General features: G+C 37.8%; 55 protein-coding genes (1 of these 55 running past the window's edge). 4 read left to right on the top strand and 51 right to left on the bottom strand.

Annotation, left to right across the window (positions count from 1 at the left end; genetic code table 11):
• On the top strand, positions 1-140 hold the end of the coding sequence (clpP, locus tag ACLIBH_RS07320) for an ATP-dependent Clp endopeptidase proteolytic subunit ClpP (RefSeq protein ID WP_439316047.1). Its footprint begins 451 nt before the window's first position; 140 of the gene's 591 nt are visible here — the last part of the coding sequence; the start codon falls outside the window, past its left edge; its stop codon occupies positions 138-140.
• Between the two features lie 623 nt (positions 141-763).
• On the opposite strand, the gene ACLIBH_RS07315 is transcribed toward clpP, so the two are convergent.
• The 46 genes from ACLIBH_RS07315 to ACLIBH_RS07090 all read right to left on the bottom strand — a co-directional run bounded on the left by ACLIBH_RS07315 (position 764) and on the right by ACLIBH_RS07090 (position 49,879).
• A complete protein-coding gene (locus ACLIBH_RS07315) occupies positions 764-1,018 on the bottom strand; it encodes an HPr family phosphocarrier protein (protein ID WP_439316046.1) in 255 nt (84 codons plus the stop codon).
• Between the two features lie 204 nt (positions 1,019-1,222).
• Entirely contained in the window at positions 1,223-2,173 is a 951-nt protein-coding gene (gene whiA, locus ACLIBH_RS07310; protein ID WP_439316045.1) for a DNA-binding protein WhiA, read from the bottom strand.
• Between the two features lie 35 nt (positions 2,174-2,208).
• Positions 2,209-3,174 (bottom strand): gluconeogenesis factor YvcK family protein, encoded by a 966-nt coding sequence (locus ACLIBH_RS07305; protein ID WP_439316044.1) that lies wholly within the window; start codon positions 3,172-3,174, stop codon positions 2,209-2,211.
• A 1-nt stretch (position 3,175) separates the two neighbouring features.
• Positions 3,176-4,060, bottom strand: coding sequence for an RNase adapter RapZ (rapZ, locus tag ACLIBH_RS07300; protein ID WP_439316043.1), 885 nt, complete (start codon positions 4,058-4,060; stop codon positions 3,176-3,178).
• Between the two features lie 692 nt (positions 4,061-4,752).
• Positions 4,753-5,709 (bottom strand): thioredoxin-disulfide reductase, encoded by a 957-nt coding sequence (gene trxB / locus ACLIBH_RS07295; RefSeq protein ID WP_439316104.1) that lies wholly within the window; start codon positions 5,707-5,709, stop codon positions 4,753-4,755.
• A gap of 132 nt (positions 5,710-5,841) precedes the next feature.
• Complete coding sequence (locus ACLIBH_RS07290; RefSeq protein ID WP_439316042.1) at positions 5,842-6,825, bottom strand: tetratricopeptide repeat protein; 984 nt, start codon at positions 6,823-6,825, stop codon at positions 5,842-5,844.
• A gap of 197 nt (positions 6,826-7,022) precedes the next feature.
• On the bottom strand, positions 7,023-8,513 hold the full coding sequence (gene glpK / locus ACLIBH_RS07285; RefSeq protein WP_439316041.1) for a glycerol kinase GlpK: 1,491 nt from the start codon (positions 8,511-8,513) through the stop codon (positions 7,023-7,025).
• Between the two features lie 870 nt (positions 8,514-9,383).
• Positions 9,384-11,042 (bottom strand): glycerol-3-phosphate dehydrogenase/oxidase, encoded by a 1,659-nt coding sequence (locus ACLIBH_RS07280; protein ID WP_439316040.1) that lies wholly within the window; start codon positions 11,040-11,042, stop codon positions 9,384-9,386.
• A 264-nt stretch (positions 11,043-11,306) separates the two neighbouring features.
• Positions 11,307-11,831: an acyltransferase gene (locus tag ACLIBH_RS07275; RefSeq protein ID WP_439316039.1), complete on the bottom strand. Its 525-nt coding sequence runs from the start codon at positions 11,829-11,831 to the stop codon at positions 11,307-11,309.
• 3 nt (positions 11,832-11,834) lie between these two features.
• On the bottom strand, positions 11,835-12,470 hold the full coding sequence (gene ppaX / locus ACLIBH_RS07270; protein WP_439316038.1) for a pyrophosphatase PpaX: 636 nt from the start codon (positions 12,468-12,470) through the stop codon (positions 11,835-11,837).
• Positions 12,460-13,398, bottom strand: coding sequence for a nucleoside recognition domain-containing protein (locus ACLIBH_RS07265; protein WP_439316037.1), 939 nt, complete (start codon positions 13,396-13,398; stop codon positions 12,460-12,462). The genes ppaX and ACLIBH_RS07265 overlap by 11 nt, the downstream gene beginning before the upstream one ends.
• A gap of 34 nt (positions 13,399-13,432) precedes the next feature.
• Positions 13,433-14,296 (bottom strand): prolipoprotein diacylglyceryl transferase, encoded by an 864-nt coding sequence (lgt, locus tag ACLIBH_RS07260; RefSeq protein WP_439316036.1) that lies wholly within the window; start codon positions 14,294-14,296, stop codon positions 13,433-13,435.
• Positions 14,297-14,310: 14 nt separating this feature from the next.
• A complete protein-coding gene (hprK, locus tag ACLIBH_RS07255; RefSeq protein WP_439316035.1) occupies positions 14,311-15,249 on the bottom strand; it encodes an HPr(Ser) kinase/phosphatase in 939 nt (312 codons plus the stop codon).
• 378 nt (positions 15,250-15,627) lie between these two features.
• Entirely contained in the window at positions 15,628-15,987 is a 360-nt protein-coding gene (locus tag ACLIBH_RS07250) for a phage holin family protein (RefSeq protein ID WP_439316034.1), read from the bottom strand.
• 1 nt (position 15,988) lies between these two features.
• Positions 15,989-16,180: a PspC domain-containing protein gene (locus tag ACLIBH_RS07245; protein WP_439316033.1), complete on the bottom strand. Its 192-nt coding sequence runs from the start codon at positions 16,178-16,180 to the stop codon at positions 15,989-15,991.
• 286 nt (positions 16,181-16,466) lie between these two features.
• Complete coding sequence (bshB2, locus tag ACLIBH_RS07240; RefSeq protein ID WP_439316032.1) at positions 16,467-17,141, bottom strand: bacillithiol biosynthesis deacetylase BshB2; 675 nt, start codon at positions 17,139-17,141, stop codon at positions 16,467-16,469.
• A 59-nt stretch (positions 17,142-17,200) separates the two neighbouring features.
• Entirely contained in the window at positions 17,201-17,554 is a 354-nt protein-coding gene (locus ACLIBH_RS07235; protein ID WP_439316031.1) for a YojF family protein, read from the bottom strand.
• Positions 17,555-17,968: 414 nt separating this feature from the next.
• Positions 17,969-20,848: an excinuclease ABC subunit UvrA gene (uvrA, locus tag ACLIBH_RS07230; protein ID WP_439316030.1), complete on the bottom strand. Its 2,880-nt coding sequence runs from the start codon at positions 20,846-20,848 to the stop codon at positions 17,969-17,971.
• Between the two features lie 7 nt (positions 20,849-20,855).
• The gene (gene uvrB / locus ACLIBH_RS07225) at positions 20,856-22,838 is read right to left on the bottom strand and encodes an excinuclease ABC subunit UvrB (protein ID WP_439316029.1); all 1,983 of its coding nucleotides are present in this window, start codon (positions 22,836-22,838) and stop codon (positions 20,856-20,858) included.
• A 431-nt stretch (positions 22,839-23,269) separates the two neighbouring features.
• Positions 23,270-24,442 carry a PDZ domain-containing protein gene (locus ACLIBH_RS07220; protein ID WP_439316028.1) on the bottom strand — a complete coding sequence of 391 codons (1,173 nt, stop codon included), beginning with the start codon at positions 24,440-24,442 and terminating at the stop codon, positions 23,270-23,272.
• Between the two features lie 94 nt (positions 24,443-24,536).
• Positions 24,537-25,985 (bottom strand): S41 family peptidase, encoded by a 1,449-nt coding sequence (locus ACLIBH_RS07215; protein WP_439316027.1) that lies wholly within the window; start codon positions 25,983-25,985, stop codon positions 24,537-24,539.
• 317 nt (positions 25,986-26,302) lie between these two features.
• Positions 26,303-27,652, bottom strand: a complete 1,350-nt coding sequence (locus ACLIBH_RS07210) for a murein hydrolase activator EnvC family protein (protein ID WP_439316026.1) — start codon at positions 27,650-27,652, stop codon at positions 26,303-26,305.
• A gap of 86 nt (positions 27,653-27,738) precedes the next feature.
• On the bottom strand, positions 27,739-28,632 hold the full coding sequence (ftsX, locus tag ACLIBH_RS07205) for a permease-like cell division protein FtsX (RefSeq protein WP_439316025.1): 894 nt from the start codon (positions 28,630-28,632) through the stop codon (positions 27,739-27,741).
• Complete coding sequence (gene ftsE / locus ACLIBH_RS07200) at positions 28,622-29,308, bottom strand: cell division ATP-binding protein FtsE (protein ID WP_439316024.1); 687 nt, start codon at positions 29,306-29,308, stop codon at positions 28,622-28,624. The genes ftsX and ftsE overlap by 11 nt, the downstream gene beginning before the upstream one ends.
• 514 nt (positions 29,309-29,822) lie before the next feature.
• A complete protein-coding gene (gene cccB, locus ACLIBH_RS07195) occupies positions 29,823-30,182 on the bottom strand; it encodes a cytochrome c551 (RefSeq protein WP_439316023.1) in 360 nt (119 codons plus the stop codon).
• A 175-nt stretch (positions 30,183-30,357) separates the two neighbouring features.
• Positions 30,358-31,459 (bottom strand): peptide chain release factor 2 gene (prfB, locus tag ACLIBH_RS07190; RefSeq protein WP_439316022.1). Its coding sequence is split into 2 segments (ribosomal slippage): positions 30,358-31,386 and positions 31,388-31,459, totalling 1,101 coding nucleotides; the frame shifts between segments, so codons are not numbered across the junction.
• Positions 31,460-31,557: 98 nt separating this feature from the next.
• A complete protein-coding gene (gene secA, locus ACLIBH_RS07185) occupies positions 31,558-34,068 on the bottom strand; it encodes a preprotein translocase subunit SecA (protein ID WP_439316021.1) in 2,511 nt (836 codons plus the stop codon).
• Positions 34,069-34,690: 622 nt separating this feature from the next.
• Positions 34,691-34,843 (bottom strand): hypothetical protein, encoded by a 153-nt coding sequence (locus ACLIBH_RS07180; protein WP_439316020.1) that lies wholly within the window; start codon positions 34,841-34,843, stop codon positions 34,691-34,693.
• Between the two features lie 656 nt (positions 34,844-35,499).
• Positions 35,500-36,048, bottom strand: a complete 549-nt coding sequence (gene hpf, locus ACLIBH_RS07175; protein WP_439316019.1) for a ribosome hibernation-promoting factor, HPF/YfiA family — start codon at positions 36,046-36,048, stop codon at positions 35,500-35,502.
• Between the two features lie 366 nt (positions 36,049-36,414).
• Complete coding sequence (locus tag ACLIBH_RS07170; protein ID WP_439316018.1) at positions 36,415-36,768, bottom strand: flagellar protein FliT; 354 nt, start codon at positions 36,766-36,768, stop codon at positions 36,415-36,417.
• Entirely contained in the window at positions 36,768-37,169 is a 402-nt protein-coding gene (gene fliS, locus ACLIBH_RS07165) for a flagellar export chaperone FliS (RefSeq protein ID WP_439316017.1), read from the bottom strand. The genes ACLIBH_RS07170 and fliS overlap by 1 nt, the downstream gene beginning before the upstream one ends.
• Positions 37,170-37,212: 43 nt before the next feature.
• A complete protein-coding gene (locus tag ACLIBH_RS07160; protein ID WP_439316016.1) occupies positions 37,213-38,664 on the bottom strand; it encodes a flagellar hook-associated protein 2 in 1,452 nt (483 codons plus the stop codon).
• Positions 38,665-38,678: 14 nt separating this feature from the next.
• On the bottom strand, positions 38,679-39,041 hold the full coding sequence (flaG, locus tag ACLIBH_RS07155; protein WP_439316015.1) for a flagellar protein FlaG: 363 nt from the start codon (positions 39,039-39,041) through the stop codon (positions 38,679-38,681).
• A gap of 99 nt (positions 39,042-39,140) precedes the next feature.
• Positions 39,141-39,380 carry a carbon storage regulator CsrA gene (csrA, locus tag ACLIBH_RS07150; protein ID WP_439316014.1) on the bottom strand — a complete coding sequence of 80 codons (240 nt, stop codon included), beginning with the start codon at positions 39,378-39,380 and terminating at the stop codon, positions 39,141-39,143.
• Positions 39,374-39,832 (bottom strand): flagellar assembly protein FliW, encoded by a 459-nt coding sequence (gene fliW / locus ACLIBH_RS07145; RefSeq protein ID WP_439316013.1) that lies wholly within the window; start codon positions 39,830-39,832, stop codon positions 39,374-39,376. The genes csrA and fliW overlap by 7 nt, the downstream gene beginning before the upstream one ends.
• Before the next feature lie 40 nt (positions 39,833-39,872).
• The gene (locus ACLIBH_RS07140; RefSeq protein ID WP_439316012.1) at positions 39,873-40,442 is read right to left on the bottom strand and encodes a DUF6470 family protein; all 570 of its coding nucleotides are present in this window, start codon (positions 40,440-40,442) and stop codon (positions 39,873-39,875) included.
• A 228-nt stretch (positions 40,443-40,670) separates the two neighbouring features.
• Entirely contained in the window at positions 40,671-41,543 is an 873-nt protein-coding gene (flgL, locus tag ACLIBH_RS07135) for a flagellar hook-associated protein FlgL (RefSeq protein ID WP_439316011.1), read from the bottom strand.
• A gap of 31 nt (positions 41,544-41,574) precedes the next feature.
• Complete coding sequence (gene flgK, locus ACLIBH_RS07130; protein WP_439316010.1) at positions 41,575-43,143, bottom strand: flagellar hook-associated protein FlgK; 1,569 nt, start codon at positions 43,141-43,143, stop codon at positions 41,575-41,577.
• A gap of 33 nt (positions 43,144-43,176) precedes the next feature.
• Positions 43,177-43,674, bottom strand: coding sequence for a flagellar protein FlgN (locus tag ACLIBH_RS07125; protein ID WP_439316009.1), 498 nt, complete (start codon positions 43,672-43,674; stop codon positions 43,177-43,179).
• A 14-nt stretch (positions 43,675-43,688) separates the two neighbouring features.
• Positions 43,689-43,955, bottom strand: a complete 267-nt coding sequence (flgM, locus tag ACLIBH_RS07120) for a flagellar biosynthesis anti-sigma factor FlgM (RefSeq protein ID WP_439316008.1) — start codon at positions 43,953-43,955, stop codon at positions 43,689-43,691.
• Positions 43,956-44,048: 93 nt separating this feature from the next.
• Complete coding sequence (locus tag ACLIBH_RS07115) at positions 44,049-44,483, bottom strand: TIGR03826 family flagellar region protein (RefSeq protein WP_439316007.1); 435 nt, start codon at positions 44,481-44,483, stop codon at positions 44,049-44,051.
• Between the two features lie 53 nt (positions 44,484-44,536).
• A complete protein-coding gene (locus ACLIBH_RS07110) occupies positions 44,537-45,217 on the bottom strand; it encodes a ComF family protein (RefSeq protein ID WP_439316006.1) in 681 nt (226 codons plus the stop codon).
• Positions 45,214-46,365 (bottom strand): DEAD/DEAH box helicase, encoded by a 1,152-nt coding sequence (locus ACLIBH_RS07105; protein ID WP_439316005.1) that lies wholly within the window; start codon positions 46,363-46,365, stop codon positions 45,214-45,216. The genes ACLIBH_RS07110 and ACLIBH_RS07105 overlap by 4 nt, the downstream gene beginning before the upstream one ends.
• 610 nt (positions 46,366-46,975) lie before the next feature.
• Positions 46,976-47,824 carry a DegV family protein gene (locus tag ACLIBH_RS07100; protein WP_439316004.1) on the bottom strand — a complete coding sequence of 283 codons (849 nt, stop codon included), beginning with the start codon at positions 47,822-47,824 and terminating at the stop codon, positions 46,976-46,978.
• A gap of 39 nt (positions 47,825-47,863) precedes the next feature.
• Positions 47,864-48,556: a response regulator gene (locus ACLIBH_RS07095; RefSeq protein ID WP_439316003.1), complete on the bottom strand. Its 693-nt coding sequence runs from the start codon at positions 48,554-48,556 to the stop codon at positions 47,864-47,866.
• 156 nt (positions 48,557-48,712) lie between these two features.
• Positions 48,713-49,879, bottom strand: coding sequence for a sensor histidine kinase (locus tag ACLIBH_RS07090; protein ID WP_439316002.1), 1,167 nt, complete (start codon positions 49,877-49,879; stop codon positions 48,713-48,715).
• Positions 49,880-50,050: 171 nt separating this feature from the next.
• On the opposite strand from ACLIBH_RS07090, the gene ACLIBH_RS07085 reads away from it, so the two are divergent.
• Positions 50,051-50,689 (top strand): YigZ family protein, encoded by a 639-nt coding sequence (locus ACLIBH_RS07085; protein ID WP_439316001.1) that lies wholly within the window; start codon positions 50,051-50,053, stop codon positions 50,687-50,689.
• Positions 50,690-50,761: 72 nt separating this feature from the next.
• Here the strand turns inward: ACLIBH_RS07085 and nagB are convergent, their stop codons facing one another.
• From nagB to ACLIBH_RS07070, 3 genes are all read right to left on the bottom strand, one after another.
• On the bottom strand, positions 50,762-51,490 hold the full coding sequence (nagB, locus tag ACLIBH_RS07080) for a glucosamine-6-phosphate deaminase (RefSeq protein WP_439316103.1): 729 nt from the start codon (positions 51,488-51,490) through the stop codon (positions 50,762-50,764).
• 78 nt (positions 51,491-51,568) lie between these two features.
• The gene (locus ACLIBH_RS07075) at positions 51,569-51,721 is read right to left on the bottom strand and encodes a hypothetical protein (RefSeq protein WP_439316000.1); all 153 of its coding nucleotides are present in this window, start codon (positions 51,719-51,721) and stop codon (positions 51,569-51,571) included.
• A 294-nt stretch (positions 51,722-52,015) separates the two neighbouring features.
• Positions 52,016-52,348 (bottom strand): helix-turn-helix domain-containing protein, encoded by a 333-nt coding sequence (locus tag ACLIBH_RS07070; RefSeq protein WP_439316102.1) that lies wholly within the window; start codon positions 52,346-52,348, stop codon positions 52,016-52,018.
• Between the two features lie 271 nt (positions 52,349-52,619).
• On the opposite strand from ACLIBH_RS07070, the gene ACLIBH_RS07065 reads away from it, so the two are divergent.
• Positions 52,620-53,564, top strand: a complete 945-nt coding sequence (locus ACLIBH_RS07065; RefSeq protein ID WP_439315999.1) for an LCP family glycopolymer transferase — start codon at positions 52,620-52,622, stop codon at positions 53,562-53,564.
• Positions 53,565-53,654: 90 nt separating this feature from the next.
• Complete coding sequence (locus tag ACLIBH_RS07060) at positions 53,655-55,655, top strand: penicillin-binding transpeptidase domain-containing protein (protein WP_439315998.1); 2,001 nt, start codon at positions 53,655-53,657, stop codon at positions 55,653-55,655.
• Positions 55,656-56,524: 869 nt separating this feature from the next.
• On the opposite strand, the gene ACLIBH_RS07055 is transcribed toward ACLIBH_RS07060, so the two are convergent.
• Together ACLIBH_RS07055 and ACLIBH_RS07050 are read right to left on the bottom strand one after the other, a co-directional pair.
• Positions 56,525-56,968 (bottom strand): IDEAL domain-containing protein, encoded by a 444-nt coding sequence (locus tag ACLIBH_RS07055; protein ID WP_439315997.1) that lies wholly within the window; start codon positions 56,966-56,968, stop codon positions 56,525-56,527.
• Between the two features lie 418 nt (positions 56,969-57,386).
• On the bottom strand, positions 57,387-57,671 hold a 285-nt coding region (locus ACLIBH_RS07050), incomplete at its 5' end, for an IDEAL domain-containing protein (protein WP_439315996.1).

Here is a 57,671-nt window from a genome sequence, read left to right as displayed (position 1 = left end):
ATGAAATCTTAGCTGATCGTACAGGACAGCCGATTGATGTTATTGAGGCAGATACAGATCGTGATAACTTTATGTCCGCTGAACGTGCGGTAGAATACGGTCTTATCGATAAGATACTTGCTAGAAAAGAAGATAAATAACTGGATTTATAATAAATCGTTAGCAAATACACTTATTCCTTTCGTTTAACCGAGAGAAATTAAGAATTCGCTAGCGTTTTCTTTTGGCGTTCAATAATGGATGCTTTTCCAGTCAATTTATAATGAACAATACGCTATCAAAGCGTCAAACTAAAGAAGCGCATATGCATGCTCTATTACTATTAAGCAGTATTTAACTTAAACGTATGCGCAAGGGCATTAAAATAAGTCAGGCTAGATATCCTATGTTTGATAGATGGCCTGACTTATTTTTTGGTTGTACAAAATAAGACGTTGGTAAAGAAAAATCACATTACTTGTTGGTAGGGAAGTGTGTGTAATAACGCTATTAGCCCTCTTTAAGCTGACTGGAACGAAAATCTACGGACTCCTGAGGAAATAGCAAGCGTCCGAAGATCACTGTAGCGACTCGGGTAGAGGAGCTACAAAAGCTGAGGCCGTTCCCGCGGAAAGCCTGTCAGCTGCAGTGCAAGTCAGTGAAATCAAAACGCAAGCTTTCATGTTTTCGTTCTACTTCATGAGTAGGTATTCCTCAATCGGAGATTATCTACGTGTCATTTTTTGACTTGTTACTTTATTCACAATCAACTATAGGAAAATAGTTATGATTTAGATACAAACGAAACAAGGTGCTCAAGCGCAACGCTTTCATCCGGTCCTTCAGCAATTAATGTAATGGATTCGCCTCTTGCAATTGCTAAGCTCATTAGTCCCATTATACTCTTTGCATTTACTCTTTTCCCATCTTTTTCAAGAAACAAATCCGATGTGTAACGATTCGCCTCTTGTACAAATTGCGCAGCTGGTCTAGCCTGCAAACCGGTTTCCAATTCAACTTCTACTGATTTTTCAACCAATCCAATCATCCTTTCATTCATTCCTGTCGTAAGCGATCTCATACCATACCGTTATCGGCTTGTTATTTATTCTCACTATATATACGTCAATGAAACAATCGAACTTATATGTAATAAATATGTTAATTGCTTCTCGCACTGTCGGAAATTACAGCTATTATATCATGTATTTCATGCAAATGAAACTATTGCAATTTAAGTTTCTTAATTTTCTAACACTTTGTCTCCCCTTCTTATTTTCTCTGCAATCTCATCTATTTTTTTTAACCGATGATTAACGCCTGATTTTGAAATTTTTCCACTGTCAACAAGTTCACCAAGTTCTTTTAATGTAACATCTGGATAATTTACACGAGCAATCGCTATTTCTCTTAATTTATCCGGTAATATTTCCAGACCAACCGTTTTTTCGATAAATTGAATGCTTTCTACTTGTCGTATCGCTGCACTAATTGTTTTATTCAAATTCGCGGTTTCACAATTAACGAGTCGGTTTACCGAATTACGCATATCCCGGACGATGCGAACATCTTCAAATTTAAAGAGTGCATTGTGTGCGCCTATAATATTTAAAAACTCGGTAATTTTTTCAGCTTCCTTCATATAAACGATATATCCATTTTTACGTTGCAGTGTTCGGGCACGTAAGCCAAAGTCATTTAACAATTTACAAAGAGATGTGTTATGTTCTTCATAAAAATTGAATATTTCCAAATGGTAAGAGGATGTCTCCGGATTGTTAATTGAACCACCTGCTAAAAATGCACCCCGCAAATAAGAGCGCCTACAGCAGTTGTTCTCTCGCACACTACTGGATATCGTCCGAATAAACGTTTTTTGTTCATTCATAATATCCAGTTCCTTTAATACGTCTTTTACATTATTTTTCAATCGAGCAATATACACGTTATTCTTTTTAAGCTTCATTTTTTTGCGAACGAGTAATTCTACAGTATATGGATATATTGACTTTATTAACGTATACATTCGTCGGGCAATTGCAGCATTTTCAGTTTGAACATCGAGTGTATATCCGTGTTTTGATACAGATAAGACACCATTCATTCTAATAAGTGCTGCAAGTTCTGCTTGCTCGCAACAATCGTCCACAGGTATGCTCGTCAGTTCTTTTTTTATTTCCGAGGCAAAAGACAATCGATACCCTCCTTTTCTGCTTTTAAAAAGCAACATCAATCATTTTTTTGTACGAGGGAATAGAGCAATTTTGCTATTTTTTCGTTATCATGTCGCAGCATCATTTTAGAGTCGTCAACAATATCTCCTTCAATTACATCCAATCCCATTTTCAGCAATCGATCGGTATCATATACTACTGGTTTTGCGTTTTCTTCCGCATATACATCTTTTACTTTTTTGGCAATTGGGCGATTGTTTACCACTACTGCATCAATCGTCCCTTGGCCAATATGGTCAGTAAGCGCTTCGACATGGTCAGCTGCTGTGTAGCCTGTTGTCTCCCCTTCCTGAGTCATTACATTGCACACATAGACAACTTTAGCTTTCGTATCACGAATCGCCTGCTCTACTCGTGGAATAATTAAATTCGGTAAAATACTCGTATAAAGACTTCCAGGCGATATAACGACTAAGTCTGCATTTTCGATCGCTTTTATTGTATTCGGCAATGGTTTAAGTGGCTCAGGACTTAAGAAAACACGTTTTATCTGTTTATTCTCTAGTGGAATACTTGATTCACCAGATACAATTGTTCCATCCTTCATCTCTGCATGAAGTAAAAGATTATCATTTGAAATTGGGAAAATCTTACCTTTTACATTAAAAATACGAGATATTTCTTTTATCCCGTTATTAAAATCGCCTTTTATTGTAGTCATTGCTGCTAATAAAAGGTTACCCATTGAATGACCAGACAAACCATTCCCGCTTGAAAATCGATGTTGAAACAATTCAATTAACGATGGCTCTACGTCAGAAAGAGCAGCAATGACATTTCGAATATCTCCAGGTGCTGGCATTGCCATTTCCTCACGCAAGCGCCCTGAACTTCCGCCATCATCTGCAACCGTTACGAGTACAGTTAATTCAATAGGCATATCTTTTAATCCGCGCAATAACACTGGCATCCCCGTACCACCGCCAATGACAACGATTCGCGGCTTTTTCTCCCTAACCATATTAATGTCCCTTTCTCTTATGAATATCCCGATGGCTTATGTGCGCTTTGTAAGCAGGCGAAAGTTGTTTAGCAAAATATTCGGTAAGTGCTACAGAACGATGCTGTCCTCCGGTACATCCGATCGCAATAACAAGTTGGGACTTACCTTCTTTTTTATATTGAGGCAGCATAAATTGCAGTAAATCGAGCACTTTATCAGTAAATTTTTGCGTATCTGACCATTTAAAGACGTACTCAGAAACCTCTTTATCAAGCCCTGTCAATGGCTTCATATGTGCTACATAATGCGGATTTGGCAAGAAGCGAACATCAAACACTAAATCAGCATCGATTGGTATACCATACTTAAATCCAAAAGAAACAAGATGTACAGAAAATGTAGATTGATTTTCTTCTCGGTAAATATCGGCAATTTTTTCACGGAGATTTTTCGGCTTTAAATTGGTTGTGTCAATAATTTTATGTGCCCTACCTCTTAACTCATCAAGAATTTCTCTTTCTTGCTTTATACCTTCTAGCGGAAGCCCACCTGCACCTAGCGGATGAGATCTTCTCGTTTCTTTATAGCGGCTAACGAGCGTCTCATTCGTCGCATCCAAAAAAATTATATGTTCTTCTAGCCAGTCTTCATTTGCGAGGAAATCAAGGCCTTCAAATAACGAATCAAAAAACTCTCTCCCTCGTAAATCAATTACAAGTGCAACCTTCGTAATATTGTTTGTTGAATCCTTCATTAGCTCCAAAAACTTTGGAAGTAACGTAGGTGGCAAATTATCTACACAGTAATATCCAAGGTCTTCAAAGCTTTGTACTGCTAACGTTTTCCCGGCTCCAGACATCCCTGTAATAATAACAAGCTTTGTTTCTTTTTCGGAATTTCTCATTGTGATCCTCCCTTATCAGAATGATCAAATCGATTATGAATGCAACAGATCATCCAAAGTGTGTGAAAAAACATCGTAAACGAATGATTCATCTTTTATAATACGTTATATCTTTTTCTAATCTGTATTTGTACAATGGAAAAAGCAATTTCTTGACTTCCTTTATCACAATATGGAGTAAAGTGTCTACAATCTACCTATATGCAACAAGCGGATCATCGAGTTCGCACACACCTTTTGTCCTTTCCTTAATGAAAAGCGCAATTATAATGGAGGTGTATAGCGACGTTTCGAAATTACGATTACAGCACCATAATTAATACATATCCGATTGGGTGCACGTTACTATCAACGAGTTGACCCTATATTTATTATACCGTATTAAAATGAAAAGGAACAAAGAAATGAGAAGGGGAAAAATACGTATTTTGTATGTTTTATATCTATTTTCTCATAGCTTTTGTTTCGTTTAGCTATGTAGTTAAATTCCGTTATAAAAACTGAAGTATGTGTTATCTATTTACTCGGCCTGTCGTAAGCCTAAAAAAAAGCACAGGCATACAACACCTGTGCAAAACAACTAATTTATTAAAGGGGGTCAATTAGTTTATCTATATTATACACTAATTTTATTGCGAATATGTTACAAATTAGTTAAAAAGCAATTACTTTCTACGTAATTTTTATGCCTTTTAGGAAGTTTTTACTGTTTTGAGCTTCTCGGACAATTCTTCAATATATTTTTGTGCTGTCTCCGCTGCAATACTTCCGTCGCCTGTAGCCGTTACAATTTGTCGTAATTCTTTTTCACGAATATCCCCAGCTGCAAAAACACCTGGAACCTTTGTTTCCATATTTTCATTTGTCGGGATATACCCTTCTTCATTAACGATACCGAGTGACTTAAACGGCTCACTTAATGGCACCATTCCAATATAAACAAACACGCCCTCAATTGGGTGGTCATACGATTCATCTGTCTTTACATTTCGAAGTGAGACAGAACTAACTTTTCCTTCTGGTCCGTTTATTTTTTCGACAACGGTATCCCAAATAAAGTCGATTTTTTCATTGGCAAATGCTCTTTCTTGAATAATCTTCTGGGCACGCAATTCATCACGGCGATGAACAATCGTTACTTTGCTTGCGAAACGAGTTAAATAAATTCCTTCTTCTACTGCAGAGTCACCGCCACCGATAACGACAAGCTCCTTTTCTTTATAGAATGCACCGTCACATACTGCGCAGTATGATACACCGCGCCCTGTTAACTCTGCCTCTCCTTCAATACCTAGCTTTTTATATTGAGCTCCAGTCGTAACGATAAGTGCTCTTGTTTTATATTCTTTATTTCCAGCTTTTACAACTTTATAATCTCCGTGATCTTCGACGTCTTTAATTTCACCATAGGCGTATTCTGCACCGAATTTCTTCGCATGCTCGAACATCTTATTTGATAAGTCTGCGCCTAAAACATGTTCAAAACCCGGGAAATTTTCAATATCTTCCGTGTCAGCCATTTGTCCGCCTGGAATACCACGTTCGATCATTACAGTGTCTAAATTAGCTCGAGATGCATAAACGGCCGCTGTCATTCCTGCTGGTCCTGCACCTGCTATGATCACATCATATATACGTTCTTCAGACATCATTCTCGCCCTTTCTCTTCTGTAATATAATTTGTTTTTTAAAGTAATGTTCTTTTAATAATAATTATTATTTTATTACCCTTTTATAGCTTAAACGATGAGAATCATTTCGTCTAATTTTTTGCTCATCTTCTACCAACATTCTTTCTCTCTTTTTAAATATGAATAATAGGTAGACCCTTTTTCAATAATGCTATTTGCTATATCTATTTTCCCAATTCGGTATGCCGTTAAACTAAACCATTTATAATATCGATATTCATTTTTAACGATTGGATCTTTAATCATTTTAAATCGTACATATGCTTGATCGTAATGGTTCGTCCTCGCTAATGTAATTGCTAGCTGCAATTTCTTTTCTTCATGTATAGGATATACATTTTGTATTACATTAATCATGTTCTCAAACGATTGTTTTTCATTTAATTCATAATAAAATATGGATAAGTTCAAATAACTCATTAATATAGATGGGTCTTCTTTAAGATAGTTCCATTCTTCATTTATTGCTTCTCGTTCATTCCCAGAAAAGAACAAAGCAGTCGTAAACTGATGCTTTGTTAATTGATCTTCGGGATAAAGCATGCGCATTTCCCTAAGTAATGGTAACGCATTTTCCCATTCCGATTGCTCCATATAATCCAGAACACTTTCACGGTACATTAAAAAATCTTCGTCTATTTCCGTTTCTAAAAGTTCTTCTTCATCAATTAAATGCAATAAGCTTTCTAATTCTTCCTTAAACTCGCCTTCATTTTCATGATCCAAGTACATATGTGCATGCTTTTTCGCAGTTTGAAACAGGCCTAAATGTGCATAATTGTTTGCTAGCAAATAATGACAATCAATATATTTTTCTCCGTAAACTTGTACTAATTTTTCTAGCAAGCGATTTGATTGATCAAATTGGCCCATCTCTGTATAGATTGCTGCTAATTGGCTCTCGTAGACCGGATCATTCGGTGCTTTATAAATTGCTTTTTTTAACCATTTGATCGCTACGTCAAATTTCCCCTTTTGAAAAGCTTCAACACCTTTGGAGAAATAAAAATCTCCTTCTGGTATAAACGTAATTATATTTTCATTTTTATATGCTTTATTACTTCTTTTTTGCAAAACTATCCTCCTAGCGGATAACAGGCGCTACGATCCATTATAAGAGATTCACACTTGTTTTAGTAGGCATTTGCTTAAAATACAATTAGAAGTTCATGGAAGTATATGAAACATAAAATGATCGACTGCTGCCTGTTCAGCCACACATGCAAATGCGTTAAGTTTATTGTCGCGTTTGTAGCTATCGAACGAAACGTTTATTTGAAGGCCTGAGCTGCTCGCACCGCCTTTTTCCAGCCATTATACAAGTTTTCCCTTTTATCTTCAGCAAATGTTGGATAAAATGTTCGATCCACGTGCCATTGGTCTGTAATGTTTTGTTTGCTTTTCCAAAAACCTACTGCGAGCCCTGCCAAATAAGCTGCACCTAAAGCTGTTGTTTCATTAACAACTGGACGTTCAACCTCAACACCGAGTATATTGCTTTGAAATTCCATTAAAAAATTGTTCGTAACTGCACCGCCATCCACGCGCAGCTTTTTTAATTCAATTTTCGAATCAGCGGTCATCGCATCCACGACGTCAGCTGTTTGATAAGCAATCGATTCGAGTGTTGCACGAGCAATATGTTCTTTTGTCGTACCTCTTGTAATCCCAAACATCGTACCACGCACTGCGCTATCCCAATACGGAGCGCCTAAGCCTACAAATGCAGGTACTACATATACGCCTGCAGTGTCTTTAACTTTCTTTGCAAGCTGCTCACTTTCCGATGACGCGTCAATTATTTGCAATCCATCTCGTAACCATTGAATAGCGGAACCTGTTACAAAAACACTGCCTTCTAGCGCATATTCTACGTTCCCATTCACTCCCCAGGCGATCGTTGTAAGGAGTCCATTTTTTGATTCGATCACTTCTTCTCCCGTATTCATTAACATGAAATTGCCTGTTCCGTACGTGTTTTTCATCATGCCAGGTTCAAAACAAGCTTGCCCAAATAAAGCGGCTTGCTGATCTCCTGCAATACCAGCAATAGGAAGCTCGTGCCCGGAAAAAAAGCTTTCATCGGTCGTTCCATACACTTCAGAAGATGGACGTACCTCAGGTAGCATGGATTGTGGAATGTCGAGTATATGTAACAGTTCTTCATCCCACTCTAACGTATGAATGTTGTACATTAATGTTCGGGAAGCATTCGAATAATCGGTTATATGCAGCTCTTTACCAGTCAATTGGTGTACGATCCATGTATCCATCGTTCCAAACAATAAATCACCGTTAGTCGCTTTTTCTTTTGCGCCGTCAACGTGTTCTAGAATCCATTTAACCTTTGTCCCAGAAAAATAAGGGTCAAGAAGCAAGCCTGTTTTTTTCCTAAACAGTTCATTATATCCATTATTCCGTAATTCTTGGCAAATAGGAGCTGTTTGCCTTGATTGCCAAACGATTGCTCTATAAATTGGTTTGCCTGTATGCCGATCCCATACAACAGTCGTCTCCCGTTGATTCGTAATTCCTATAGCTTCTATTTGGCCCGGCTCTATGCTGCTTTTCTTAAGCGTTTGCTTAATACAATAGTGCATTGTTTCCCAAATCTCTATCGCGTCGTGCTCCACCCAACCTGCTTCAGGAAAATATTGTTGAAACTCTTTTTGTACCATTTCAACTACTTGACCGGATTTATTGAACAAAATAGCGCGCGAGCTAGTCGTACCTTGATCGAGAGCTAAAATATACGATTCCATTTTTTTGCCTCCTTTATGGAAGATAATTATTTCAAATCGTCGTTTATATAATTACGGCTACTTATTTGTAAACTCGTTCAGATGTGCGCTTGGCTTTCGTAATAACCGAACCAGCTTCAATGCCAAAAGTGTAAAATGTACGAATTAACATGACCGATACTCTACTTGTCATCTTACCTCTTTTTTCGTTTGTTTGCTAACGGTTTTTTTCTTGAGATTGAGTCACGTATTTGTGGGTGTTATTTTAAGAAGTTAAAAAACCTCTCTTTGTATTCGTTACTATTAGTGTTGATTCCTACCGACCGCAGAAGATATACACGAAGACTCCAGAGGGAACAGCAAGCGTCTGAAGACCCCGCAGGAAGTGGTTTTCTTCCGAGGAGGCTGAAGCCGTGCCCGCGGAAAGCATCCACCTGCAGTGAAAATCAACGGTGTTATTCATGTGTATATCATTCGAAGTAAAATTGATCACATATTATCTAGTTAGATTCGTGCATCTGTTCCCCCACAAACATTTTACTCATACTTTTCTTGATTGGATCACGTATTTGTGGGGAAGGATATTAGAATTTTGAAATATCATATTTTTGTTTAGTTTCTATTTTAATACGGTGTAGTTACCGCCGCCGTTGACATATACTGCGCTTTCCGTGGACAATGTCTCAACTAATTTAGGAAGTTTTTCCTAACTTCTTAAATGAATTTTCTATTATTGCTTTTCCACCTGGAGTTACATATAGTCCATTTGCGCATAGGAGTAAAAGAACAACATCTTACTAGATAAACGTAGTCACAATAAATAGCTCATTTGATTTCCTACAAACATTTTACGTATACTTTCTTTTTTAAAAGATGCGCACGTGTCTTTTATTAGTGATAAAGGGACGCCTCACTTAACAATTGGTCCAATTCAGCCTGATGCCGTGCTTTTTCATGTTCGTCCCAGCTTAATCGAGTTGCCATATAAGAAATCACTTGATTTTTATGCTGAATAACCGAGTCAATATGAAAGTAAATTGCTGCCGTTCTTCGTACAAAAAAGTCTGCAGGCGAATAGACGGATTCATATTCGATCGCATAAATTAACTGTGCGAAAATCATTGCATCTATTGCTAGGCTTTTAGCTGTCTCTTTGTATTTCTCATATATTGTAAAAACTCGAGATACATTCGATCCATACATATTAATTAATGGAGACGCTATCGACTCATTTACCCCCAACTCAGCTGCTTCAAGCAGTTTCTCCTTAAAGAAAGCTGGCCAACCGCTTGAACCACCTACGTCCCCTCCTGAGATTGGCAAATGTTTCGTACTGGAAGCAGCATATTGCGCATTACTTTTTTCCTTCAGCTGGGCAACGACTAGATTAATGACATCTTCGGCCATTTTTCGATAGCCGGTTAGTTTCCCGCCGGCAATTGTAATAAGTCCGGTATTGGAAAGAAAAATTTCATCCTTGCGTGATAGTTCTGCTTGATTTTTCCCTTCATTAGAAATTAATGGACGTAAGCCTGCCCAGCTCGATTCGATGTCTTGTTTTGTAAGCTTCAGACTAGGAAACATATGTTGAATTGCATTTAAAAGATACGTTGCATCAGCTACCGTTACTTGAGGGGTCGCAATATTTCCCTCATAGCTTGTATCGGTCGTGCCGACATACGTTTTATCGTTTCTCGGAATAGCAAAAATCATGCGACCGTCCGGGGCATCAAAATAGACCGCTTGTTGTAAAGGAAAGCTGCGATTGGAAAAAACGATATGCACGCCTTTCGTTAATACTAATTCCTTTCCTTGTAAAGAGTCATCTACCTTTCGAAGTGAGTCTACCCATGGCCCAGTTGCATTAATTACTTTTTTTGCGAAAAGCTCATACGTCTCTCCAGTTAATTGATCCTCTACGATAACCCCACGTATTGATTGATCTGCAAAATAAAGGAAGTCAATTACCTTTGTATAATGTAAGGCGTGGATTCCTTTTTCAACGGCCTTTTTGAGCACTTCAATTGTCAAACGTGCATCATCCGTTTTGTATTCAACGTAATATCCAGCACCTTTAAGTCCTTCTCGTTTTATAAGCGGTTCAACTTGAAGTGTCTCTTCACTGTTGAGCATTGTACGACGATCTTCTTTCCTAACTGCCGCTAACCAATCGTATAACTTTAAGCCAATATTTGTCGTAATTGGGCCAAAGCTTCCCCCTTTATGAAAGGGTAGCAGCATTTTTTCTGGTGTTGTTACATGTGGGCCATTTTCATAAACGATTGCTCTTTCTCGTCCGACCTCTGCAACTAGCTTCAGTTCAAATTGTTTTAAATAGCGTAACCCGCCATGGATTAACTTTGTTGAACGACTTGATGTACCTGCTGCAAAATCTTGCATTTCCACCAGCCCTGTCTTAAGTCCACGAGTAACTGCATCCAATGCAATGCCAGCACCTGTTATTCCACCGCCGATAACCAATACATCCAGCTGCTCTAGTCGCAATTGTGCTTTTATATGGTTTCGATGCAAGCTAGAAAACTTGCCCATTTCACGCACCCCTCTCGTCTAGCTCGTACGATTTTGAAAAAAACCACAATACAAACTTATGCTTTATCGCATGAGTTGCTTGTGGTTTTTTGTTACCTCTAGCCAATAGTTCCCAGCTTCACTTAATGCTAGTTTACCATATGTCTATTGCTATTATAATTATTTTCAAGTCCATTACTTTATAATAACCATTTAATAAATAAAAAAAACTTCGTTGCAGTTTAGTGCTTTCCTATTATATAAAACGATTAAGCTGCAAGTACATTACGATTGCTTTGGAAGTGTTTTTCTTCGTTCTTCCATTTCTTCCTTTGTATAAATTAGCTTCATTGGGTTTCCTCCGACAAATGCACCAGCTGGGACATCTTTATGAACGAGAGAACCCGCTGATACAATTGCACGATCTCCGATTGTAATCCCCGGAAGGATGGTCGTATTCGCTCCAATCATCACTTCATTCCCAATTGTAACGAAGCCTGTCCGATATTCCGTTATCAAATATTCATGCGCCAAAATAGTTGTATTGTAGCCTATAATACTATTTTCTCCAATTGATATTTTCTCTGGAAACATTACATCGGGCATAACCATGAGGGCGAAAGAGGTATGCTTTCCTACCTTCATTCGTAAAAAAGTTCGATATAGCCAATTTTTAACCGATAGAAAAGGCGTATAACGTCCAATTTGAATAATAATGAAGTTTTTCATTACTTTCCAAAATGAAATTGTTTTATATATTTGCCATAAGGAATTCACTTCCCTGACATAAAAACGCTCCGTTTTTCGCATTTACTACACCCCAGCAATTTTTAACAAGTCTCGCATGTCTTCCAGCATATACGTAGGTTTAAATTCCATTAGATAGTCTTTTCCTTTTTCACTCCAAGCAACTGCAGCCGTTTTTACTCCTGCATTTTTGCCTGCTTCTATATCGTGATAGTTATCGCCAACCATTATTGTCGATTCGGGAACGGCATTTAGCCTGTTCATTGCTTTTAAAACCGGCTCTGGGTGCGGCTTAGGGTGAGTAACATCATCTATTGTGATGAGAGTATCAAAAAAACGATCAAGTCCTGTTAATGCAAGTCCTTTTTTAACTCCATGACGCATTTTAGCTGAAACGATAGCCATCTTAATATTTTGCTTCTGAAGCTGATCAATCGTTTCTAAAACATAAGGAAATGCTTTAACAAACCGATCATGGTGTTTTAAATTGTGTTCTCTATATGTATCGATCATTGCCGTTGCCCGTTCTGGATAAACCTTCTGAAACGTTTCAATAAGCGGCGGGCCGTTAAACTCCATTATTTCCTCTTTTGTAAAGCTTAACCCATAGTGCTGAAATGTATGCTCGAAGGACGCGATTATAAGAGCATTTGTATCAAGTAATGTACCATCGAGATCAAATAAAACTGTATCAATGTGCATGATATACTTCCTTTCTCTTGTCCATTCTATTCCATATAAAAGCAACCGACATCGTTAAAGCAATTGCCATTACTAAACGGATGAGAAGTAAAGGCCAAACAGGTATGCCAAGCGGAATAAATATTACTGTATCCTCAATGACCGCATGGCAGGATACGAGGAAAATGAGCGCAAGAATTGTATCTTTTCGAGATACACCGTCCTCTTTAACGGCTTGAATCATTACACCGGCACCGAATGCCAAGCCAATTGTTAATCCTGTTATAAGGGTCATAGACGTATTTCTTTCCATTCCTAGAAATTTAGTAAATGGTGCAAAACGGTTCGAAAGAGCAGTCAACCATCCTTTTTCCCGTAAAAACTGCATCGCAAGCATAAGTGGGAATATGACGAATGCTAATTGAACTACAGCTGTAAAAGCTGTTTGCATCCCATATAAGACAACTTCCAACCACCCATCCAGTACAACATTTGATGTTGTTATAAAGCCGTATTGTGCGGATTCAGATCCGCCTTGCCAGACGAGGTTAATTATAAACGCGGAGAACAACGCGAGACCTACTCGTATACCAGAGATTAACCACCAGCTCACACCGACTTTAGATGCCACAGAAGACTCAATAAATAAATTATGGGAAAAAGAGAGCATAACCGCTAAAATAAAAACCTCTTTTACAGTAAACTCAAACGATACAATGGCACCAATTGCTGCATATAAGTTAAGCGCATTTCCAAGCACAAGTGGCATAGCAGCTTCACCTGGCAACCCGATAAGACCCATTAACGGATTAAGAAGCTTGATAAAAGCCGGTAGTATTGGTGTATGCTGTAAAATCATAACGAATAACGTAACAGGAAAAACAATTTTACCTAACGTCCATGAAACATGTACCCCTTGCTGTAAGCCTCGCTTTAACGTCCCGACCAAATCTACCCCTCATTTCAAACAACTACATGTACGTCTATTTCTTTTTATTTTTATTACCTTTTTTGCGGTGCGATTTCAGTCGATTGCCTTTATAATCATGGTGGACTGTTTTTGATTTTCGGCGATATATGATGAGAATGATTGCCGAAATTATAAGCAAAATAGAAATAAATTGAGCTGTGCGTATTGACCCAATCAAATAAAGACTATCGGTTCGCATTCCTTCAATAAAGTACCTACCAACAGAGTAAAGCATTAAATAGGATAAAAACAATTCACCACGCAACGGATTATATTTACGTAGTAGAAGTAAGATAACAAATACAATGATATTCCATACAGACTCATATAAAAATGTCGGATGGTACATGATTCCATTAATACACATCTGATTCATAATAAAGTCAGGTAAAAACTGATGAAAGCTTTCATATGTAGATGCTGAAATTGCTCCACCATGGGCTTCTTGGTTCATAAAATTTCCCCAACGTCCAATCGCTTGACCGAGAATTAAGCTTGGAGCGACTATATCTGCCAGCTGCCAAAAAGAAACATCCTTTACTCGTGCAAAAACAATTGCAGTTAAAACGGAGCCTATTAGCGCTCCATGAATAGCAATACCGCCTTCCCAAACAGCAAAGACTTTCCACCAAGGACCGCTGCTATATCGATCCCATTCAAATAGTACATAATATATACGGGCAAAAATAATCGCTATCGGTGTAGCAAACATTATTAAATCCACTATAAGATCTTTTTTTAACCCAAGCCGATCTGCTTCTTTTGTAGCTAAATACAAGCCTAAAAACAAACCCGTAGCAATAATAACACCATACCAATAAATTGAGATGGGTCCTACTTCAATAAATACCCGGTTTAACGAAGGGGCATCGCACATCAAATCAATCACTCCTAGTACATTTCGTCATTTCCTTGTTTAATCATTGTAGCTAACTGATCCGAAAATTCCTCAGCTGTATTAACCCCCATTCGCTTTAGCCGGAAATTCATTGCGGCTACTTCAATAATAACAGCAAGGTTTCTCCCCGGTCGTACTGGAATAGTCGCCTTTGGAATTGTTACGTCCATAATTTTCATTGTTTCTTCTTCGATACCTAAACGTTCATACTGTTTATGATCATTCCATAATTCTAGTTCAATAATGAGCGAAATTTTTTTATGGTTTTTAACGGAGCCCGCACCGAATAAAGTCATCACATTTATTATTCCTAACCCTCTTATTTCTAACAAATGTTCAATTAGTGGAGGAGCACTTCCAATTAAGCTGTCGTAGTCCTCCTGACGTATTTCTACACTGTCATCGGCTACAAGACGGTGACCCCGTTTCACTAATTCTAGTGCTGTTTCACTTTTACCTACTCCACTCGAGCCCGTAATTAATACACCGACACCATATACATCTACAAGCACCCCGTGAATCGCTGTTGTAGGTGCAAACTTCACTTCCAAAAAATTTGTTATTCTAGTAATTACTCGTGTTGTTTTTCGAGGGGATTTAAGAATCGGTACGCCTGCATAATTAGCAGCATCCATTAAAGTTTCTGGAATGTCCAACCAATTTGAAACGACGATGCCTGGTGTTATATCTGTACACAAACGCTCCGCACGATCAATTTGTTCCTCTTCTGATAAGTCGAGAAAGTAACTCATTTCCGTTTTACCAATTAATTGTATCCGTTCCTTAGGATAATAATTAAAATAACCAGTCAATTCGATCCCTGGCCGCGAAATATCACTCGTAGTAATTTCACGATGCAACCCATCCTCACCAGCTACTAAAGTTAAATTGAAGTTTTCCAGTAAATGCTTAGTCCGTACTACTGATGGCATAATTATCCCTCCAACGGTTACAATAACTGCTATTTATTGTAGCATATTTTGTTACAAAACGTGATTATTGAATCAAATAGGGTACGTTAAATATTTGTGGGGAGATATTAATAATCTTGAAAAACACTTTTTTGTATTAAATATTCTATTTGTAAATCCGCTGCGACGCTCGCGGTTGACATATACCTCGCTTTCTAGGATTGCATGGGCAAATCCACAACTAATTTAGAGAGCTTTTCAAACTTCTTGAATGGATTTCGGCTGTTGCTTTCCCCAGTGGAGTCCTCCCATATTCCATTTGCTAAAAGAAAGCACTATGCTTCTTTCCAAATAGACAAAAAAAGCGTTAGAATTTAGTTTCCACGCTTTAAACTTTTGCTATCCCTTTCGTATATCTTTTATTAGCTGATTCAATATCGTATTAATAATTGAAATAATTATAGAAGCAATTATCGTCATTCCGAAGCCGTCAATTACAAAGGAATGGCTCATTAAACTTTGTGTAAAATAAAGTGTAATTGCATTAATTATAAATAGAAACAATCCAAACGTTATAACTGTAATTGGTAAAGTAAAAATTATTAATAGTGGCTTCACTATTATATTAAGAATCGATAATAAAAAGCTTGCCAATAAGGCAGTTGTAAAATCTGCAATATGAAAGGCGTCAAACAATTGCGCTACAGCTATTAAAGCAACCGCATTTAAAAATATAGATAACAGCCACCGTAAAATCATCTTACCCCTCCCATTCATCTGGAATGATAAAAATACTAGCAATATATAAGAAAATTAGTGTTCCTGCACTAAAAAACAGGCCTGCTATAAATATAATACGTAAGAAGCTGGAATCTAGACGTAAATAATTAGCAAGCCCACCTAAAACTCCATAAGATAAGCGGTCGCTTCTTGAACGATGCAATTGTCTCATGCGTATTCCTCCTCGTATGATTTGCAGGCTATAATTGGCGTTTCATTTACATTTCATCGTATTTATAGATTGTAAGTAAACGCATCGCCTTTTAAACGAGTGATTGGAGATAAACGAAAATGGTAAAGTAAATAATTACTATGTGCTGAAACGAAAAGAGAAGGCTGCATTTAAGGGTGCCGCATCGCCTTCTATGTTCTCATTTTATGCTCATACGTAGCATCGTTCGCTAATTAATATATTACGTAAATAACGCAATAAATAGCAAAGCCTATGTCAATTATAATTACGCTTCAGTATAGTCCCAAATGAAAAACTGTTCCTTACCTAACCGCTTTTCAAAATTTTTCCGCATCACGGCCATTTCCTGTGGTTGGTCTTCAAATCGCTTTAACATTCCTTCTGCTTGCGACTTATGCGTAAGTATTGCTTCCATTTTTTGATCAAAGACTGGGGTTACGTCATGAATAATATCTGGGTTTCCAAGTACTTCTTCAAAATTATTCGTAATTGCTGCCGCCCATACTATCGGGCGTTTTTCTTCTTCCATTAAGCGCACAGCTTCAATCGTCGCTTCTCCCAATGCATTATGATCTGGATGTACACCATGTCCAGGATAATGGGTAATTACTAAGGATGGATCAATTTCTTCCAATACCTCTTTTATATGCTGGGCTACCTTCTGTTTATCTTCAAACTCAATCGTTTTATCCCGATAACCGAGCAAACGAAAATCAATATCTAACATTTCACATGCTGCAATTAATTCTTTTTCTCTAATTTTAGATAAGGTTTCACGATTAGCAAATACGGGTGAGCCCATATTGCGCCCCATTTCTCCCAATGTTCCACACAAATAAGTTACCGGTACATCTTGCTTTCTAAAGTTTATAATTGTGCCAGCTGCACCAAACGATTCATCGTCCGGGTGCGGATATATAACAACAACATGTTTTTCCACATTTAGTCACCTTTCTTTTTGGGCGTATTTTACCTGACTTTTAAAATTATATCCCTATGCTATTCACCAAAGGGTGTTTCACTTAATTGTAAAGCAACCATTAAACGTCCTTCTGGATCATGACCTGCTAATAGTAGCTTCGATTGCTCATATAGTTCCCAATCCGTTAACCCTTCTGCATATACCCAACCATTTTCTGTTTTTAAACCAACACGATACGATCCATTTTCCCCGATAATTTTCGCTTCAGAAAAACGAATTTGTGCATTTCGGATATAAGCTCCTACATTAATTCCTTTATTATCAAAGTGACTCGCATATGCACCATTTGTTGTTTCTAAATGAATATAAACAGACTTGTTTTTAAACTTCTGTAACATGCTTTGGACACTTTCTATTTCAATCGGATTCATGCTTCCGTACCTCCCTGTAATAGTCTATTATAGCTTAACGAATCGATTCGAGTGCGTCAAAATATAAAGCTTATGAGATTGAGTCACGTATTTGTGGGTGTTATTTTAAGAAGTTAAAAAACCTCTCTTTGTATTCGTTAATTTTAGTATTGCTTCCTACCGACCGCAGTAGATATACACTACGCTTTCCGAGGAGGCTGAAGCCGTGCCCGTGGAAAGCATTCACCTGCAGTGAACATCAACGGTGTTATTCATGTGTATATCGTTCGAAGTAAAATTGATCACATATTATCTAGTTAGATTCGTGCATCTGTTCCCCCACAAACATTTTACGCATACAGCTTATGAAAAAAAGGCTCATCGATCGTGTGAAAAATGATGAATGAGCCTTTTTATACTTTATTTTCGCTTTAGTTATTTAACCGTCGCTGATTTTTCCTTTGCTGCCACTTTAAGCTGCATACGCTCTTCATCACGCTCTAATATTGGCTTTAAATATTTTCCAGTATAAGATGCCGTCTTTGCCGCTATCTCCTCAGGAGTTCCGGTAGCTATAATCTCTCCACCTCCATCTCCACCTTCTGGACCGAGATCAATAATATAATCTGCAGTTTTAATAACGTCAAGGTTATGCTCGATGATTAACACGGTATCCCCATTATCGACGAGCCGCTGGAGGACGCGAAGTAAGCGACGGATATCGTCCGCATGCAATCCGGTTGTCGGTTCGTCTAAAATATAAAATGTTTTTCCATTGGATCGCTTGTGCAATTCACTTGCAAGCTTTACACGTTGTGCCTCACCACCGGATAAGGTTGTAGCTGGCTGTCCAAGCTTAATATATCCTAGTCCTACATCAAAAACTGTTTGCAGCTTTCGTTTTATTCTAGGTATATTACTGAAAAAATCGAGCGCTTCTTCAATTCGCATATCAAGAATATCAGCAATGTTTTTGCCTTTAAACGTAACTTCTAGCGTTTCACGATTATATCGTTTACCATGACACACCTCACACGGTACATATACATCGGGTAAAAAGTGCATTTCAATTTTTAAAATACCGTCTCCACGACAAGCTTCACAGCGGCCACCTTTTACATTAAAGCTAAATCTCCCTTTTTTATACCCGCGCATTTTCGCTTCATTTGTTTGAGCGAAAACATCTCGAATATCATCAAAAAGGCTTGTATACGTAGCTGGATTTGAACGTGGTGTCCGTCCAATTGGCGATTGATTTATATCTATAACTTTCTCGATGTACTCCAGTCCATTCACTTCTTCGTGCTGACCTGGTTTATGTTTCCCTGTATATAAATGTTTAGCTAATGATTTGTATAATATTTCGTTAACGAGTGTACTCTTACCTGAACCTGAAACACCAGTGACAACTGTCATTAATCCAATTGGAAATTGAGCGGAAACATTTTTTAAATTGTTTTCCGTTGCTCCAACAACTTCAATAAAACGGTCATCCCGCTTCCGACGCTCTGTCGGCAAAGGAATATACTCTTTCCCGGATAAGTACTTGCCCGTTAGGGACTTTCTTGATTTCATCACTTTAGAAGGGGTTCCACATGCGACTATTTCACCGCCATGCTCGCCTGCTCCCGGTCCAATATCAATTAACCAGTCTGCAGCAAGCATTGTATCCTCATCATGCTCAACAACTATTAGTGTATTGTCAAGATCTCGCATTTGCATTAACGTGCCAATCAAACGATCATTATCACGCTGGTGCAATCCAATTGATGGTTCATCGAGCACATATAAAACACCTGTAAGCGCAGAGCCAATTTGAGTTGCCAATCGGATTCGTTGTGCTTCTCCACCAGATAGTGTACCTGAGGAGCGAGACATCGTTAAGTAATCTAAGCCTACGTTTTCTAGAAATTTCAGCCGTTCACATATTTCTTTTAAAATTAATCGTGAAATTTGCTTCTCTTTTTCGGTTAAAGGTAGCTGTGTGAAAAATTGTTTCGCTTCGGTTATCGAAAAGTCCGTCACTTCACTAATATGTTTTTTGTTCACCTTTACCGCGAGTGCTTCGTTTTTTAAGCGATATCCATCACACGTCGGACAGTTTTTTTGGGCCATATATTTTTCAAGCGTTTCCCTTATAAACTCAGAAGACGTTTCTCGATAACGTCTGGATATATTATTAATGACTCCTTCAAAGTGAATCTCACTTTCTCGGACGTTGCCAAAATCGTTGACGTAATAAAAGTATATTTTTTCTTTGCCACTGCCATATAAGATTTTATCCATTTGTTTCTTTGGGATGTTCTTTACTGGAGTGTCCATATCGATTCCATAATGATCACAAACACTTTTTAACAGCTGTGGGTAATATTGTGAGCTAATCGGCGCCCAGGCTGCTAATGCATGTTCATTCAAAGATTTGTCCCAATCAGGAATGACAAGGTCGATGTCTACTTCTAAATTCGTTCCTAATCCACCACATGTCGTACATGCGCCATATGGGCTATTAAAAGAAAAGAGTCGAGGCTCAAGCTCATCGATTGAAAAGCCACAAATAGGACATGCATGGTTTTCATTGAAAACAAGCTCTTCCTCACCAATAACATCGACTATAATGCGCCCTTCGCCTAAAGGCAATGCCGTTTCGATCGAATCACTCAATCGAGCAGCTATTCCTTCCTTAACAACAATACGATCAACAACTACTTCAATCGAATGCTTCTTATTTTTATCGAGCTTAATTTCATCGGTTACTTCCCGCATTTCGTTGTTAACGCGGATACGTACATAACCTTCTTTTTTTAAGTTTTCAAGCACTTTCACATGCTCGCCTTTTCTTCCGGTAACGACCGGCGCCAGAATCTGAATCTTTGTTCGCTCTGGATATTCTAATATACGATCCACCATTTGTTGTACAGTCTGAGAAGTAATTTCTATTCCATGCTCTGGACATATCGGTTTTCCGATTCGAGCGTAAAGCAAACGTAAATAATCATAAATCTCAGTAACTGTTCCAACCGTTGATCGCGGATTTTTACTCGTCGTTTTTTGATCGATTGAAATTGCCGGTGATAACCCTTCAATCGTATCGACATCCGGCTTATCCATTTGCCCTAAAAATTGACGGGCATATGCAGATAACGATTCGACATAGCGACGTTGACCTTCAGCGTAGATTGTGTCAAAAGCAAGCGAAGACTTTCCTGAGCCGGAAAGTCCAGTAACAACGACTAATTTATTTTTCGGTATCGTTACATCTATATTTTTTAGATTATGTGCTCTTGCACCTTGTATTTTAATCGATTTACTAGGCATGAACCTGTCATCCTTCCGCTTTTAGCTCAAAAATAATATCTCGCAGCTCGGTAGCTTTTTCAAAATCTAAAATTTTAGCTGCCTCACGCATTTCTTTTTCCATTTGTTCAATAACTTCTGCTTTTTCTTTTGCAGGTAATTTAACGATTTTCGATACACTGCCATCGTATTGCTCTGCTTTTTCTGCAGCAATTGTCGCTCGAATTACATCGCGCACTTCTTTTTTAATCGTTTTTGGCGTAATTTGATGTTTTTTATTGTAAGCCTGCTGGATTTCTCTACGGCGATTTGTCTCATCTATTGCCAATTGCATAGATGCTGTAATGCGGTCTGCATACATAATGACCTGTCCGTTCTCATTTCGTGCAGCTCTACCCATTGTCTGGATTAACGATCGTTCAGAGCGTAGAAAGCCTTCTTTGTCAGCATCCAATATGGCTACCAGTGACACTTCAGGAATATCTAATCCTTCACGCAACAAATTAATCCCGATCAGTACATCATATTTACCTACTCGTAAATCTCGAATAATTTCAATCCGTTCCAAGGTCTTTACTTCTGAATGTAAATACGCTACTTTCATACCGAGCTCTTTAAAGTAGTCTGTTAAATCCTCCGACATCTTTTTAGTTAATGTCGTAACGAGTACGCGTTCATTGCTTTCAACTCTTTTATTAATTTCGCCAATCAAATTATCAATTTGACCTTCAATTGGACGGACATAAACAATTGGATCTAACAATCCCGTCGGTCGGATAATTTGCTCCACCATTTCTGGTGAATGCTCTAATTCGTACGGGCCAGGCGTAGCAGAAACATAAATAAGTTGATTTGTCTTCCCCTCAAATTCCTCGAATTTTAACGGACGATTGTCTAACGCAGAAGGAAGTCGAAAGCCATGATCTACTAGCATTTGCTTCCTTGCTCGATCGCCATTAAACATACCACGAATTTGTGGCAAGGTCGCATGGGATTCGTCAATTACGACTAAAAAGTCGTCTGGAAAGAAGTCGAGCAGCGTATACGGTGTCGAACCTGCTTCTCGCAACGTTAAATGGCGAGAGTAATTTTCAATCCCCGAGCAAAAACCCATTTCTTTCATCATTTCAAGGTCGTAATTCGTCCGTTGCTCAAGTCGTTGAGCTTCCAATAATTTATTATCGGCACGTAATTCTTTTAATCGTTCTTCAAGCTCGTTTTCAATATTCTTAATGGCTACTTTTAACTTTTCTTCACGGGTAACGAAGTGAGATGCTGGAAAGATTGCTACATGTTCCCGATCGCCAACGATTTCTCCTGTTAAAGCATCTACCTCTCGTATACGATCGATTTCATCGCCAAAAAATTCAATCCGAATACAATGTTCTTCCTTTGAAGCAGGTATTATTTCTACCGAATCGCCACGAACACGAAAGGTCCCCCGTTTAAAATCAATATCATTTCGTGCGTATTGAATATCGACTAATTCACGCAAAAGTGCATCACGGCCTTTTTCCATTCCTAATCTCAAGGATAAGACCTGACTTTTATATTCCTCAGGTGAACCTAAACCATATATACACGATACACTCGCGACAATTAAGACGTCTTGTCGCTCAAATAATGCAGAGGTTGCTGAGTGCCGCAGCTTGTCAATTTCATCATTAATACTAGCATCTTTTTCTATGAATGTATCTGTAGATGGGACGTAAGCTTCTGGCTGATAATAATCATAGTAACTAACAAAATATTCTACTGCATTATTCGGAAAAAAATCTTTAAACTCACTATATAATTGACCAGCCAACGTTTTATTGTGTGCAATAACGAGCGTTGGTCGATTTATTTGTTCAACTACATTCGAGACAGTGTATGTTTTACCAGTACCAGTCGCACCAAGCAATGTTTGATGTCGCTGTCCGGACAGTACTTTTTCTACTAAACGTTTAATTGCCTTCGGTTGATCCCCTTGGGGTTGAAACTGTGCTTGCAATTGAAACCGATCGTCCACAATACAGCCCTCCAATTCAGCGCAAAGCTCTATAATAGTATGATTGATATTTAATCAACGCTTATTTTAGCTCGATATACAAACTTTTATATCTGTACGTTAATCTGTGCTGACACATTTTATTTTAACATATAAACGAACAAATATTCGATTCTTTTGCTTACTGACCGCCTTACTTATCCTTATTATTCCCCCCATTGTTTAATCAAAACAGTAGACGAAAGAAGAGAAATGAAAATTTAGGAGGGCACACAGAAATCGCGTAGTATTTCCGCAAGCATAGCAAAAAAGCCAAAGGCTGCCAATCGAAATGAAAAGGAAGCCTTTGACTGAAGTAGTGTTTGAAATTTTTGATAGCTATACTGCTATTGTTTTAATAATTATTTCTGGCGTAAAATAAATTACACTAGCTAGCAAATGCTACGATGCAATCATTCGCCACTTTTATATGGAGGTGCAGAAAAAATAATTCCTAATTTATGATGATCTCCCTCATAAAAAGGACTTTGCAAGAAGCGTATTTCCTTATCATCATCAAGAACATCGAGCTTAAAGAATGCTCCACTCGCTTGCAGTGCTTCATAAAATTCAAGTGGCTGAGATACCTTTATTCCATTTACTTTTACTATCGTTTCCCCTACGAGAAGACCTAGACGCTCAGCGGGAGTTCCTGGAATAATACTAAGAACTTTTAGCCCTTCTTTTTGTTCATAAAAATACGGTTGAAGCTTTAGTTGGCGATGCCGATAATTAATTAACTCTTTTCCAAAAATACCTACAATAACAGCAACTATTGATAAAGCTGGAATATACAAGCTTCCTAAACTAATTATAATGACAATACATGCCAAGTATGCGACAGTACGTGCAAGCTCTTTTGCCCTTTTGATCGGTAGCATTTCTTCTACAGAATAATCAAACCCAATTAAAAACGGGAACAAAAGTAAGCTGTATGATGCTTCTCCAATTGAAAAATAAGGCCAATATGGAACGAACGGTGTAATTAGACCAGCGGGAACAAGCATAAAAAACGGAATAATCGCTACCTTTTTTATTTGGTGCTGGCCAATCCAATTGCCACGCTTGCTCAAGGCTAAGCGTGGATATGTTTCATTTCTTTTTATCCTGACGAGCAGAATCGCTTCAACCATTAAAAATATACCGAGCAGAATCGCTAAGCTGGTCATAGAGATATCATTAAATAAATGGGGCGTTATTACGTTTTGCCAACTGAATAATAATGGAAAAAACAATACGATTAGGTACGTCAGTCCAATTGTATAGCTAGCGGAAAGAAAACTAAACCGAAATGAAACTGTGAGTACAATCGTTAGTATGGTTAGCAATAGAGCAAATTCATAAGAATAAACAAACCCTACACCAACCGTAATAATTGAAATAATGAGCCCAAAGCTTAATGAAAACAGCCACGTTTGTTTAATCTCGGAAAAAACATCAAATATTTTAGAGCCAAAATCTCGCCGTTCACGCTTCACTCGTTTTAATCCTGTTACGAGTACAAGAGCAACAGCCCAATACAAAAGTGGATTTATAAAGAGCATGCCGATACCTTTGACTAGTTCTATTAACCATGCTTCAACCATTATGATCACCTTCTTGGCATAGATATGAAGCTATTATTTGTTTATCGTCTTCTATATGTTCTATTCGACATCCTTCGCATGAATTCCTGCTCTACTAATTGTATAAATGGTTTAGCGCCTCTTGTAGCTGTTGATCGTCTGTACCAGCTCGGATCTTCTCTACTACTTTTGTTTCTATTAAACTTGCTGTTTTTTCGTCCACATCTCCGGTCGGTTTAATGCTATGATCGGTTTGAAATTCTTTTACAGCTGCTGTCGTTTGTTGATCGAAATACCCATCTGTCCGGTCGGTATCATAGCCAAGACCAGATAACATGATTTGTATGTTTTTTATTTTATCACTCGTATGATTGTAGGTGAGTGGCGCTTCTATTTGGATAGGATGGGAATAAAAGTATTCCGGCTGCTTTTTTTCTATCGTTGGTTCGACGCCTTTTTCATTTATCCAATTCCCTTCCGGTGATAACCATTTATAGAAGGTTAGCTTAATTGTACTGCCATCTCCTAGGGGTACTGCTTGTTGAACTGTCCCTTTCCCATAGCTTGTCATCCCAATAACATCATAACCAATCTCCTTCATTGCTACGGCTAATATTTCGGATGCAGAAGCACTTCCTTCATCAATGAGGACATTTATTGGATATGTCTTTTTCTTATCTAAATTCGTATAGTAAGGTTTTTTATTTCCCTTTTGATCTTCAATTTGAATATATGGGATATTGCTAGGGATAAAATGCTCCAATATTTTTTCTACAGAATCAAGTATCCCGCCAGGATTTCCTCGAACATCAATAATTAGCCCTTGAATTCCATCCGCTTCAAGAGTAGACAATTGCTCAGCGAATTCCTCCGCAGTATGCTCAGCAAAGGAAGTAATCGTTAATACGCCTGTTTTCTTGCCATCAATTGTCTTCATATCTGAGTATACCGTTTCAACTGGAATGTCATCACGAACGATTGTTACCTCAAAAGGCTCAGATACACCCGCACGTTGAATTTCTAATACGACTTCTGAACCTTTTTCACCGCGTATTTTTTCTACTGCTTCATTTAAATCGTAGCCTTCTAACTTTTCTTGATCGACGCTTAATATTTGGTCATTTGGTCGTAAACCAGCTGCTTCTGCTGGGGAATCTTTAATTGGTGCTACGATCGTTACTTTATCTTCCACCATGCTCACCTCAGCCCCTATGCCTTGGAAAGATGATTCGATTTGCTCATTAAACCGTTCCATCGCCTCAACGTCCATATAAGTGCTGTAAGGATCATCTAGTGTATTAAGCATTCCTTGAATTGCGCCTTCAAAAAGTTCGTCATCGGCTACATCGTTTATATAATGCTGCTTTATTAACTGATAAGCTTGCATCACTTTTGAAAGATCATCTTTACTATTGTCTAATTCTTTTTCAGAGATTATCGATGAACCAGCATTTTGTTTAAATAAATTTGTTTGTAATAGCTTGGCACCTGTAAATGCTCCTGCTAAACCACAAACAAAGGCTATAATTAATATTATAGCGAGATACCGTTTTTTAAAATACATACTTCCACCTCGAACATACTATTTTTTCTTATTTAATGAAGTTGTAAAATTGTAAAAAAAAATGGGTTGCTTGAAAAACGACATTGAAGTCCAAGCACCGGCTTTTGGTGCTCGTCCGTAAGCTCACGTTATGTAAAATTTAACGCATACGTGCATTGAGAAGTAAACTAAAAAGATAGAAACGCTCTTTTTAAATAACGTTTGCATTAACATTATATTTTTATGCGCCTTCGTTTAAAAAAGACATCACACGATACTGTGTGATGTCTTTAATATTATAGTTTATGCTTCGTAAATGCAACTACATGCCACTTGTTTTACTTCAAGTAAGAAAGCGGATTTTTCGGGTTTTTGTACCCACCTGGATGGATTTCAAAATGCAAATGCGATCCTGTGGAATTACCTGTACTACCCATACCGCCAATTTGTTGCCCTTGGCCGACACTCTGTCCAACAGAAACAGCAATACTGCTCATATGGGCATATAATGTTGTAAACGTCTTGCCATCAATCACATGAGTGATCATTACCGTATTTCCGTAGCCGTTCATCCATCCTGCGTAAGCTACTGCTCCAGATGCTGAAGCTTTAATTGGTGTTCCAACTCCAGCAGCAATATCAATACCAGCGTGTAATTTCCTTTTGTTAAAAATCGGATGGTTCCGATATCCAAAGCCGGATGAAAAACGTCCACTTGCCGGCCAAATAAAGTCACTATTACCACCACTGCTCACGTTATTATTAGAGCTCGTATCAGGGGCAGAGCCACTACTACTAGAGCTTTGCTGTTGTTGCTGTTCCTTTTTTTGAGCTGCTTCTAATTTAGCTTTCTCTTGTTCTGCCACTTGCTTTGCCTTCTGAATTGAAGCCGCTTGGGCAGCTATTAACTTACGCTCTTCCTCCACACTAATTTTATGATCTTCTAGTGCTTCGTATTCTTCTTCTAATTGCCCCATTAAATTCTCTTGTTCTTGTTTTTGTTGATTAAACTGGTTTTTCAAATTTTCTAGTTTATTCTTTTTTTCTACCAAAGCAGCTTTCTTTTCCTCAACAGATGCCTTTTTCTCTTCTACTTCTATTTGTTTATCTTGCAAAGCCTGTTTATCCGCTGCATGTTCTTCCATAATGGATTTGTCCTGATCCATAATTGCATTCACTGCAGATGAGCGGCTAATAAAATCGCCAAAGTTTTGTGAACCTAGCAAAACGGACATGTACTTAATGCTCCCGCCATTTTTTTGGATGGAGCGTAAACGTTCTTTAAGTAGTTCCTCGCGTTTTTCAATTCGTTCTTGTAATTCTTTAATATCTTGTTTTAATTGTTTAATTTCTTTTTCGAGTTGTTCAAGCTCATTATTTGTCTGAGCAATTTCCGATTCCTTCGTTTGTATTTCACTTTGTGTACGATCGAGCTTTTCACTAATCGATTGAATTTGCTCTTCTACCGTTTGTTGTTTTTGTTTATTATTTTCTAATTTCTCTTCCGTACTAGATTTATCTTTATGTAATTCATTTTCTTTTTCCTTGAGTTCGCTATGTTCTTTGTCAAGCTCTTTAATTTCTTTATTTACACTGGTTATTGACTCCGCAGCAATTGTATCCCAATTTACTAAACTAGTAGTTATAACGACAATAAAAGCTATAAAGCAGACAGACAGCTTTTTCATTTATCGATTTCCTCCCTGTATTTTAAAAAATAGAACGTTTGAGCAGCTAAGCAATAACTCAGCTGCCTTATTTCTGTCTAGTAAACTTATACCTTAAGAAACTTGCGAACACTCATCACGCTGCCCCAAACACCTATAACGATACCAATTGCTAATATAATTAAAGAGAGCTGCCATGCAAACGGATTAAATGGTAATAATTGGACGAAACTATAATTTACTTGCTCACTAACATTGTTAACAATGAAATAGTAGCCTGTCATAATAAGCGCAATAGGAATAATAGATCCTAAAACTCCTAACAGCATGCCTTCGATGAAAAATGGCCATCTAATAAACCCATTAGTTGCACCAACAAGCTTCATAATGCCAATTTCTCGGCTACGTGCCATGATCGTTAATTTTATTGTGTTTGATATTAGGAAAACAGCTGTTAATACGAGTCCCGCAATTAATACTAAACCGATATTTCGAGCATATTTGTTAAAGTTAAAGAGACGTTCTACAACGTCCTTACCGTAATTCACCTCATGAATATAATCGAACGATTCTATCTTTTCAGCGATTTTAACCGTTTCTTCAGGTCGTTCCGCTTTGACGATGTACGCATGGTTAAGCGGGTTGTCCTGTTCAAACATTTGCCATGATTCACCCTGCTCGCCCATTCCTTCAATCAAATTATTCAATTCCTCTTCCTTAGACGAAAAGGCAACACTAGCTACCCCATCTAATTGTTTCAGCTTTTCCCCCAACGCTTTTACGTCGGCATCTTCAGCAGTTACATCGATTAACGCTTTAATTTCGACATCTTCTTCTACTTTTACGGCCATCTGATTAATGTTTAGCATAAGAGCTAGGAAAGCTCCTACTAATATAAGTGTCGTAGTAACTGCCCCTACAGAAGCAACCATCATCCAGCCATTTCTTATAATGTTTTTAGCACCTTCACGGACATGTCGTTTCAATGTACTAAGCTTCATAACCATATTCCCCTTGCTGTTCATCTCTTACAATCAGTCCATCTTCAATCGCAATTACTCGTTTTTTCATCGCATTTACAATTTCTTTGCTGTGCGTTGCCATGATGACTGTTGTTCCTCTTGCATTAATTTCCTCAAAAATACGCATAATGTCCCATGATGTTTCGGGGTCTAGGTTACCCGTAGGCTCATCTGCGATAACAATTTTTGGTTGATTGACGATCGCTCTTGCAATCGACACACGTTGCTGTTCCCCGCCAGATAGCTCGTCCGGTATAAAGCGAGCTTTGTTTTTCAATCCTACAAGGTCAAGCACTTCCATTACACGCTTCCGTATGTTTTTAGGAGATTCTTCAATTACTTCAAGTGCAAACGAAATATTTTCATAGACTGTTAGTTTTGGAAGTAATTTAAAATCTTGAAACACCACACCAATCTCTCTACGTAAAAGGGGGACATTTTTTTCTTTTATGTCGGTAATACTCGTTTCATTAATACTAATTTTTCCAGAGGACGGTTTCGCTTCTCTGTACATCAACTTAACAAATGTCGATTTCCCTGCACCACTAGGTCCAACGACATATACAAACTCACCTTGTTCAATCGTAATGTTAATTCCATTTAGGGCTGTAACCCCATTTGGATACGTTTTATGTACACTTTCCATACTAATCATATATATAATCACCTTTAATTTTGTATAGTCTTTGCAGAAAGCCTCGATGTATATCGTTTCTTGTACTTTCTTCATATAGTATAACATCTTTCGCCACGATTTTTAGACAAATTAATATTACAATTATGTTTCAAAGTAGACTTCAACTGTAATAAATTTTAATGATTACTAAAATAACGAAGGAAATTAATAGGTAAAAAGAACTGGACAAAATAGACGTATTCGATAAAAATCGTCTTTCTTGTCTTTGAAAACATCTGTCTTCATCGGAAATAGATTGAATAAAGGGAAGCAAAGAGGAGAATAAAAGGCTGTAAAGAAGAAGGAATTAAAGGCTTTCTATGCGTGAAAAACGGTTTTCTAGATTTCTATCTTTTACTGGTCGCTTCACGGTTCGCACGAAGTAAAGTTGTAAGCTTTATTTTTACAAAATCAAAGGACGTCAGAACGATTTCAAATAAAATTTAAAAAAACTTACCGTCCATAAGCCGACGGTAAGTTTTTTGTACTATTTTTATTTCTTTTCTGCTAACCAATTGGCAAGCAAGTCTACATCATCACCAGAAACCAGTCCACCAGGCATATTTCCTTGCCCGTTTTCAATGATGTTGGCAATATCATCTGCAGAATGATCTGAACCAACGTTTGTTAGATCTGGACCAGCTCCGCCAGAAAGATCAGCTCCATGACAGGATGCACAGCTAGACTTATAAACATCTTCAGCAGCTGCAGTATCTACAGTGCCACCATCTCCAGCTTCTTCTGTTTCATCACCAGTATCTGCTGGCTCATCAGACGCTCCATCATCTCCACCGCCACATGCTCCTAGAACAAGCGCAGTTCCAAATAACAATGTTAAAAGCCATTTTTTCAATTTAAATCCCCCTAACACAATGTAGTTAGACCTTGCTAATACCTATTATAACCGATAATCGTCGATTTAAAACGAAATAGATTTTGTCTTTTAGACACTATTTCGCTCTACAGCCATGCCTATCAACAGGTTTGGCACATTATGACAAATTCATGAATTCACAATAAAAGCATGCTTAGCTAATTTGTGAGCGTAAAAAAGCATCTATAAACGGGTCTATTTCACCATCGACAACACTCTGCACGTTACCAATGTCTAAGTTCGTTCGATGATCCTTAACCATTGAATATGGATGGAAAATATATGACCGTATTTGACTTCCCCACCCAATCTCTTTTTGCTCTCCACGTATATCAGAAAGTTCCTGCTTTTGTCGCTCAATTTCTAATTGATATAGCTTTGCCTTTAGCATTTTCATCGCATGCTCACGATTTTTAATTTGCGATCGTTCGGACTGACAGGTGACGATCGTATTTGTAGGCAAATGAGTAATTCGTACCGCTGAATCAGTCGTGTTGACATGCTGACCGCCTGCTCCACTTGAACGATACGTGTCAATTTTTAAATCCTCACTTCGAACATCAATGTCTACATCGTCAGATATTTCAGGTGCGACGTCACATGATGCAAACGAAGTATGCCGTCTGCCGGACGAATCAAACGGAGAAATTCGAACGAGCCGATGTACGCCTTTTTCCGCTTTTAAATAGCCATACGCATTGTGCCCTTTAATTAATAAAGTAACACTTTTCACGCCGGCTTCGTCGCCAGGTAAATAGTTTAATGTTTCAACCTTAAAGTTTTTATCCTCAGCCCAACGCTGATACATTCGCAATAATATACTCGCCCAGTCCTGTGATTCCGTTCCACCTGCACCGGGATGTATTTCCAGTAAAGCATTATTCGCATCATACGGTTCACTTAACAGCATTTCAAGCTCAAAATCATTTATTTTTTTTCGTAATCCTTCTACCTCTGTTTCTAATTCTTGAAACAAGTCTGGGTCATTCTCTTCAGATACGAGCTCATACATCGCATCAACATTTTCCAGTTGTTCAGCCATATTAGTAAAGCTGTTAACGTGACCTTTTAAATGGTTCAATTCAGAAATCACTTCTTGTGCTGCTGCTTGATCTTCCCAAAAATTAGGAACCGCCATTTTACTTTCTAAATGACCGATTTTCTCTTGCTTTGCCTCTAAGTCAAAGAGACCCCCTAAAATCATTAATTCGTGATGACATTTTTTCTAATTCTTGTTTTATTTCTACTAGTTCCATTGCTTTCACCTCTTGGTCGTTTTAGGTAGTTTACGTTTTAAAGTTTTTATGGTTGCATTTAAAGGCTTATTTTAGCTTTTTAGCCGTTTATTCAAGCATTAGCGGCCATGGCAATGCTTGAATTTCTTTCCGCTGCCACATGGGCATGGTTCGTTTCTGCCAACTGTATCTTTTTTAATATAAGGCGTTCGTTTCTTCTTTTTTTCTTGTCCGCCAGATACTGCCTGCGTATTTTGAACAACTGCTTGACGTTGTAAATTATCACGGATTTCAGCTTTCATTACATAACGTGCTGCTTCTTCTTCAATATTTGCAATCATTGCCTCGAACATGGCAAAGCCTTCAAGCTGATATTCACGTAGAGGATCATTTTGTCCATACGCTCGTAAATGAATTCCTTGGCGCAGCTGATCCATTTGATCAATATGATCCATCCATTTCGTATCAACAGTACGAAGTAAAATAACTTTTTCAAACTCACGCATTTGTTCAGATGTTAACTCTTGCTCTTTTTCATCATAACGTGAATGAACTTTGTCTATGATCAACTCTTTAATCTCCTGTGGATCTTTCCCACGAATATCATTTACAGATAGAGCTTCCTTATCCAGCAAATTGCCGTGTACATATTCTGTTATTGCTTGTAAGTCCCAGTTTTCATCGTTCTCATCTTGTGTATGGGTTTCCACTACACGAGTAATTGTAGATACGATCATCTGTTCAATAATTTCTCTTAAGTTCTCGTCAGAATCAATGACTTCAAATCGTTGTTTATAAATAATTTCACGCTGTTCACGAAGCACATCATCATAGGATAATACCGTTTTACGGGCGTCAAAGTTATTTCCTTCTACCCTTTTCTGAGCGGATTCGACTGCACGGGATACCATCTTACTCTCAATTGGCTGATCGTCATCCATTCCTAATCGTTCCATCATATTTTTTAGATTATCTGAACCGAAACGACGCATAAGCTCATCTTCCATGGACAAATAAAATTGAGACATACCCGGATCCCCTTGTCGACCGGAACGTCCACGCAACTGATTATCAATGCGTCGTGATTCATGACGTTCTGTACCGATAACGGCCAATCCACCGAGTTCGAGGACACCTTCTCCGAGTTTAATATCTGTACCCCGACCAGCCATATTTGTAGCGATCGTTACGGCACCCTTTTGTCCCGCATTTTCAATAATATCTGCTTCACGGTAATGGTTTTTCGCATTTAAAACGTCATGCTTTACGCCTGCTCTTTTTAATAGTTGGGAAATATGCTCAGAAGTTTCAACAGCAACTGTTCCAACAAGAACTGGCTGCCCTTTTGCATTCCGTTCTTTTATATCCTGAACGACGGCCTTAAACTTGCCATTAATCGATTTATAAATCATATCGGCTTTATCATCACGAACGATCGGTTTATTCGTCGGTATTGCTATAACATCCATATTGTAAATATTTCGGAACTCTTCTTCTTCTGTTTTTGCTGTACCAGTCATACCAGCTAATTTATTATACATCCGGAAAAAGTTTTGAAATGTAATTGATGCTAAAGTCATGCTTTCATTTTGAATTTGAAGCCCTTCTTTTGCCTCAATCGCCTGGTGAAGGCCATCGCTGTATCTTCTTCCTTTCATGAGTCGACCCGTAAATTGATCTACAATTACCACTTCGCCCTCTTCGATGACATAATCGGTATCACGCGCCATCGACACATGAGCACGCAAGGCTTGGTTAATATGATGTGTTAGCGATACATTATTTAAATCAAACAAGTTTTCAATTGCAAAGTAACGCTCTGCTTTATTAATCCCTTCCTCTGTTAATTGCACTCCTTTTGTTTTTTCATCGTACGTATAATCCGATTCACGATTTAGCGTACGTACAAAAGAATCAGCTTGCTGGTATAACGATGCTGATTTTTTCGCCGTCCCCGAAATTATGAGCGGTGTTCTCGCTTCATCAATTAAAATAGAGTCGACTTCATCAATAATTGCATAGTTCAAAGAACGTTGAACCATTTGTTCTTTGTAAAGCACCATATTATCTCTTAAGTAATCAAATCCAAATTCATTGTTTGTTCCATACGTAATATCACACGCATAGGCCTCTCTTTTTTCTTCTTTAGATAAGCCATTTGTATTCAAGCCTACCGTCAAGCCTAGAAATTCAAACAACTCTCCCATTGCCTTTGCATCACGGTCTGCCAAGTATTCATTAACGGTAATAATATGAACGCCTTTACCTGTTAGTGCATTTAAATAAGCAGGCATCGTTGAAGCAAGTGTTTTTCCTTCCCCTGTTTTCATTTCAGCTATGTTTCCTTCGTGCAAAGCAGCTGCGCCTGTTAATTGGACAGCATACGGACGTAATCCGAGCACTCTTTTTGATGCTTCACGAACGACCGCGTATGCTTCAATGAGCAAATCATCGAGCGATTCGCCATTTTCGAGTCTTTCTTTAAAGTGAGCTGTTTTTCCTTGTAATTCTTCATCGGATAACTTTTCATATTGTTCTTCCAATGCTTCTATTTGAACGACCACTTTGTTTATTTGTTTCAATTGGCGCTGATTTCCATCACCAAATATCTTTTTTAATATTCCTGCCATTATAAACGCTCCTTTAGCTGCTACTTTACGATTTACGTTAATTATTAAAAAAATAAGTGTAATTTTTCTATTAAAAGCAATGTGTGTATTTATTATACCGCTCCAAAATTAATCATAACACTAATTAATTATGAATGACAAATAAGGGCACGCTAGAGATTGAGTCAAGTATTTGTGGATTGGATTTATACTCTTAAAGAAACAATTTATTTTAGTTTTTATTACAACGGCTGCGCAATGGCTTCGGTTCTTGCCGTTGACATATACTTCGCTTTCAGTTGGCAACGCCTCAACTTCTTTCAAACTTCTTCAATGGATTTTCGGCTGTTGCTTTTCCCACTAGAACTTTCTATGCGGGAGTCTTCGTACTGTTGTCACTGTCCCTTCGCTAGGATGAGTAATACACATGAAAAGGAGGAAGAGCAACTTACCAAATAAAATATAGCACAATAAAATAGTTCATATGTTTTTTCCCTCAAACATTTTACGCATATCACGTTCGAGAGGATTTCCTTGCACATGAATAAAGAGCAGTTCGAGGATAAACTGCTCTTTAAGTAGAGGAAGTGCGAGGTAGCTTAGAAGGAGGTTAGAGGAAATCTTGATGAAGTTCTCGCATGAATTATAAGGAGAAGGAATCATAGCTTTTTTGTTTGTTATTTAATTCGTTTATTTGTTGATTCATGCTCGCAATTATTTTAACCAATTGTGTTATCGTCTGTTCATGCTGCTGTACCTTTTCAACAATTTGTTCGTACGTGGGATGCTCTTTCATATGTTTTCCTCCCCTTCGTTCATTTCACTTTAGTTATAGCACACAATAATACTTGGTACGAATTGCAGTTTTTACGTTTTTGCATTCCTTTCGACATTATTTTCAGCATTTCTTAGCTTAAATTGTAGCTTTTTTGCAATTTAATACGGATATATTGTTTTTTTGATTGCAGTTTTTAAATTTTGGTATTTCGCTCGACATTTTTCGTCATTACTTTCACGGAATAAATTCCCCCTAATACATAAAGAAACACACGTCTATGCAAATGAAACAGCATGGAAGTGTGTGCAATAAGGCTATTACCCCTCTTTAAGCTGACTGAAACGGAAGTGAACGACTCCTGCGGATAGAGCACGAGTCCGACGATCACTGTAGCGGCTCGGATAGAGGATCTTAAGAAACTGAGGCAGTAACCAAGCAATGCCTGTCGGCTGTAGTGCAAGTCTGCGAAATCAGAGCGCAAGCTTTCATGTTTTTGCTCTACTTAATTTTTACGTATTCCTCAACTTATGTACAACCTAAAAAACGGCTTCAAAATTCAACTAATTGAATTTTAAAGCCGTTTTAAAAGTAAGATATTTACTAAAAATTTAAATCATGTTACGGAACAACCCTTTGATGGTATCACTGTTAATCGATACTGTATCGGTTCAATTTCAGCTCATCGGTTCGATTAAACCGTAGCGCCCATCTTTTCGACGATACACTACATTCGTATCGTCAGTAGCAGCGTTCGTAAAAACGAAAAAAGCGTGCCCGAGCATATCCATTTGTAAAATAGCTTCTTCTGAGTCCATCGGTTTCAAATTAAATCGTTTTGTTCTCACAATTTCAATTTCATCGGAGTCACTCTTACCATTTGCTTCTTTTTCCAATTCCGCAAAAATATGCTTTGGAGCACCTTTTTGACGGAATTTGCGATTTACTTTTGTTTTGTACTTGCGAATTTGTCGTTCAAGTTTGTCCACAACTAGATCAATAGCTGCATAAAGATCTACGTGCTGAACCTCTCCACGTAATAATAAATCCGTCATCGGAATTGTAACTTCAATCTGTTGCTCATCATTATAGACACTTAAATTAACATGAACATCGGAAGTTGGCGGCGTATCAAAATATCTTTCAAGTTTACCAATCTTTTTTTCGACATAGTCCCGAATGGCACCTGTCACCTCAATATTTTCACCACGAATGTTGTATTTCATATAAGTGTCCTCCTTTTATACTTGTAACGAATATTATACTACTTTTTCACTTTTATTTCCTGCTTTAAACATTAATTTTTGATTTTTATACAAAAAAGACCCTTTCAAGCTAAAAATAAAGCCAATTATTACAGAAAATCCCATTAAATATACGGACGATCCCAGAAAGTGGGTGATTAAAAAAAGAATGTTTTTCCAGTAAATTGCCCATAAAATGAAATGGAGCATTCCACATTCAACTGGAATACTCGTATCGAAATTTGAATATATAAACGAAGTACTTACAAGCAAATGCTACTTTCTAAAAGTATTTTTCGGACACTGTTTTTAATTAATGCTATTTCAGCCCGTTTCATTTTAATTGTTTTATTGTTTACTATCTAAATACATTCCATCTGTTGTTTGAAATTTACCATAAGGATTGATATAGGAGCGACTAGATTTTTCCTGCTTTTTCACTTGTTTCATATCTTGCTTTATATGCTCAAACAACTCATCCATCTTCTTTTTTATCGTTTCGTTTCGTTCGATAATTTGCTTACCAAGTTGTTTTTCTTCCTCCGTATAGGGTGGTCGCAAGTTTTCCATACACTTTTCACGCTCATTGATTAAAGTATTTATGACGACTATAACTTCATCGCGATTTTTTGCGGTAATAGGCTGCGCCAGCACTTGCTCAAGCTCCATTGTTCGTTCATAAAGTTGTTCAAGTTGATTCATTATACTTGAGCACCTTGAGCATATTTTTGAGAACCTGCTGTTTTTAGTACTTCTTTCCACGTATCTCGGAATTCAGTAACAAATCCCAGCGCTTCTTCTAAACTACTTTTTTCATTCTTTATATTCGCTTCTTGAAGCTTATAAATAATATATTCATATAATGGCAATAGCTGCTTAGAAATCTCTGCTTCCTGGTCGAGGGTAAGCATCAATTCTTGTATAATATCTTGTGCTTTTTGTATATGCTTATTTTTCTTTTCATAGTTTTGATCGGCGATATCTTTCATTGCTTGTTTAATAAACTTGATACACCCATTATATAGCATTAACGTTAATTGCCCTTTGGACGCTGTCTGAACTGCATTATTTTGATATGCTTCGTACTGTTTGTTTATGGACATTACAGTTACACTCCCATTTTAAAACAATTTTATAGAAAATAAGCTACATGCCACCAAACTGGGAAAAAAGCTGGGAAGATTGATTGTTTAGTCGCTGTATGGCTTTTTCCATTTGAGTAAATTGACTCCAGTACCTATTTTCAACTCGTACCATACGTGCTTCAAAATCTGTAATTCGCGAATCAAGTTCCTTAATACGCTTTCCTATCGTATAGTTGTCAAGTGTATGTGAGCTTTTACCAGCACGCTCTTCGATTTGTTCTTTTGTTGCCTTTAACGTCTTTTCTAGTCGGTTAACCAAGCCTTCACTATTGTCTGTAGTTCGATTTGAAAATAACTTATGTACTTCATCTGGATTGTCTCTTAATGCATCTTTTAATTTCTGTTCATCTACTTTTAGCTTTCCGCCGTCTAAATAATTTTTCGTCGTTGTAATTCCAATTTGATGAATAGATGTAATTTCATTTCCGGTTTCTACTTGGGCATACCAGCTTTGCCGCATAGCGAACATATTATTCGAGATAACCGACTCGCCTCGAAGTAATCCGCTCTTGGCCTTTTCTTCCCACTTCTCAATTTGATCCTCTGACATCTCTTCTTTTTGCTCATCGGAGAGTGGTTTAAAGTCGCGATACACTTCTTCTGTTTGCGACTTATTCATTGACTCTATCATTTTATTATACGTATCAACAAATTTCATAATTGAATTAAATGATGATTCCACGTCTGTCGTTACCGTAAGCTGTGCATTCCCATCCGTCACTTGATTAAATTCAAAGCGGATCCCATTTAAATTATACGTATTGTCCTTTGAATTCATATCAATTCCACTATTATTATATTCAATAATAGCATCTGTTCCGCCTTTTTCATTAGCTGTATTCATTTTTAACGTATCGGTAAAAAATGAATCCGAAAAAGTAATTTCTGCTCCAGCGCTGTTATAGTTTCCCGTACGCGTCGTTTCCATAATTACCTTTTGTGATTGCTCATCAAAAAAAGCACGTATATTATTGTCTTGTTTTGTAATCTTTTCCAAAACATCTTTAACCGTATCTCCGTCAGCTACTGCAACTTGATGGGTCGTTGCATCGCCATTTTCGTTATAAGTTGTAAAAGAAACTGAGCCTGCCGACAATTGCTCATCAATAGCTACCGAACTCTCACTAATATTAATCGCAGTTGTTGCCAATTGCTTCACATTAATTTGATATGTTCCGTTTGCGGCAATCGAAGAAGCCGTTGCCTGTATAGCGTTTTCCTGAGAGGAGGAAACTTTTTTTGGATTATATGTTTTGTTAAGTTTCATATTAAGCATCAGTTCATCTAATTCGAGTACAGAACGATTTATTTCTCGAAAAGCATCTCGTTTCCACGTTAGCGTAGTTTGCTTTTGCTCCATTCGAGTAAGTGGCATTCGTTCTGCATCCATTAGTTTATTTACCATCGCTTCAATATCCATACCTGTCGCTAAACCACCAACACGCATAACCATTACAATTACCTCCTTTAAATCTTTTCATCTATTAAAATGCCCATAAAATCAGCCATCGCTGCGTACATGTCGAGCATTTTTTTTGGTGGAATTTCTTTAATTACTTCACTTGTTACCGGGTCTACGACTGTGACATAATACTCATTCAATTCATCATGTAGTACAAACTTTAGGTTTGTTTGCAATGGATCAATAAAGCCGTTCATTTGATCAACGATTGTTTCAACATCTTCAATACGAATTGTCTCATCATTTCGTTCGTTTTCTACGTTGCTTTGATTCGCTATCCGATTTATACTCGGTATGCGATTGTTTATATAATCATTGTTATACAAAAAACGTGTACTCGAACTCGTTGACACTTTATCCATCTGCATTGCCCATTCAACTCCCCGTCATCTTAAATTCTATCTTATAAGATATATCGGCAAATGGGCACAATTGTTAATGAATATTGCGTAAATAGGAATATTAGCCTAAAAATCGTCCTTGTTTTCCTTTTTCTGTTGCAGCAATGGGAGCAGCTCAAGCGGAGCGTTCGCCGCCTCATTATTTTCATTTTGTATCGATTCATAAAGTTCTTTACGAAATACTTCAACAGATGAAGGTGCACGTATCCCTAATTTTATTTGATCGCCTTCAATGCTTATAATTTTCAATTCTATGTTTTCGCCAATTAGAATTGCTTCACCTTTTTTTCGGGATAAAACTAACATTCCTTCCGCTCCTTTCGAACTTTCGATTTAGTAGGAGCGATGGGAGCCTTTGCAGAATATTCTTCTTTACTTAATATATATTGTTTTCCTTGCTTATTTTTTGAATGAATAATAAGAGGCGCTTTTAAATTTATCGTACTATTATGAAAGGGGTCTTTAATAGTAACAATAGTATAAACAGCAACATCTTCCGGCTTTTGAATATGTAATTTTTCAACGATCGATGGTACCAAATCAAACGTATAGTCTTTATAAAATTGATACGGATTCGTAATAATGAAAGCTAGCATCGGGGTACATATCGATTGCAAAGCTTGAAACATTTCATTACCTGGAATATTTAATAGTACAAACATTTTTTCATCTTGAAACCCCGGTAGGCCTTCTGGAAATTGAATGATTTTTTCCTGTTCAATTTCAACGTCTCCAAGATATTTTGTTTTAATAAGCATAAAACGGAGTCACCTCTCATTGCCTTTTTCATTATGGAAACTATCGCACGTATGTATGCTCAGCAACATTTATTGTTAACTTGGCGTATTGCTTCATCGCAATATCGACCTTTCCACGTTCATAGTGCAGTTCAGGTTGATTTCGTGTCGCCTGTATAGTTGGTCGATTCACTTTCACAAAAATATCAACATCTGCACGTTCATAATTTATTTTTACGGCGAATGGGGATGGGATAAACTTCATTCCAATTCGCTTTTGTTGTGTGGAACCATTCACGTAGGCTTGGTCTTTAATCGGATTTCCTTTTGTTTCAATACGCATCAGCTGTGTGCCTTGCTCTGCTCTTCTTCCAGCTCCTTCTAACGCATTATTCATCCCCGTGTCTGCTTGCTTTTTAATGTGTTGCTTTGTGCTCATTAAATTCATTTCTTCCCACGCTTGTGATTGATCAATAGTTAGTTTTGAAGGCTTTGTTTTAATAGTCAATGTTGCTTTCGGCTGTTCAATCGACAACCGAGCAGCAGGTTGCTGAATTGTCTGTTTACCAGCCTGTTGCTGTATTACTATTTGTGCACGTTGCGACTCCATTTGCAATCTAGGAAACTGCATTCAACAAGCCCCCTTCCTAACTGTAAACATTGTAATTCAACTGCAAAAAAGCGGTCACCTATACTTTCTCGATCAGATTCATATTGTTGGTCTGTACGAGTTCATTGATTATAAGAACGAAATAGAAAAGCAAAAAAAACAGCAAAACCCTGTCCTCTAAAATTCGTAAGAGACAGAGTAAGCTCCATATGAAATCATCGCTTGTATAACGTGGCTGTATACACCGCCTTATCGGAGAAAGTCGAGCAAGGATGGTTGAATAATCCTTGATCCCGCTGCTAAAGCTGCACGATGAAGTGTTTCCTGTGTAATTAAATTAGTTATCGCCTCTTCAAAATGTACATCTTCATTTTCGGACATCGTTTTTTTAGCAATGACCTCCTGTTCATCAAGGCGATTTTCTACGAGTTCTAATCGATTCATGCGTGCGCCAAGATCTGCACGAGCATTAATAATATCAGCGGTACGATCATTCAACGTTCCAATATGGCTGGAAATATTAGCGACATTGTCATTTTCCAAATCATCAATAAAGCTTTGGACTGTATCGAACAATTGTTCCGTAAATACTTTCTCAGGCTCTACGTTCGCTTGTATTTTTATATCCTTAAACACTTCAATCATAACTGGAGTAGTAGATTGTGGATATGTTCCATTATTCGTATCGACCGGAGCTTGATCTGTATCTGTACCATTAAAAATATGCTTCCCATTTACCTTTGTATTGGCAATTTCAATAAGATGTTCTTTTAATTGGAAAGCCTCTTCCTTTATACTGTTTCTTTCCGCACTGCCATAAGGTGAATTACTCGCTTGTACGGCAAGCTCACTTAGCCGGTGCATTGCTTTTGTCGCTTTGTCTAAAGCCGCATCGGAATTATCCATCCAGTTATGAATTTCTCCTGTATTTCGCTTATACTGCTCCACTTCCGTAACTTGAGTACGATAGTTCATCCCTTTCATGGCGACTACAGGATCTTCTGATGGTTTACGTATTTTTTTACCTGTATACAATTGTTCTAAATATTTATCCATTTTTGTCTGACTATGCATTAACTGCCGTAACATATTATTTGAAAGCATATTTTGCGTAACTCGCACTCTCATTCCCCCTCGTACATTCTATTCGCTTTTATCTTCCTACGAGTCCCATATTGTTAATAATACGATCGAGTAACTCGTCTACTGCAGTCATGCTTCTAGCGGCGGCATTGTATGCATGCTGAAATTTAATCATGTTTGACATTTCTTCATCTAAAGAGACCGCACTTGTGCTTAACCGTTCACGTTCTACTTGACCAAGTAAAATTTCTGTATTACCTGTCATCCGATTTGCTTCCCGTGCTTGCACGCCCATTTTGCCGATTACAGAGGCGTAATAGTCCCTTATTGAAGCGTTATCAAGAGCATTTATTTTTTCATCAAAGACCTTTGCTAGTGCCAAAGCATTGTCACCATTACGTGACCCCATGTTTGCAGCACCTGCGGCGACCAAGTTTGGATCATTAATTAAAGTTGTATTTATAGTAATTTGACTCGCTGAGCCTATACCATTATTGTCAAAGGTAAAAAACGATACCCCTGGTTGACCGTTATTGTCTCTCCCTGACTGATGCTGTGCATTAAAAGCATCAGCAAGTTGCTTTGCAATGGTGTCCAATTCGCCGAGCATAGTTGGGTAATCGCCTATTACAGTCCCGTTTTCCTCCGAACCGTACGCTTCAATTAATCCTTGCAATGCACCGATTGTTTGTAAGGGCAAGTTAAGTTGTGTATTTCCGACTTGAACAGCTGTTACTTCTTTTAAACTACCTGAAACAGTTGAAAACTCAATATTAAATTCATTTACTGTTCGGTTGTTATCCGCATCGATCTCAATTGCGTACACATCATTGCCACCAGCTTTTAATGGTTGACCAGATGAATCTACGAGTTTAATTGCTACAAGCCCATCGGCTATTTTTAATGAACTGTCGCTACTCTCATGGTATTCCACTTGAATATTTACGATTTGAGATAGCTCGTCAATTAATAAGTCACGCTTGTCATATAGGTCATTAGGTAAATAGCCATGAGGTTCAATTTTTTGTACTTGTTCGTTTATCTCGTCAATTTGCTTTAATAATGAATTGATTGTAGATTTTTTGTCATTGTCGTTCGGGTCATTATTTACCATAACACTTATTTGATTATGTAAATCAGTACGAATCGAATGAAGCGATTTCGATATGTGGTTAAACGATTCGGCTACTGCAAGTCCACGATTTACGACAACAGATCTTGCTCCGGAATTGTCCGGATTCACAGCTAAATCTTGCAGCGACTGCCAAAATTCATCCATCGTTTTGGCTAATCCACTTTCTGAAGGTTCATTTAGTAGCTCCTCCATCCGACTAAGCGCTTCAGCTTTTTCATTCCAATACCCCATTTTTCCATTTTCCGCTCGGTATTGAAAATCAAGAAATTGATTCCGAATTCGTTGCACAGAGCCAATATCTACTCCTGTTCCCATTTGTCCGGGATGATGGGATTGTGTACGCGAAGCAGCCGGGGGATAAGGAGATGCAGTTTGAAAATTGATGCGTTGTCTGGAATATCCTTCTGTATTCACATTGGATATGTTATGACCCGTCGTATATAATGCAGAACGTTGTGCAAAGAGGGCTTGTCTAGCCATCTCCAGTCCGTGAAATGTACTCATTATTTGTACTCCTTCTCATTTGTATGTTATTCGCTACGCTTTGGAATCAAAAACAGATCGTTTTGGCGTGCTCGATGTTGTCTGTTGTTTATTGTAGTTCATATTTTGGATAGTAGGCTGGAGCATATCCAATGATAGGTGGATAAACTGCATAGACTGGGCAATTAAATCCCGATTTAATTGCTCTTGCTGCTTTAAACTTGTAATTGTATTCGTTAGCTCCGTTGTCAAATTAGCTAATTCTGTTCTATCACGTTCATTCTCCAAAGTATCAAGCATGGAAGTTACCGTTAACTGCACATCTTCTCCTTGAATATTCTGGTTAGAAAACCATGCGTTAACATGTTTCGCTCGTTCCGCTTCTATTTGCTCTAGAAGCTGAATATATTTTCGCTCTTTCGTTAAAAGAGAATGCAGTTCATCAACAGCTCCTTCTTTTATCACTGCTGTCTTTTGTTCAGAGATTTTCATTAAATACTTATGAATGTCAATAAGTTTTACAATTGGCTGTATAATCGTTTGAATGGCCATGCGTTGTCCTCCCTTTATATCCGCGTCGACCAAAAATCGATCATTTTTTGCGCTGTTTTTTCAACATTGATCGTATATTCTCCTGCTTCCACTGCTCTTTTTATTTCTTGAATATATTCGGATCTTCTTAAATTGGTTATACTGCTTTCCTGAAGCTGTTTTGCCTCATTCGAAATATTTATTTGATCATTTCGGTTAGCTTCCTGTTGTCTATGCGCCGGCTTCTGAAGCTGTTGCTTATACGCATTTAACTTTGGCAAATTAGTGCCTTGTATTTTCATTAGATCACTCCGTTCTAAAACGAAAATTTATTTCCGTATCCAATTCCCCTTATTCTATTTATCGGCTAATACCGTTTCACATTCAACCTTTTTTTACCTTTTATTTAATTTATGTTTGTCTAATGTATAGTAAATTGCTGCATGATCTTGTTCTTTCTGTTTTCTTTGCTCTGAGCGTTCTTCCAACTGCTCCTGAATGTGAAGCTCTTTTAGTAAGGATTCAGAGCAATCGTGACATAATCGTCCTTCAACAATACTAGCCCCACATTTTTCGCACGGGTAAAAAAGATTAGGAAACTGTGAGCTTCGCAGTCTTTTTTCTTTTATGAACTTAATAATTAAGTCTTCATCTACACTTGTGTGCTCTACGATTTCCTGAATCGTCGCTTCACGATTTTTCTGTTTTGATAAAAAGCGATAAACAACCTTGAACGCTTCCTCTTCCTCTTGATAGCACGCCTGGCAAATATCTCGTATCGATTTAGCAAAAACAGCATCACACCGTGTACAATTCCCTAATTCAACCATGATATAACCTCCGATTTGTCATCAACATTATAACACGAATTGCAAAAAGACCACTATCCCCGAATGAGTGTAAAGGAAACTACTTTCGGACATCCATTTTCTTTTAATAATTGAGCAGCATGTCTTAATGTTGATCCTGTTGTATATATATCATCGACCAGAATGACTGGGTTGTTAACAGTCTCTACTTGTTTAAACGGATTCGTAGCAGAGAGACGTTCCTTTCTCGTCTTTTTTGCTTGCTTTTCACTACTATGACGAATTAACAATTTAGATGACGCTTTAGGTAAAAAGCTCGCTAATACTTCTGCTTGATTAAAGCCTCTTATTAATCGACGCTCTTCAGTTAATGGAATGGGTACAATCGTATAGCTTTTAAAAGATGGGAAATTACGGATAAATACATTTTTGAAAATCGATTGGAAAGCAGTACCTAACACATAATCACCTCGATATTTCCAATGGGATACAATATCTTGCATGAGCTCATTATATACAAATATAGAAACATTAAATGTTAATGGATCATTAAAACGACTATAGTGTTTCCACCAAATACAATCCTTACATTCGCCCCCTGTTGTGCTACGACTACAACGCCTGCACCGATGTTCAGACACCACTTCTAAAGAACTGAAGCATTCGGTACAGAGCAATAGTCGTTCTTCCCATTTAAACACGTTTTTCCAACTTATTTCTTGAATTATTTCTTGATTGCACCATAAGCAACTCATTTATTTGAAAATCCTCCCCGTATATTCATCGCTTTAATAGAATGCAGGGCATGAACCATTGCTTTTGTTTTGCCTTCGTGGAAAAATACAACCTCTCCTTCTGGATCGTGCGGACTTCTTCCTGCTCTTCCAGCTATTTGTATTAGGGCAGCAGAATCAAACACATTATGATCAGCCTGCAAAACGACGACATCAACAGATGGGAAGGTTACTCCTCGTTCCAATATAGAAGTCGTTAAAAGCGCAAAAAGGTGCTTTTTTCTGAAAGCCACCACCTTTTCCTCTCGCTTTACGTCTTGCGAATGAACTGATGTAATTGCACGATTTGTATTAATTAATCGTTGACGCAAAAACAATGCTGCGCAGCTCTGGCGTAGTCGTGCGGCCAATTCAATCGTTGGAACAAATATAAGAATTTGTCGCTGGGGCTTTGTTCGTTTTGTAAGCCAACGAACAAACGGAGATGGCATTTTCCCATGTTTTAAATTAGTTTTCAAGGAATGGCACATCGCAAATGCAGGGACGGGTAACGGATGACCGTGGAAGCGAGTAGGGACAAAAATATGCGGGAGCTTTCTATTTGCAATTCGCCTTTGGTCTGCTTTTCTTGGCGTAGCCGTTAAATAAATCTTTGTATGTTTTTGGTTCGCAGCACGATTGGTGGCGTATGGCAAAGCAGGATCGGCATGGTAAGGAAATGCATCTATCTCATCGATAATTATTACATCAAAAGCCGCTTTATATCGAAGCAGTTGATGCGTCGTAGAAAGTATTAACTGTGCAGTACCGCTTTTATCGCGACTTCCTCCATATAGTGCTTGAATGTCGATTGATCGAAACGCCTCTTGCAGTCTCGGTAATAGTTCCCTTACGACATCGGCGCGCGGCGTTGCAATACAGATACGCTTGCCAAGTTGCAATGCCGTTGTTATCCCTGGGAAGAGCATTTCTGTTTTTCCTGAACCACATACGGCCCATACGAGTACTTCCTTTTCATTTGTACGAATAGCTTGTACGATGCGGTTTGCTGCGGATTGTTGCGCGTCTGTTAGTTGTCCTTCCCAATTACAAGGATTCGCATGCTTTGGCCACTGTGGTGCTGCTCCTGTCCAATAATAAAGAGGCTCGCAAGCTAGCACTCGCCCCATACGAATACAATTTCTGCAATACAGATGCTCTTTTTTACATAATGGACAAGGGATTGATCCGAATAAGTAATGTTTTCGATTTCTGCAGCGCTGACATTCGTGTGTAAATAAACGCGTTTTAATAGAAGGGATAGAAACAAAGTGAGAATGCTGAAGGAGGTGTTGAAATGTAGATTGTTGCAAAGCGATTTCCGTTCGGAGTAGTAATTTCCCAGCATAAAGGGAAGCAAGCTCATGTTCCTCATTTTTTTCATACTCGGGGTATAATGGTTTGTCTTTATCCAGTTTTATCCTCTCCTCGTATAATCAGATAATTTTCTATTATTGATAAAGTAAAACTACCAACCATTTTTGCTGGCTAGTAGTTTCATACGGATCACATGTACAATTTAATAGGCTTTAGAAAAAATGGAACTGGAGGTATTTTCACCAACGTTTAAGCGCCGTTCGGAATCTATTCGCTTTACGCTGGCGGTTGGTGAGCCTCCTTGTGCTATGCTGAGATCTCACTAATCTCTTTCCTCCGGCTCCAGCTTGACTCTTAGCCCATTCACTCGTGTCGGAGATCAATCTTAATTTTTCCATACACTTATCCGAAAACCCAATTAAATTAAGCTTCCGTATACCAAGAAACACCTAAAGAACCTTCGCCTAAATGGGTTCCAATGACAGGGCCAAAGTAACTAATTACTGTATCAATGGATGGGTACTTCGCTGCAAACGTATCACGAAGCGCAAGCGCCGATGGTTCATCGTTTCCATGGATAAATACTACTTGGCGTACATTCCCTTTTTCAGCGTCTTCTTCTAGCATATCTATTATTCGTTGTAGTGCTTTTTTGCGTGTGCGAATCTTCTCAAACGGAACAATTTCCCCTTCAACGATGTGTAGAATGGGTTTTACTTTTAATAAGCTTCCTACCAAAGCTTGAGCGCCTGACAAACGTCCTCCGCGCTGTAAATGACTCAAATCATCTACCATAAAGTACGCCCGTACATTGCTTCTCATCGCTTCCAGATTGTTAATCACTTCATGTGCAGATTTGTTTTGGCACACTAATTCTGCAGCTTTTAGTGCGAAAAAGCCTTGGGCCATTGCACTTAGTTTCGTATCAAACGCATGCACAGCAATGGTATCAACCATTTCACCAGCACTTTTAGCTGCATTATACGTGCCACTAAATTTGCTAGACAAGTGAATCGATACAATTGCTTCGTACCCTTTCTTCGCAAGTGCCTCATACAATTCTACAAATGCACCTACAGAAGGCTGAGATGTCGTTGGCAATTGCTCGGTATTTTTCACTTTCGCATAAAATTCCTCAGTAGAAATATCTTGTTCCTCTCGGTATGCAGACGATCCAAATACGACACTTAACGGAATCATATGGATGTCGTATTTTTCCCTCAGTTCAGTTGGGACATATGCCGTACTATCTGTTACAACCGCTACTTTCATCGCTTCTCACCCTGCTCTATATAATATCTATTTTATTTATTATACAACTTCTACCCAACCATTGCGAATTGCGGTAACTACAGCTTGTGTACGATCATTTACATTCATCTTTTGTAAAATGTTACTAACATGGTTTTTCACTGTTTTTTCACTAATGTATAATGTTTCAGCTACTGCACGATTGCTTTTTCCTTCCGCAAGCAACTGAAGCACTTGGCATTCTCTTTTCGTAAGTAAATGGAGTGGCTTTCGGTATTCTAAAGCGTTTCCAGATCCAACTGAACTGTTTTCAAGTGCGAGTCTTCGATATTCTTCTACTAAATTATGGGTAACCTTCGGGTGAAGGTATGAGCCGCCATCATTAACTACTTTAATTGCTTCGATGAGCGAATCGGTATCCATTTCTTTTAATAAATAACCTTGAGCGCCTGTTTTCAGTGCATGTGTTACATAGCTTTCATCATCATGAATGGATAATATTATTACTTTCGTATCCGGAAAATGCTCAAGAAGCTCTTTCGTCGCCTCGACTCCGTTTGTATTTGGCATATTAATATCCATTAATACAACATCTGGATTATATTCCTTCACTAACGTAGATGCTACATCGCCATCACTGCCCTCAGCCACTACATTAAATCGAGGCTCAAATTCCAGCACTCGCTTAACTCCTTCACGAAACAACTTATGGTCATCTATTAAGACGATCGAAATTATTTTATCTGTATTCATTTATTAACTTCCTCCTGCTACTGCACTTATTTTATTTAATAACGGATTCGCTTCCATTTCTAGATGTCATAATTGTATATCGGTTTAATGTCAAAATTATAAAGGAGACTTTTTACTCAAAAAAACTTTCTTATATTAATGCTGTGTTGCTGCTAATTACTTAAGTGAGTCAGAAGGTACAGCAATATATATCGTTGTTCCTTTTCCAATCGCCGAATCTATTTCTAGCTCGCCATCCAGCATTTCTACTCTTTCTCTCATACCAATCAAGCCGAACGAGTTATCCTTTATAACCTTTGGATCAAAGCCTTTGCCATTATCTTTGATGATCATAGATAGCTTATTATTTCTTATCTCTAGCTTCACTTTTATATTGGTAGCCTTTGCGTGCTTTATTGCATTTTGTAACGATTCTTGTACGAGCCGAAAAAAGGCAACTTCATACTTTTGATGCAGTCGTTTTTCTTCCCCTAATGAAATAAAATCAATATCCATTTTGTGGTATTCAGAAATTGTGGAAATATATTTCTTTAGTGTAGGAATTAATCCGAGATCATCAAGCGCCATTGGACGTAAGTCATAAATAATTCTTCTCACTTCATAGAGTGAGCTACGTATTGTTTTTCTAACGCTTTGTATTTCTTGTAGTGCTTTTTCGATGCTCCCTTCTCGAAATGCTAAATCTACAATTTCGGATCGGAGGAGTATGTTCGCTAGCATTTGTGCTGGACCATCATGAATTTCTCGAGAGATTTTTCTCCGCTCTTCTTCTTGAGCCTCAATAATTTTCAATCCAAATTCTTGCTTCTCTTTTGCTTCTTCTATTAATTCGTTTACGTGACTGAAGTCGTCATGCAAATATGTAAGGACGACCGTTATCTTTCGAGCTAATCCTTCCGCACGTTCAATCGTTTTCGAGAGTCTGGCCAATCTTCGTTCGAGTTCATCACGTTTTACACGTAACGATTTTTCCTCTTGGCGCAGCATAGCTAAGTCTGTTTGTAATGTATGCGTTTTTTCATATACTTCACGAATTTCAGCTTCGGAATATTTATCAAAATACTTACTAACTTCGGAAAGCCGCTGTCTTGATTTTCGAACGGTTGCTTCCAACTTGTCGCCTTTTTCAATAAAGTCAATTACTTTCTTTTTCGTTTGTTGTAGCTCTTCCTTTAATAATTCATGTTCTTTTCTAGATTCCTCACTAATATTAAATATTTCATCTTTACTGTTTTCTACAACGTCGACCATTTCATGAATAATATGATCCAGTTCTTTCTCGTTTGACTTATTTAATTTTCCTGTCGCTGATTTTTGAATCATAAGCCTTCACCAACCTATGGTATACTATACGAAAAGAGATTGCTTTTTCAGGGGTTTCCAAATAAATTGCTCGTTGTTCATCTATCATTAATTGTACTAAAAAATTTAAATTCCCTGTTTTAATGTATTGTAAACCAAAGATAGACTCTTTTTATTTAGGAGGCACACTCAATGCTACAACACTATTATACAGTAAATGCATACGGATTTGAGGAACAAATTATTCAAAAGTCACGATTCATCGGCTATGTTAAACGAGTGGAAACAGAGGCAGAAGCGCAAATATTCATTCAAGAAATAAAGAAAAAACACTACGATGCAACGCATAATTGCTCTGCTTATATGATTGGCGAACACGACAATATTCAAAAGGCCAATGATGACGGTGAGCCTAGTGGAACGGCAGGTGTACCTATATTAGAAGTAATTAAGAAGCAGCAACTAAAAGATACTGCAATCGTTGTAACGAGATATTTTGGAGGTGTAAAGCTTGGAGCCGGTGGTTTAATACGCGCCTATGGAAGTACGGCATCCAAAGCGATCAAAGCTACTGGCATTGTTTCCAGAAAATTAATGCAAGGAATTTCGATTGTAGTAGCTTATCCTTTACTCGGGAAAATTGAAAACGAACTACGTAATTCGGATCATATGTTAGATTCTATAAATTATCTAGAACAAGTTACTTTTAACGTTTTTGTTCAATTGGATCAAGTGGATCCCTTTATTAAATGGATTATCGAACTAACTGGAAACCAAGCAGAAATTTCAAAGACTACGGCACAATACGCTGAGCAGGAAATTTCCTCGTAAACATGTAAGAATAAAAACAACCATGATAATAGCCCTTTTTCTAAGTGTATTACCATGGTTGGTATTCATTTATTACTTAAGTTTCGAGCGAGCCGCTTCATCCGCAATGATTGTGACGTTAGCATGGTTATGCAGAACTGACGCTGGAAATGCTTCTGAAACTTCTCCGTTTAGCAATCTCGCAATCGCTTCTGCCTTTTTCTCGCCTGAAGCTAACAAGATTATTTCTTTACTTTCCATAATTGTTTCAATTCCCATTGAAATCGCTTGAGAAGGAACTTCCCAGCCAGAAGCAAAAAAGTGCGCATTCGCATTCCTTGTTGATTCATCAAGCTCCACTACATGCGTGCGACTTGAAAATGATGTACCCGGCTCATTAAATCCGATATGCCCATTGACTCCTAAGCCAAGCAACTGAACATCGATGCCACCTGCTTCTGTAATCATTTTTTCATATTGCTCACATTCTTCGGTAAAGTCTTTAGCAACACCGCTTGGGACATGCGCACGTTCCTTGGCAATATTTACGTGGTCAAACAATTTTTCATTCATGAAGTAATGATAACTATTTGGATTATCGTCCGCTAATCCAATATATTCATCCAAGTTAAAGGATGTAGTATTTTCAAATGTAATTTCACCTTGTTTATTTTTTTTAATTAAACATTCATATAAGCCTTCTGGTGTAGATCCAGTTGCCAAACCGAGTACAGGCTCAGCTAAATCCTTTAATTTTTGAACGATTAGATCACACGCTAGATTACTCATGTCTGTATAGTCTACTGCTTTTATTAGTTTCATCATGCACGCCCCTTATTTGTTTAATATAGTGGATAAGTATCTATTGCTGTTCAGTAACCATCCTAAGGCACTGCCGTTTTAATTTGCTATTGACCTCGTTGCAACTGCATAATCCGTATTCAGCTCATTAATAAGTGCTCTGATCATTTCATCCGAGGTTTTAATTTTACATGCTTCCGTATCTTTAATGAGCTTTCGCAGCATATTTGTTAGCTTTTCTTGTTCTTTCATTAAAGCATCCGCCTTTCATTCTCAAACCTAGCATAAATACAATCTAAATTAACTCACTCTATAATAAAGGAAATTAATGTAATTGTCATCTACTTTCATTAAATATATTCACCAATTGAATTATTTAAAACGTCATTATTCAATTGGATTTATTTCACAGTGGCAGCAGAAAGCCATAATTACTGTCTAAATTACTATATGTTAAAAAGGAAAATTTCGTTCTTTTCGTAAATCCAATTTGTTCTATACAAGCAAACAAATAGACCTTAGTCGTATCGAAGCGAGATCGAACGATTAATTGTCCTGTCTATTTTTCCATCGATTAAACTCTAAATATTCCTTGAATTGATCCTTCGTTACACCTGAATGCATTGCTTCATGAACAAGGTCAAGCCACTCCTTATCCAATCGTTCCTCTGCCTGCACTTCTTCTTCATCACGTATTAGCTCATTTACTGTTATACCTAGTACGTCACTAATTTTTTCCATGAATTGAATCGATGGATTCGATTGAAGATTTCTCTCAATGGAACTTAAATACGACTTTGCTACGCCTGCTTTTTCGGCTAGTTCTGAAATAGACATTTTTTGATTCTTTCGTAATTGCTTTATCTTTTCACCAATCAAGTCCATACACCTTCTTTCAAATTGAATTATATCATATGAATATATATCGTTCTATACATATTCGTTCCCCAAAATCTTTAAAATAAGAATTGACACATTCATTTTTGGGCGCACTATGAAATTTCTCTTTTTATTAGAAAACAAGCTGTCGTCCAGGAAATAACTGTTTCAAAATAATTGAATCTTTTATATACTTATATGTAGCTGGATTGACCATCTACGATCAATTACTTTAAATGCGATGGCACCATACGAAAAGAGGAGAATTCAAGTGGAGTCAAGAGTAAAAAAGAAGCAAAAACAGCAAAAAAGGAAATGGCCTTTATGGATTGGCGGAATCATTGTCGTATTTCTTTTGCTTGTCGGAGGCTTTTTATATTATATATACGATAAAATTGGGGATACAGTTTCCGAAATGCATGATCCTTTAGATCGGGAAGCAGATCCAAAACGCCAAAAGGAAGTGGAGTCTCTTTTTAAAAACAACGCATCTGTCAACTTATTATTACTCGGAGTTGATGAAAGAGATGGAGATAAAGGGCGTTCAGATACGATGATTTTAATGTCTCTTAATCCTAAAACAGATGCAATGCTTATGCTCAGCATACCACGAGATACATACGTTGAAATTCCAGGACATGGAAAGGATAAAATAAACCACGCATATGCGTTTGGCGGCGTCGAGCTGTCTGTACAAACAGTAGAAGAGAACTTTCAAATACCTGTCCATTTCTATTCAAAGGTTAATATGGAAGGGTTCAAATTAGGGATCGATGCAATTGATGGGGTCACTATTAAAAACGAACAAGCATTTTCACAAGGCGGACATCAATTCCCAGAGGGTGAAATTCATTTGAATGGTACGGAAGCACTTGACTACATTCGAATGAGAAAAAAGGACCCGCGTGGAGATTTAGGTAGGAACGAGCGCCAACGAAAAGTAGTAGCTGCTGCTGTTGATAATGCTGCGAGCTTTTCCAGCATTAGTAAAGTAGGTAACATTCTAGATATCGTCGGTGAAAACGTTAAAACAGACTTAAATATGAATCGCATGCAATCTTTATTTACGAATTATCGATCGGTTCGAAACAATTCAAAGCAAATTGAATTGCACGGAACAGGTGAAACGATAAACGGTGTTTGGTATTACGTCGTTCCTCATGAAGAATTCGATCGTGTCGAAACAGAAATAAAGCAGCATATGCAAGCAAACTAATATACAATTAATATAAAATAAGCAAAAAATTCATACGCTCTATATAATTTGTTCGTATGTCTAAGCTGTACTTTGTAATAGGAGGTTTTTATGAAGAAGTTCTTTATTCTAATAGCAGTCATCCTTACTGTAACTATTGCTGGCTGTTCAAAAAATGAACCAACACCTAATGAGCGGTTCGATGTTTACATTACACATTGGAAAGAACAAGCATTTGAAAAGATGTACAACATGCACTCCGAACAATCAAAACAAACATATAAACCGGAAGAAGTTATTGATCGTTATTTGAAAATATATGAAGATCTGGAAATTACAAATATAAAGTTATCGTACAACGAATTGAAAGAAGACTACTTAAAAGAAGCTTTGAAGGAAGGTACTGCAACTATTCCCTTCTCCATTGAAATGGATAGCGTTGCCGGCCCAATTTCCTTTACTTATGATGCACAGCTCACATTGCAAGAAAGCGAAGAAGAAGAAGAATGGTATATTCAGTGGGATCCTGGATTCATTTTCCCAGAAATTAAAAACGGTGGAGAAATTAGCTTAAATACAACGAAGCCGAATCGTGGCGAGATTCTAGATCGCAATCGCATGCCTTTAGCAATTAACGACATCGTTTATGAAATTGGAATTGTTCCAGAACGATTTGTTAATGAAGAACAAGAAAAAAAGGAGATCGCTTCCGCATTAAATTTATCCATTGAAACAATTAACGAAGCGTTAAATGCCGCTTGGGTAAAACCGAATTTATTTGTACCATTAAAGAAGCTACCTAAAGATAAAGCCTCTGATGCACTATGGAATATTCCATCGATTGACAGAAAAGAAGTAACTGGACGGATCTATCCTTCTGGAAAAGCCGCCGCACACCTTGTCGGCTATGTTGGTCCAATTACTGCTGAAGAGTTAGAAAAGCAAGAAACAGAAACATATGGTGCAAACGATATGATCGGAAAGCGAGGATTGGAACAACTGTTTGAATCTCGTTTAAGAGGAGAAAAAGGTGCAACGATTACAGTAACGAAAGAAGACGAAGAAATCGTTTTAGCCGAAAAAGAAGTTAAAGATGGTGAAAACATTTACTTAACGATTGACACAATTACGCAAGAAAAATTATTTGCGGCTTATGATGAATTAGCCGGTACTGCGGCTGCCATTCACCCTAAAACAGGAGAAACATTAGCACTCGTTAGCAGCCCTGCCTTTGATCCGAATGAAATTGTGTATGATGCAAGTTCCGAATTGTGGAATAAACTGGAGAACGATGCGCAAAAACCATTAATTAATCGTTTCTCAGCTACATATGCGCCCGGTTCCGTAATAAAACCAATATCAGCCGCCATCGGTCTACAGGATGGCTCTTTAGATCCAGAGGAAGGATTAGCAATTAAAGGGTTGACTTGGGGAAACAAAGGCTGGGGAGACTATAAAGTAAAACGTGTATCTGGCACCGATTATCCCGTCGATCTGGAAAGTGCTATGGTTCGCTCTGACAATATTTACTTTGCCATGCAGGCAGTAAAAATGGGAAGTACAGCTTACGTAAACGGGTTAAAGCAATTTGGCCTCAGTGAACAATTGCCTTTCGAATATCCGTTTACAGCTTCTACTATTTCAACAAGTGGAAGTATAGATGACGAAGTATTGCTTGCTAATACAAGCTATGGCCAAGGGCAAATTGAATTCAGCTCACTCCATTTGGCGCTAGCTTATACACCATTTTTAAATAAAGGAAATCTATTAAAACCAACTTTACTGCTTGACGATGCAGATGGACAAATTTGGCACAAAAAAGTTCTGGATGAAGCGCACGCTGAGCGCATACAAAAATTGCTCCGAAAAGTAGTTACTGACGGAACAGCCACGGTTGCCCAAAAGGCAGAGTTTCCAATTTCAGGAAAAACAGGAACAGCAGAGCTTAAAACAACAAGTGAAGAAGAAGGTAAAGAAAATGGCTGGTTTATAGGGTACCCCACAGAAGATCAAGACATCTTAATCGCAATGATGATGGAGGATGTGAAAGACGTTGGCGCGAGTAAGTTCGTCGCAGAACGAGTGACCGATGTGTTAATGGAAATAAAGTAGATAACTGGTGAATCGAGCGCGTTGCTTTTCCGTATCGAGCCTTTCATCCTCGCCTGGCACTTAGTAAAAAAGCGCACGCGCCCTACTTAGAAACGTAGCGACTGAATGAAATCAAAAAACGTGTATGAATGGTTGTACAATATATGACGTTCGTGAATTCACGAACGTCATTTTAATGTTCTAATAGAAAACAAGTGAATTTCCCTGTAGAATAAAAGTGGTCGAAAACCATATCCAGGGGAGAAATCACTTGTCGAGTTGCTTATGGGCACAGAAACTTCACGAATGATAAAAATCGAATCAAAAACCTGTAGAATCAAAATACAATACAAAACATAAAGAAACGCACTCCAATGCAAATGAAACAGCACTGAAGTGTGTGCAATAGTGATATTAGCCCTCTTTAAGCTGACTGGAACGAAAGTCGACGGACTCCTGCAGAAATAGTACGCGTGCGCAGATCACTGTAGCGCCTCGGATAGAGGAGCGACAGAAGCTGAGACAGTAACCGCGGAAAGCCTATTCGCTGTAGTGAGGGCCAGCGAAACCAGAGCGCAAACTTTCATGTTTTCGCTCTACTTCATGATTACGTATTCATGAACTTAATACACATCACCAACGTCATTTGCAAAGAACCATATGAATGTCTCTACATCTAGTAACGAATAGGAGCCATTTAAAAAGAAGCCAAACGTTTTATCCTAAGATAGACGACTTGACTTCTTTTTTCATATTTACTGGAATCTTTAGCATTTTCTATATTTAATCGTCTTGACGATATAATTTTCAAATTCATCATACAAACAATACAATTTGAATTGTTTTATGTATGTCTTATATAGGTTCCTCCTCAGGTATCCATTCGTTTTTTAAAGTAGTTTTAATAACGCATAAAACTCCTTCTCATTACGATCATCTAATGCTTTATCAATTAATCGCTTCACATTATCTTTTTCTAGCTTCTTCAACAACTGATCGCTTTCCGACTCGATTTGTTCATTACATTCTTGATGTTCATAAATATAGTATGGCTCTGCGATATACGATAATTCGTTTAGAAACTTCGGAATGTAAATAAGCTTCCCAATTTTAAAGTACTTCACTTTTTCGTCTTTTTTAAATGCAACCGTATCTTCCAAATTTTCAATCTGCTGTGTCTTTCGATTAATAATAATTTCATCTGCTATGACAGAATGAAATTTATACTCTTCATTATCGATACGTAGTGTAAAGTGCTCTTTTTCCAGTACAATATGAATATGTTCATCGTATGTTTTAATATAATATGGTTCAAGTGTTTCCAACGCTTGCACACATTCACCTCCTTTTTACGTAAAAGCATACCTTTTTGAGAGTAATACAACGAAGCGTTTACAAATGGTTCAACATTAGTTTACCCGATTTTACCGCGCTTCAAACGGCTACTTTCCTTCGAGCTATTCTTAATTTAGTTTTTATACTAACATAGTATAAAACAAAAATGAAACGGCAAATTTCTTGCTGAACTGCTATATGACTCATACATCCGTTATGAAGCCGCACTGTCTCACTTATACGTTAAATATTGACAGTTTACGTTCGTATCGTACGTAATCGAACGATTCATTGTATTCATTTCATAAAAATTGCAGCTTAATGGAGCTTGGATGAAAAACAGTACAAGCTCGACACGGGTTTGTTTCTAAATTCCCCAAAAAAAATATTCCCATAAGTAGGGAATGATTGATTTTTTTAGAGTAACTTTACCAATTTATAAAATGACTTTTCATCTCTTTCATCCAACGCTGTATCTATAAGCCGCTTAACATTATGACGTTCCAATTCAGTAATAATACATGCATCTTCTCGTTTGGAATTATTTTTACCTTCTTCATCTGCATAGTAAGGCTTCACAATCGTATGAAGCTGAATTAGAAAATCAGGAAGGGAAATTAATTTTTTCATAGTAATGTAGATGATATCCTTACCCTTTTGAAAAGCAAACTTAGCTTCAATATTAGCCACTTCTTGTGTTTT

The sequence above is a fragment of the Virgibacillus sp. W0430 genome (assembly GCF_051846935.1).
GTDB lineage: Bacteria > Bacillota > Bacilli > Bacillales > Amphibacillaceae > JBPYCR01.
Note: the sequence above shows the minus strand (reverse complement) of the source record. Positions and strands in the feature narration are given on the sequence as shown.

What these genes read in the sequence shown, in the direction of transcription:
- ACLIBH_RS07305 (WP_439316044.1), bottom strand. Translation starts at nt 3,174, where the DNA reads ATGGTTAGGGAGAAAAAGCCGCGAATCGTTGTCATTGGCGGTGGTACG.
- rapZ (WP_439316043.1), bottom strand. Translation starts at nt 4,060, where the DNA reads ATGAGAAATTCCGAAAAAGAAACAAAGCTTGTTATTATTACAGGGATG.
- trxB (WP_439316104.1), bottom strand. Translation starts at nt 5,709, where the DNA reads ATGTCTGAAGAACGTATATATGATGTGATCATAGCAGGTGCAGGACCA.
- glpK (WP_439316041.1), bottom strand. Translation starts at nt 8,513, where the DNA reads ATGGAATCGTATATTTTAGCTCTCGATCAAGGTACGACTAGCTCGCGC.
- ACLIBH_RS07280 (WP_439316040.1), bottom strand. Translation starts at nt 11,042, where the DNA reads ATGGGCAAGTTTTCTAGCTTGCATCGAAACCATATAAAAGCACAATTG.
- ACLIBH_RS07275 (WP_439316039.1), bottom strand. Translation starts at nt 11,831, where the DNA reads ATGCGAAAAACGGAGCGTTTTTATGTCAGGGAAGTGAATTCCTTATGG.
- ppaX (WP_439316038.1), bottom strand. Translation starts at nt 12,470, where the DNA reads ATGCACATTGATACAGTTTTATTTGATCTCGATGGTACATTACTTGAT.
- lgt (WP_439316036.1), bottom strand. Translation starts at nt 14,296, where the DNA reads ATGTGCGATGCCCCTTCGTTAAACCGGGTATTTATTGAAGTAGGACCC.
- hprK (WP_439316035.1), bottom strand. Translation starts at nt 15,249, where the DNA reads ATGCCATCAGTAGTACGGACTAAGCATTTACTGGAAAACTTCAATTTA.
- ACLIBH_RS07250 (WP_439316034.1), bottom strand. Translation starts at nt 15,987, where the DNA reads ATGATTTTACGGTGGCTGTTATCTATATTTTTAAATGCGGTTGCTTTA.
- ACLIBH_RS07245 (WP_439316033.1), bottom strand. Translation starts at nt 16,180, where the DNA reads ATGAGACAATTGCATCGTTCAAGAAGCGACCGCTTATCTTATGGAGTT.
- ACLIBH_RS07235 (WP_439316031.1), bottom strand. Translation starts at nt 17,554, where the DNA reads ATGAATCCGATTGAAATAGAAAGTGTCCAAAGCATGTTACAGAAGTTT.
- uvrA (WP_439316030.1), bottom strand. Translation starts at nt 20,848, where the DNA reads ATGCCTAGTAAATCGATTAAAATACAAGGTGCAAGAGCACATAATCTA.
- ACLIBH_RS07220 (WP_439316028.1), bottom strand. Translation starts at nt 24,442, where the DNA reads ATGGTTGAAGCATGGTTAATAGAACTAGTCAAAGGTATCGGCATGCTC.
- ACLIBH_RS07215 (WP_439316027.1), bottom strand. Translation starts at nt 25,985, where the DNA reads ATGTATTTTAAAAAACGGTATCTCGCTATAATATTAATTATAGCCTTT.
- ACLIBH_RS07210 (WP_439316026.1), bottom strand. Translation starts at nt 27,652, where the DNA reads ATGAAAAAGCTGTCTGTCTGCTTTATAGCTTTTATTGTCGTTATAACT.
- ftsX (WP_439316025.1), bottom strand. Translation starts at nt 28,632, where the DNA reads ATGAAGCTTAGTACATTGAAACGACATGTCCGTGAAGGTGCTAAAAAC.
- ftsE (WP_439316024.1), bottom strand. Translation starts at nt 29,308, where the DNA reads ATGATTAGTATGGAAAGTGTACATAAAACGTATCCAAATGGGGTTACA.
- secA (WP_439316021.1), bottom strand. Translation starts at nt 34,068, where the DNA reads ATGGCAGGAATATTAAAAAAGATATTTGGTGATGGAAATCAGCGCCAA.
- ACLIBH_RS07180 (WP_439316020.1), bottom strand. Translation starts at nt 34,843, where the DNA reads ATGAAAGAGCATCCCACGTACGAACAAATTGTTGAAAAGGTACAGCAG.
- hpf (WP_439316019.1), bottom strand. Translation starts at nt 36,048, where the DNA reads ATGAAATACAACATTCGTGGTGAAAATATTGAGGTGACAGGTGCCATT.
- ACLIBH_RS07170 (WP_439316018.1), bottom strand. Translation starts at nt 36,768, where the DNA reads ATGAATCAACTTGAACAACTTTATGAACGAACAATGGAGCTTGAGCAA.
- fliS (WP_439316017.1), bottom strand. Translation starts at nt 37,169, where the DNA reads ATGTCCATAAACAAACAGTACGAAGCATATCAAAATAATGCAGTTCAG.
- ACLIBH_RS07160 (WP_439316016.1), bottom strand. Translation starts at nt 38,664, where the DNA reads ATGGTTATGCGTGTTGGTGGTTTAGCGACAGGTATGGATATTGAAGCG.
- flaG (WP_439316015.1), bottom strand. Translation starts at nt 39,041, where the DNA reads ATGCAGATGGATAAAGTGTCAACGAGTTCGAGTACACGTTTTTTGTAT.
- csrA (WP_439316014.1), bottom strand. Translation starts at nt 39,380, where the DNA reads ATGTTAGTTTTATCCCGAAAAAAAGGTGAAGCAATTCTAATTGGCGAA.
- fliW (WP_439316013.1), bottom strand. Translation starts at nt 39,832, where the DNA reads ATGCTTATTAAAACAAAATATCTTGGAGACGTTGAAATTGAACAGGAA.
- ACLIBH_RS07140 (WP_439316012.1), bottom strand. Translation starts at nt 40,442, where the DNA reads ATGCAGTTTCCTAGATTGCAAATGGAGTCGCAACGTGCACAAATAGTA.
- flgK (WP_439316010.1), bottom strand. Translation starts at nt 43,143, where the DNA reads ATGAGTACATTTCACGGACTGGAGATGGCTAGACAAGCCCTCTTTGCA.
- ACLIBH_RS07125 (WP_439316009.1), bottom strand. Translation starts at nt 43,674, where the DNA reads ATGGCCATTCAAACGATTATACAGCCAATTGTAAAACTTATTGACATT.
- flgM (WP_439316008.1), bottom strand. Translation starts at nt 43,955, where the DNA reads ATGAAAATACAAGGCACTAATTTGCCAAAGTTAAATGCGTATAAGCAA.
- ACLIBH_RS07115 (WP_439316007.1), bottom strand. Translation starts at nt 44,483, where the DNA reads ATGGTTGAATTAGGGAATTGTACACGGTGTGATGCTGTTTTTGCTAAA.
- ACLIBH_RS07110 (WP_439316006.1), bottom strand. Translation starts at nt 45,217, where the DNA reads ATGAGTTGCTTATGGTGCAATCAAGAAATAATTCAAGAAATAAGTTGG.
- ACLIBH_RS07105 (WP_439316005.1), bottom strand. Translation starts at nt 46,365, where the DNA reads ATGGGGCGAGTGCTAGCTTGCGAGCCTCTTTATTATTGGACAGGAGCA.
- ACLIBH_RS07100 (WP_439316004.1), bottom strand. Translation starts at nt 47,824, where the DNA reads ATGAAAGTAGCGGTTGTAACAGATAGTACGGCATATGTCCCAACTGAA.
- ACLIBH_RS07095 (WP_439316003.1), bottom strand. Translation starts at nt 48,556, where the DNA reads ATGAATACAGATAAAATAATTTCGATCGTCTTAATAGATGACCATAAG.
- ACLIBH_RS07090 (WP_439316002.1), bottom strand. Translation starts at nt 49,879, where the DNA reads ATGATTCAAAAATCAGCGACAGGAAAATTAAATAAGTCAAACGAGAAA.
- ACLIBH_RS07085 (WP_439316001.1), top strand. Translation starts at nt 50,051, where the DNA reads ATGCTACAACACTATTATACAGTAAATGCATACGGATTTGAGGAACAA.
- nagB (WP_439316103.1), bottom strand. Translation starts at nt 51,490, where the DNA reads ATGAAACTAATAAAAGCAGTAGACTATACAGACATGAGTAATCTAGCG.
- ACLIBH_RS07075 (WP_439316000.1), bottom strand. Translation starts at nt 51,721, where the DNA reads ATGAAAGAACAAGAAAAGCTAACAAATATGCTGCGAAAGCTCATTAAA.
- ACLIBH_RS07060 (WP_439315998.1), top strand. Translation starts at nt 53,655, where the DNA reads ATGAAGAAGTTCTTTATTCTAATAGCAGTCATCCTTACTGTAACTATT.